45 protein-coding genes and 1 riboswitch (1 of these 46 running past the window's edge) are annotated in these 43,778 nt (G+C 34.6%); of the genes, 11 read left to right on the top strand and 34 right to left on the bottom strand.

What is annotated here, in order from left to right:
• Positions 1 to 177: 177 nt before the first annotated feature.
• Positions 178 to 1,404: an AI-2E family transporter gene (locus ACH0B5_RS02360; RefSeq protein ID WP_122971760.1), complete on the bottom strand. Its 1,227-nt coding sequence runs from the start codon at positions 1,402 to 1,404 to the stop codon at positions 178 to 180.
• 79 nt (positions 1,405 to 1,483) lie between these two features.
• Entirely contained in the window at positions 1,484 to 2,431 is a 948-nt protein-coding gene (locus ACH0B5_RS02355) for an LCP family protein (RefSeq protein WP_122971759.1), read from the bottom strand.
• Between the two features lie 224 nt (positions 2,432 to 2,655).
• Between ACH0B5_RS02355 and msrA (ACH0B5_RS02350) the strand changes: the two genes are divergently transcribed.
• Positions 2,656 to 3,171, top strand: coding sequence for a peptide-methionine (S)-S-oxide reductase MsrA (gene msrA, locus ACH0B5_RS02350; protein WP_122971758.1), 516 nt, complete (start codon positions 2,656 to 2,658; stop codon positions 3,169 to 3,171).
• A 39-nt stretch (positions 3,172 to 3,210) separates the two neighbouring features.
• Here msrA (ACH0B5_RS02350) and recQ read toward each other — a convergent pair whose 3' ends face one another.
• The 3 genes from recQ to ahlS all read right to left on the bottom strand — a co-directional run bounded on the left by recQ (position 3,211) and on the right by ahlS (position 7,106).
• Positions 3,211 to 4,965 carry a DNA helicase RecQ gene (gene recQ, locus ACH0B5_RS02345; protein ID WP_341362035.1) on the bottom strand — a complete coding sequence of 585 codons (1,755 nt, stop codon included), beginning with the start codon at positions 4,963 to 4,965 and terminating at the stop codon, positions 3,211 to 3,213.
• 149 nt (positions 4,966 to 5,114) lie between these two features.
• Complete coding sequence (locus ACH0B5_RS02340) at positions 5,115 to 6,242, bottom strand: zinc-dependent alcohol dehydrogenase family protein (RefSeq protein WP_122971756.1); 1,128 nt, start codon at positions 6,240 to 6,242, stop codon at positions 5,115 to 5,117.
• A gap of 30 nt (positions 6,243 to 6,272) precedes the next feature.
• Positions 6,273 to 7,106 (bottom strand): AhlS family quorum-quenching N-acyl homoserine lactonase, encoded by an 834-nt coding sequence (ahlS, locus tag ACH0B5_RS02335; protein ID WP_122971755.1) that lies wholly within the window; start codon positions 7,104 to 7,106, stop codon positions 6,273 to 6,275.
• A gap of 289 nt (positions 7,107 to 7,395) precedes the next feature.
• Here ahlS and ACH0B5_RS02330 point away from each other — a divergent pair, with 289 nt between their 5' ends.
• Positions 7,396 to 9,000, top strand: coding sequence for an ABC-F family ATP-binding cassette domain-containing protein (locus ACH0B5_RS02330; protein ID WP_122971754.1), 1,605 nt, complete (start codon positions 7,396 to 7,398; stop codon positions 8,998 to 9,000).
• Between the two features lie 256 nt (positions 9,001 to 9,256).
• Here ACH0B5_RS02330 and ACH0B5_RS02325 read toward each other — a convergent pair whose 3' ends face one another.
• Both ACH0B5_RS02325 and ACH0B5_RS02320 read right to left on the bottom strand, forming a co-directional pair.
• Complete coding sequence (locus tag ACH0B5_RS02325; protein WP_036179813.1) at positions 9,257 to 9,457, bottom strand: cold-shock protein; 201 nt, start codon at positions 9,455 to 9,457, stop codon at positions 9,257 to 9,259.
• Between the two features lie 248 nt (positions 9,458 to 9,705).
• The gene (locus ACH0B5_RS02320) at positions 9,706 to 10,032 is read right to left on the bottom strand and encodes a DUF1033 family protein (RefSeq protein ID WP_277749714.1); all 327 of its coding nucleotides are present in this window, start codon (positions 10,030 to 10,032) and stop codon (positions 9,706 to 9,708) included.
• Between the two features lie 348 nt (positions 10,033 to 10,380).
• On the opposite strand from ACH0B5_RS02320, the gene ACH0B5_RS02315 reads away from it, so the two are divergent.
• Complete coding sequence (locus tag ACH0B5_RS02315; RefSeq protein WP_122971752.1) at positions 10,381 to 11,028, top strand: 5-bromo-4-chloroindolyl phosphate hydrolysis family protein; 648 nt, start codon at positions 10,381 to 10,383, stop codon at positions 11,026 to 11,028.
• Positions 11,028 to 12,134 (top strand): toxic anion resistance protein, encoded by a 1,107-nt coding sequence (locus ACH0B5_RS02310; RefSeq protein ID WP_158599685.1) that lies wholly within the window; start codon positions 11,028 to 11,030, stop codon positions 12,132 to 12,134. Before ACH0B5_RS02315 ends, ACH0B5_RS02310 begins: the two co-directional genes overlap by 1 nt.
• 78 nt (positions 12,135 to 12,212) lie before the next feature.
• Here ACH0B5_RS02310 and ACH0B5_RS02305 read toward each other — a convergent pair whose 3' ends face one another.
• The gene (locus ACH0B5_RS02305) at positions 12,213 to 12,410 is read right to left on the bottom strand and encodes a DUF6501 family protein (protein ID WP_122971750.1); all 198 of its coding nucleotides are present in this window, start codon (positions 12,408 to 12,410) and stop codon (positions 12,213 to 12,215) included.
• 101 nt (positions 12,411 to 12,511) lie between these two features.
• Here ACH0B5_RS02305 and ACH0B5_RS02300 point away from each other — a divergent pair, with 101 nt between their 5' ends.
• The 3 genes from ACH0B5_RS02300 to ACH0B5_RS02290 all read left to right on the top strand — a co-directional run bounded on the left by ACH0B5_RS02300 (position 12,512) and on the right by ACH0B5_RS02290 (position 13,812).
• Positions 12,512 to 12,643 carry a hypothetical protein gene (locus ACH0B5_RS02300; protein ID WP_277749713.1) on the top strand — a complete coding sequence of 44 codons (132 nt, stop codon included), beginning with the start codon at positions 12,512 to 12,514 and terminating at the stop codon, positions 12,641 to 12,643.
• Positions 12,644 to 12,718: 75 nt separating this feature from the next.
• Entirely contained in the window at positions 12,719 to 13,006 is a 288-nt protein-coding gene (locus ACH0B5_RS02295; protein WP_122971749.1) for a YerC/YecD family TrpR-related protein, read from the top strand.
• Positions 13,007 to 13,173: 167 nt separating this feature from the next.
• On the top strand, positions 13,174 to 13,812 hold the full coding sequence (locus tag ACH0B5_RS02290) for a YitT family protein (protein ID WP_122971748.1): 639 nt from the start codon (positions 13,174 to 13,176) through the stop codon (positions 13,810 to 13,812).
• A 33-nt stretch (positions 13,813 to 13,845) separates the two neighbouring features.
• On the opposite strand, the gene ACH0B5_RS02285 is transcribed toward ACH0B5_RS02290, so the two are convergent.
• The 8 genes from ACH0B5_RS02285 to dapF form a co-directional block, all read right to left on the bottom strand.
• The gene (locus ACH0B5_RS02285) at positions 13,846 to 14,580 is read right to left on the bottom strand and encodes an amino acid ABC transporter ATP-binding protein (protein WP_122971747.1); all 735 of its coding nucleotides are present in this window, start codon (positions 14,578 to 14,580) and stop codon (positions 13,846 to 13,848) included.
• 27 nt (positions 14,581 to 14,607) lie between these two features.
• On the bottom strand, positions 14,608 to 15,330 hold the full coding sequence (locus ACH0B5_RS02280; protein WP_122971746.1) for an amino acid ABC transporter permease: 723 nt from the start codon (positions 15,328 to 15,330) through the stop codon (positions 14,608 to 14,610).
• Positions 15,331 to 15,472: 142 nt separating this feature from the next.
• Positions 15,473 to 16,315, bottom strand: coding sequence for a transporter substrate-binding domain-containing protein (locus tag ACH0B5_RS02275; protein WP_122971745.1), 843 nt, complete (start codon positions 16,313 to 16,315; stop codon positions 15,473 to 15,475).
• A gap of 102 nt (positions 16,316 to 16,417) precedes the next feature.
• A riboswitch (Lysine riboswitch) is annotated at positions 16,418 to 16,604 on the bottom strand.
• Positions 16,605 to 16,777: 173 nt separating this feature from the next.
• The gene (gene odhB, locus ACH0B5_RS02270; RefSeq protein WP_122971744.1) at positions 16,778 to 18,025 is read right to left on the bottom strand and encodes a 2-oxoglutarate dehydrogenase complex dihydrolipoyllysine-residue succinyltransferase; all 1,248 of its coding nucleotides are present in this window, start codon (positions 18,023 to 18,025) and stop codon (positions 16,778 to 16,780) included.
• Positions 18,026 to 18,126: 101 nt separating this feature from the next.
• On the bottom strand, positions 18,127 to 20,928 hold the full coding sequence (locus tag ACH0B5_RS02265) for a 2-oxoglutarate dehydrogenase E1 component (RefSeq protein ID WP_341362032.1): 2,802 nt from the start codon (positions 20,926 to 20,928) through the stop codon (positions 18,127 to 18,129).
• Between the two features lie 231 nt (positions 20,929 to 21,159).
• Entirely contained in the window at positions 21,160 to 22,560 is a 1,401-nt protein-coding gene (locus tag ACH0B5_RS02260; RefSeq protein ID WP_122971742.1) for a HAMP domain-containing sensor histidine kinase, read from the bottom strand.
• Entirely contained in the window at positions 22,557 to 23,243 is a 687-nt protein-coding gene (locus ACH0B5_RS02255) for a response regulator transcription factor (RefSeq protein ID WP_122971741.1), read from the bottom strand. Before ACH0B5_RS02255 ends, ACH0B5_RS02260 begins: the two co-directional genes overlap by 4 nt.
• 193 nt (positions 23,244 to 23,436) lie before the next feature.
• Positions 23,437 to 24,396 carry a diaminopimelate epimerase gene (gene dapF / locus ACH0B5_RS02250; RefSeq protein ID WP_122971740.1) on the bottom strand — a complete coding sequence of 320 codons (960 nt, stop codon included), beginning with the start codon at positions 24,394 to 24,396 and terminating at the stop codon, positions 23,437 to 23,439.
• Positions 24,397 to 24,735: 339 nt separating this feature from the next.
• Between dapF and ACH0B5_RS02245 the strand changes: the two genes are divergently transcribed.
• Positions 24,736 to 25,281: a GNAT family N-acetyltransferase gene (locus ACH0B5_RS02245; protein WP_122971739.1), complete on the top strand. Its 546-nt coding sequence runs from the start codon at positions 24,736 to 24,738 to the stop codon at positions 25,279 to 25,281.
• 112 nt (positions 25,282 to 25,393) lie between these two features.
• On the opposite strand, the gene ACH0B5_RS02240 is transcribed toward ACH0B5_RS02245, so the two are convergent.
• The 11 genes from ACH0B5_RS02240 to ACH0B5_RS02190 form a co-directional block, all read right to left on the bottom strand.
• Positions 25,394 to 26,470 (bottom strand): undecaprenyldiphospho-muramoylpentapeptide beta-N-acetylglucosaminyltransferase, encoded by a 1,077-nt coding sequence (locus ACH0B5_RS02240; RefSeq protein ID WP_122971738.1) that lies wholly within the window; start codon positions 26,468 to 26,470, stop codon positions 25,394 to 25,396.
• A gap of 249 nt (positions 26,471 to 26,719) precedes the next feature.
• On the bottom strand, positions 26,720 to 27,586 hold the full coding sequence (locus ACH0B5_RS02235) for a CAP domain-containing protein (protein ID WP_122971737.1): 867 nt from the start codon (positions 27,584 to 27,586) through the stop codon (positions 26,720 to 26,722).
• Positions 27,587 to 27,819: 233 nt separating this feature from the next.
• On the bottom strand, positions 27,820 to 28,722 hold the full coding sequence (locus ACH0B5_RS02230; RefSeq protein ID WP_122971736.1) for a CobW family GTP-binding protein: 903 nt from the start codon (positions 28,720 to 28,722) through the stop codon (positions 27,820 to 27,822).
• 118 nt (positions 28,723 to 28,840) lie between these two features.
• Positions 28,841 to 30,346, bottom strand: a complete 1,506-nt coding sequence (locus ACH0B5_RS02225; protein WP_122971735.1) for a lmo1851 family serine protease — start codon at positions 30,344 to 30,346, stop codon at positions 28,841 to 28,843.
• 129 nt (positions 30,347 to 30,475) lie between these two features.
• Positions 30,476 to 31,180, bottom strand: coding sequence for a purine-nucleoside phosphorylase (deoD, locus tag ACH0B5_RS02220; RefSeq protein ID WP_122971734.1), 705 nt, complete (start codon positions 31,178 to 31,180; stop codon positions 30,476 to 30,478).
• Between the two features lie 116 nt (positions 31,181 to 31,296).
• The gene (locus tag ACH0B5_RS02215) at positions 31,297 to 31,518 is read right to left on the bottom strand and encodes a YozE family protein (RefSeq protein ID WP_122971733.1); all 222 of its coding nucleotides are present in this window, start codon (positions 31,516 to 31,518) and stop codon (positions 31,297 to 31,299) included.
• Between the two features lie 174 nt (positions 31,519 to 31,692).
• Complete coding sequence (gene msrB / locus ACH0B5_RS02210; protein WP_122971732.1) at positions 31,693 to 32,124, bottom strand: peptide-methionine (R)-S-oxide reductase MsrB; 432 nt, start codon at positions 32,122 to 32,124, stop codon at positions 31,693 to 31,695.
• Positions 32,117 to 32,650, bottom strand: a complete 534-nt coding sequence (gene msrA, locus ACH0B5_RS02205; RefSeq protein ID WP_341362030.1) for a peptide-methionine (S)-S-oxide reductase MsrA — start codon at positions 32,648 to 32,650, stop codon at positions 32,117 to 32,119. The genes msrB and msrA (ACH0B5_RS02205) overlap by 8 nt, the downstream gene beginning before the upstream one ends.
• 13 nt (positions 32,651 to 32,663) lie before the next feature.
• Positions 32,664 to 33,242, bottom strand: coding sequence for a YpmS family protein (locus ACH0B5_RS02200; RefSeq protein WP_158599684.1), 579 nt, complete (start codon positions 33,240 to 33,242; stop codon positions 32,664 to 32,666).
• 108 nt (positions 33,243 to 33,350) lie between these two features.
• Complete coding sequence (locus ACH0B5_RS02195; protein WP_241559301.1) at positions 33,351 to 34,259, bottom strand: GDSL-type esterase/lipase family protein; 909 nt, start codon at positions 34,257 to 34,259, stop codon at positions 33,351 to 33,353.
• A gap of 104 nt (positions 34,260 to 34,363) precedes the next feature.
• Positions 34,364 to 35,206, bottom strand: coding sequence for a DegV family protein (locus ACH0B5_RS02190; protein ID WP_122971729.1), 843 nt, complete (start codon positions 35,204 to 35,206; stop codon positions 34,364 to 34,366).
• A gap of 201 nt (positions 35,207 to 35,407) precedes the next feature.
• Between ACH0B5_RS02190 and trhA the strand changes: the two genes are divergently transcribed.
• A complete protein-coding gene (gene trhA, locus ACH0B5_RS02185) occupies positions 35,408 to 36,049 on the top strand; it encodes a PAQR family membrane homeostasis protein TrhA (RefSeq protein ID WP_122971728.1) in 642 nt (213 codons plus the stop codon).
• Positions 36,050 to 36,133: 84 nt separating this feature from the next.
• Here the strand turns inward: trhA and ACH0B5_RS02180 are convergent, their stop codons facing one another.
• The 7 genes from ACH0B5_RS02180 to folA form a co-directional block, all read right to left on the bottom strand.
• A complete protein-coding gene (locus ACH0B5_RS02180; RefSeq protein WP_122971727.1) occupies positions 36,134 to 37,018 on the bottom strand; it encodes a peptidylprolyl isomerase in 885 nt (294 codons plus the stop codon).
• Between the two features lie 108 nt (positions 37,019 to 37,126).
• Positions 37,127 to 38,533, bottom strand: a complete 1,407-nt coding sequence (locus tag ACH0B5_RS02175; protein ID WP_122971726.1) for a HAMP domain-containing sensor histidine kinase — start codon at positions 38,531 to 38,533, stop codon at positions 37,127 to 37,129.
• Positions 38,517 to 39,197, bottom strand: a complete 681-nt coding sequence (locus ACH0B5_RS02170) for a response regulator transcription factor (protein ID WP_122971725.1) — start codon at positions 39,195 to 39,197, stop codon at positions 38,517 to 38,519. The genes ACH0B5_RS02175 and ACH0B5_RS02170 overlap by 17 nt, the downstream gene beginning before the upstream one ends.
• A gap of 118 nt (positions 39,198 to 39,315) precedes the next feature.
• Positions 39,316 to 39,732: a potassium channel family protein gene (locus tag ACH0B5_RS02165; RefSeq protein WP_122971724.1), complete on the bottom strand. Its 417-nt coding sequence runs from the start codon at positions 39,730 to 39,732 to the stop codon at positions 39,316 to 39,318.
• Between the two features lie 104 nt (positions 39,733 to 39,836).
• A complete protein-coding gene (locus tag ACH0B5_RS02160) occupies positions 39,837 to 41,351 on the bottom strand; it encodes a flotillin lipid rafts scaffold protein FloT (protein WP_122971723.1) in 1,515 nt (504 codons plus the stop codon).
• A gap of 16 nt (positions 41,352 to 41,367) precedes the next feature.
• The gene (locus tag ACH0B5_RS02155; RefSeq protein ID WP_122971722.1) at positions 41,368 to 41,898 is read right to left on the bottom strand and encodes an NfeD family membrane protein; all 531 of its coding nucleotides are present in this window, start codon (positions 41,896 to 41,898) and stop codon (positions 41,368 to 41,370) included.
• Between the two features lie 143 nt (positions 41,899 to 42,041).
• Positions 42,042 to 42,524 carry a type 3 dihydrofolate reductase gene (gene folA, locus ACH0B5_RS02150; protein ID WP_122971721.1) on the bottom strand — a complete coding sequence of 161 codons (483 nt, stop codon included), beginning with the start codon at positions 42,522 to 42,524 and terminating at the stop codon, positions 42,042 to 42,044.
• Positions 42,525 to 42,670: 146 nt separating this feature from the next.
• On the opposite strand from folA, the gene ACH0B5_RS02145 reads away from it, so the two are divergent.
• Positions 42,671 to 43,477, top strand: a complete 807-nt coding sequence (locus tag ACH0B5_RS02145) for a hypothetical protein (RefSeq protein ID WP_122971720.1) — start codon at positions 42,671 to 42,673, stop codon at positions 43,475 to 43,477.
• Between the two features lie 130 nt (positions 43,478 to 43,607).
• Positions 43,608 to 43,778: the 5' portion of a hypothetical protein gene (locus ACH0B5_RS02140; RefSeq protein ID WP_122971719.1), read on the top strand. Its footprint extends 279 nt past the window's final position; the window shows 171 of its 450 coding nt (coding positions 1-171); its start codon is at positions 43,608 to 43,610; the stop codon falls past the right edge of the window.

Raw genomic sequence — 43,778 nt, 5'->3', positions numbered from 1 at the left:
AAAGTCTAACAAAATTAGGAGATTGCGTGTTTATTTTTTCTGAATTTTATCTGTACCCCAACAAATATTTTAGAGCCTCAATTTAATCCACATAAAAAGTCCTTAAAGTACATTTTGTCACTTTAAGGACTTTCTTTATAGAAAAAAATGTCTCTTACAATAAGAGACATTTTTTGTTTAACTTTCATATTTGTTTTCTGGATCCTGTTCAAAACGGTTATATCGTCTTTTCAACAGACTAAATAAATGGCTTACTAACACTTTAAATAAGGCATAACCAGGTATACCTAAAATTACCCCTGCAACTCCAAATAAGGATCCTGCTGTTAATAGTACGAAGATAATTGTAATTGGATGAACGGAAAGGGATTTCCCCATAATATTAGGCGTAATAAATTTCCCTTCAACTAATTGGACAATCGTCCATACGATAATTAATTTCACTAACATAAATGGTGAGTTAACAATCGCAATGACAAGGGCTGGTGTAATGGCAATAGCAGGACCTAAATAAGGTACGACACTTGTAATCATCGCTAAAATACCTAATAAGAAGGCGTAATCTAATCCGATGATTAAAAATCCGATGGTCATCATCACACCGATACAAATGGAAACGAGTATTTGTCCTAATATATAAGAACTTACTTGCTTATCCATTTCTTTCATTACTTGTCCAACTTCATTTCGAGCTCGAGGTGGGAACAAACGTAAAATAAATTTCGGTAGCTTTTCACCTTCATAAAGTAAATAAAATAATATGAACGGAACTGTAACTAGTGATAATAAAATCCCTGTTAATGTTGATACAAATCCTGTTATCCCTGAAGCAAGTGTTGAAGCAACATTTGCAAAAGTATCTTTCATTGTAGAAACAAGATCATTTGTCACATTCATTAAAACAGCATCGTAATCGAAATTGAATCTTGTGAACAGTTCATCAAATTTCGAATTATTTAAATACGTCACAATATTTTCGATTAACGCCATAAAATAAATTGGAAATTCTTGAATTAAATTCATAAATTGATCTCGTAAAAATGGATATACGATAAGAGCTAGTAATGTCATGAGTGCTGCCACAATGACATACAGTATTAATATAACAAGGCCACGAGGAACTTTTCCTTTACCGCTTTTTTCTGCTAAACGTACAAAAGGTCTTAATAAATAATACCCAATAATCGCTAGCACACCCGGTAAGATAACAACTTCAAATAATACTTGAAGGGGGTAAAAAATAAACGAAACTTTATCAAATATAAATACGATACAACCAACTAATAGTAATGAAATAAGAAGGAATAATAGATTCTTTCCACCTAAAAAACGAATAAATCTTGATTGGAAGAAAGATGTTTTATTCCGTAATAAACGATCCTCATAACCTTTTTCTCTTTCCAAAAAACCACCCCGTCAACCTATGAAAATTTATAATTACTTTTATTTTATCATTTATAATATTTTTTGGAAGAATTTACTCCTATTCCAGCTTTAAAAAATCATGTAGCAATTGTTTATTTTCTTCCGTATCAATTTCTATCACATCGCCAGCATCGCTATAGGAATTATAGCTATAAGTTCCTTCTACTGGGATTGTCATCTTTTCTATTTCTAACCCTCCACCTGCAACAATAGATAGAACCGTTTTTAACTCCTCTCCCGTTGTTAAATCAGTTGTCACATAGCCTTTCGCAGCTCCTACTAATTTCGGTATGTTACCAACATTTTTCGGTGATAGAATTTCTTCTTTTAACGCTTCAATCACTTTTTGTTGGCGCTCTACACGTCCAAAATCCCCTTCCGCATCATGTCGGAACCGCGCATAGCCAAGTAGTTCTTTACCATTTAGCTTTTGGATACCTTTTGTTAAAGTTACCCCAATATGAGCAGACATGTCTTTTTCAACATCCATTTCAATTCCATCGGGAGCTAAAATATCAATCATTGCTTCGAAACTTTTAAAATCAATTAACGCATAATGGTGAATTGGTACATCAAACATAGAGTTTAATGTATCTTTTAATAGTTGGACACCACCTAAATAATAGGCCGTATTTAATTTATAAGATTTATAACCTGGTATATCTGCATAAATATCCCGCATAAAGGATACTAATTTTAAATCATTTGTATCCTTGTTCCAAGAAAGGACCATCATCGTATCGGAACGGGACTTTTCTTCCCCTCTACTGTCAACACCAACGATTAAATAATTTTCAATGTTTTCCATTGCCTCATCGGGTACAAATTCCTCTTCCGGTAGTTTCGTTTCGCCAGCCAACTTAAGGCCACTTCGATACTGGAAAATAGAGTATGCTGCTATAACGATTAATAGTAATAATATGAATGTAAAGAAAACTCGTCCCTTTCGTAGTTTTCTTTTTTTATATCGAGTTTGTCTTGTTTCATGTGTTTGTTGCTCATCCATCTTATTTACACTCCCCTTCAAAAACGCAATAAATAAACAGTATGTTCAAAAAAAGATTTGTTTTTACCATATTATACTATGACCAAAAAAAGAAATCTTAAATTTAACCATATTTATTAGTCAAAGCTAGTCGTTTGTGAGATTGATTGAATAATGTTAAAATTGTTTCATTCTATCTATCATGGTACAATACTATTTATTTTAAGCATTGGAGGCGTCATTTTATGGAAAAAGCAACATTTGCAGGTGGTTGTTTTTGGTGTATGGTGAAACCATTTGTAGAATGGGATGGCATACATAAAGTAACTTCTGGTTATATGGGTGGCACAGTAGAAAACCCTACATACGAACAAGTTAAGAAAGGTGATACGGGGCATTTAGAAGTTGTTCAAATTGAATTTGACCCTGTTGTTTTTCCATATGAAAAACTTCTTGAAATCTATTGGATGCAAATCGATCCAACAGATGACGGTGGACAGTTCCATGATCGAGGAGAGTCTTATAAAACAGCGATATTCTATCATTCAGAAGAACAGCAAAAATTGGCAGAAATTTCAAAACAACAATTAGCTGACAGCGGTCGCTTTAAAAAACCAATTGTAACGAAAATTTTAGAAGCTTCCACGTTTTATGAAGCGGAAGATTATCATCAAGATTATTATAAAAAAGAGCCTAATCATTATAAAGAAGACCGGGAAAAATCAGGTCGGGATGAATTTATTAATCAACATTGGAAATAGTAAAAAAACCGGCAAATTTAACATTTGTCGGTTTTTTGTTTAGTGAAATTCTTTAATTGCATTAATAAATATTGTGCCATAACGTTCCAGCTTGTTTTGACCTACTCCACTTACCTCTAAGAACGTTTGTTCATCGATTGGTTTCTTATCACACATATCTTTTAATGTTTTATCTGAGAATACGACAAATGGAGGAACCCCTTCTTGTTCTGCTATTTCTTTTCGAACAGCGCGCAAATGTTCAAACAACGGATCATCTCTTTTAATAACCGTTTGTTCAATTTTCACCCGACGCCAAACCTTTCTTTTGCCGAGCAATACTTCTTTCCCCTCATCGGATACATAAATAGTCGGATATTGACCCGGTTGAACTAACAACAATCTTTCAGAAATTAAAAACTCTATGAAATTTGAAATTTCCTTGGCATTCATATTTTTTAAAATACCAAAGGTAGACAATCCTTTAAAGTTTTCGATTTTTTTATTGCGGGAACCTGCTAAAACTTGAGCAGTAATTGTTTTCCCAAATTTTTGACCCATTCGAACGACACAAGAAAGGACCTTTTGTGCATCCTTCGTAACATCTGTTTTTGGACGTTCATCGGTACAATGGCTACATTGTCCACAATCTTTCGATTCCTTCTCTCCGAAATATTGCATAATGTAGGACTGTAAACAATTTTCAGTATGACAGTAATCCACCATACTTTGAAGTTTCTCAAGTTCTAATGGAATGCGTGACCGATCTTGGGATTGGTCAATTAAAAACCGTTGTGTTTGTTCATCTGACGAGCTATATAATAAAATACATTCACTTGGTAAACCATCGCGCCCCGCTCGCCCCGCTTCTTGATAATAACTTTCCATGTTTCGAGGCATTTGATAATGAATAACAAAACGAACATTCGTTTTATTAATCCCCATTCCAAAGGCATTCGTCGCAACCATTACTTGCACTTCATCTTGTAAAAACCGATTTTGCTCTACCGTTCTTTCCTTCTCTCCCATACCACCATGATATTTTGCGACCCGTATTCCTAACTTTAATAACGAATCATATACTGCTTCAACGGATTTTCTCGTAGCGGCATAAATAATTCCTACCTCGTTTGAATTATTTTTCACATATTGTTTGATGAAGCGTTCTCTATTTTCCCCTACGAGTACTTTAAATGATAAATTATCCCTTTCAAAACCAGTGATGAATGTATCATCCTGTTTTATGTTTAATAAAGAACAAATGTCCTGACTAACAGTAGGAGTAGCCGTTGCCGTTAAAGCAATGACTGTCGGTTTAACTTCCCATAGGTTTAAAAGGGATGCAATCGTTCGATAACTTGGACGAAAATCATGACCCCATTGGGAAATACAGTGGGCTTCATCTATCGCTATAAAAGGAACTGAAAGTCTAGCTAATTTTTGACGAAAAGATTCATTTTCTAAACGTTCTGGAGCAATATACAGCAGCTTGACGAGTCCCTTTTCTACGTCTTCCATCACTTGATCCATCTGACTAAACGTTAAAGAACTATTTATATAGGCTGCTTGTATGCCATTACTATGTAATAAATCGACCTGGTCTTTCATTAAAGAAATAAGTGGTGATATGACGATCGTCGTTCCTTCAAAACAAAGGGCAGGAACCTGATAACAAAGGGACTTACCCCCACCTGTTGGCATAACACATAATGTATCACGCTTATTTAAAACATTTTCGATTACTTGTTGTTGACCGATACGAAAGGAATCATATCCGAAATAATTTTTTAATACTTGAACTGCTTGCTGCAACATGTCATACCCCTCTTTTTACATCATAAAGAACAGTATACTATTGATAGATGGCGCTGACAAAAAACGAAAACGATATGTAAAATAAAAAAACTACTGTCCTAATAGGTTTAACAGTAGTTTTAATCGATTTTTTTCCTATTAGTAAAATGTTAGTCCATTTTTATTATAATTCGAGATGAATCCCCTGTAGCAAGCAAATCGAAACCTTCATTAATTTCTTCTAGTGAAATAATATTGGATACTAAACGATCCACGGGTAATCGACCTTGCTTCATCATTTGAATGAAACGTGGTATATCCCGTTTCGGAACACAACTGCCAACATAAGAACCTTTAATAGTCTTTTCTTCAGCTGTTAACGATACATAAGGAAAAGCAAATTTATGCTCCGGATGGGGTAATCCCGTCGTTGTTGTTGTGCCTCCTCGTTTTGTAACAGCATAGGCAACGTCCATTGCTGCTACTACCCCAGCTGTTTCAAAGGCATAATCGACTCCCCCATTCGAATAGTTTTTTACCTTTTCACTGATATTTTCATCCTTTGAATTAAATACAGCGGTTGCACCAAATTTCAATGCTTGTTTTAGCTTATTTTCATTAATATCAATCGCAATAATTTCTCTGGCACCGGAAGCAATTGCTCCAATTAATGCACTTAAACCAATTCCACCTAATCCAACAATCGCAACAGTACTGCCAAGTTTAATATTCGCTGTATTCACAACTGCACCGACACCCGTAATAACTGCACAACCGAATAAGGCTAATTTTTCAAATGGTAAATCCTCTTCTATTTTAACTAAGGAGTTTTCCGATACAACGACATATTCCGAAAAGGCGGATACTCCAATATGGTGAGCAATATCCTCTGTTTCAGTATGAATACGAATGCCTCCGCCAATTAACGTGCCTCTTCCATTTGCCGCAGCACCTGGCTCACAAAGGGCAGGTCTTCCTTCTGAACAAGGGATACAATGACCACAACTAGGAACAAAAATGCAAATCACTTTATCTCCAGGTGAAAAATTCGTTACCCCTTCTCCTACTTGCTCCACTATACCTGAAGCTTCATGACCGAGTGCCATTGGCAATGGACGTGGTCTACTACCGTTGATTACTGACAAATCAGAATGGCACAAACTTGCCGCTTTTATTTTTACTAGCACTTCCCCTTTTTCAGGAGGATCAAGTTCAACCGTTTCAATTTGGATTGGTTTACTTTTCGTATAAGGTTGTGCTACACCGGAAGATCTTAGTATAGCTGATTTAATTTTCAAATGACCTCTCCCCTTTTGACTATTATTTAGTTATTCATAATAACCTTCCGTCGATTTAATCAATGTTTTAAATTGATTTGCATCGTGACCAAACCAAATCGTTGAATTATATTCATTTGCATATTTCCGAATGTATTCTACTGTTGCGTTGTAGCCGACGGAATCATATAAAATTCCAGGGGGTTTAACAGGAGGGCCAAAACTTTCAGCCGTATAAAGGGCGTCAGAAGCAAGCAATAAATTACCCGCGCCAGGCAGCTCGATATGAAGCCCTAATAACCCATAAGCATGTCCAGGTCCAAAATTAATGATTTTAATCCCCTCTACAAGGGTCACTTCTTTTTCATATGGTTTAATCGTACGCCAACGTAAATCATGTTGAATCCATGCCATTACATCTCCCCATATATAGGCACCCATATCCCGTGACATCGCAAACATTTTCATCACGTTGGATAATTCTGAATCATGTACGATAATTTCTGCATTTGTAAATAGTTCTAAACAACCCGCATGATCCAAATGAAGGTGGGAAGCAACGACATATTTAATATCTTTCGGACTCACTTTTAATTGCTCTAAACGGTTAATTAAATAACATTCCTCGCTAGCAAAAGTAGGGAATAATTTTTGAACCCCTTCTGGCCAACGTCCATTTTCCCCCATGCCATCAGGATTGCATCCAGTATCAAAAAGAATTTTCCCTTCTGGGTGATCTATTAACACCGCATAAATTGGAAATTCAACAAACTCAGCTGGCGGGTTTGGATTGTCAATACTTGCAGGATTATGCATCGCAATCATATAGTTTTTATCCATCTTCATCGTACCTGTATCCAGCACATACACTTTTTTGTTACACATTCTCCATTCCTCCAATTCTTTTCCTCATCTAGTTAGAAAGCAAATCTATATGACTTTGTTTTTAAGACTAGGACAACCTATCAACATAAAATCATATGCGGAACAGTATAACGGATAGTACTCCCTATTCGTTTAGAAAATGGAAAGTAAATAATTTATTCTAAACACGTTCATTGTTTAAAATATTCATACTACGTGTTATAATAGAAACATTGTGTACAAAAGAGAAAATAGAACATCACTTTTAAAAACAATTTGAAACTGAATAACAATAAAAGGAGGAGCTTACATGATCCAAGTTAGTAATGTAGGTCTTCGTTATGGCGATCGTAAACTATTTGAAGACGTAAATATTAAATTCACACCTGGAAACTGTTATGGTTTAATCGGTGCAAATGGTGCTGGTAAATCAACATTTCTTAAAATCTTATCTGGGGATATTGAACCCCAAGAAGGTCATGTTTCAATGGGGAAAGATGAACGTCTTTCCGTCCTTAAACAAAATCACTTCGAATACGATGAATTCAACGTCCTTGATACAGTTATCATGGGGAATAAACGTCTTTGGGAAGTGAAAGTTGAAAAAGATGCGATTTATATGAAAGAAGATTTCTCTGATGAAGACGGTATGCGTGCTGCTGAATTAGAAGGAGAATTCGCAGACTTAAACGGTTGGGAAGCAGATTCAGAAGCTGCCACATTATTAAACGGTTTAGGTATTGGTGATGATCTTCATTACATGAAGATGGCTGAACTAGAAGGTTCGGATAAAGTAAAAGTATTACTTGCCCAAGCTTTATTCGGTAAGCCAGATGTCTTATTACTAGATGAGCCTACTAACCATTTAGATTTAAAAGCAATTAAATGGTTAGAAGAGTTTTTAATTAACTTTGAAAATACAGTTATTGTCGTTTCCCATGACCGTCACTTCTTAAATAAAGTGTGTACGCACATCGCAGATCTTGACTTTGGGAAAATCCAACTTTACGTTGGTAACTATGATTTCTGGTATGAATCTAGTCAATTAGCACTTAAAATGGCACAAGACCAAAATAAGAAAAAAGAAGAAAAAATTAAAGAATTACAAGCCTTCGTTGCTCGATTCTCTGCTAATGCTTCGAAATCTAGCCAAGCAACTTCACGTAAAAAAATGTTAGAGAAAATTGAACTAGAAGATATTAAACCTTCTAGCCGTAAATATCCTTTCATTAACTTCCAAATTGGGCGTGAAATCGGTAATGACGTATTAACTGTTGATGGCTTAACAGCGACGCAAGATGGGGAAACGTTATTTAAAGATGTACGTTTTACAATGAATAAAGAAGATAAAATTATTTTAATTGGGAATCCAATTGCAAAAACGGCATTAATGGACATTTTAATGGAACGTCGCCCTGCTGATAGTGGTTCGTTCAAATGGGGTGTCACAACTACTCAAAGTTATTTTGAACTTGATCACGATCAATACTTCCAAGGAACAGAAAAATCACTTGTAGAATGGTTACGTCAATATTCACCTGACGATGAGACTGAATCATTTTTACGTGGCTTCTTAGGTCGTATGTTGTTCTCTGGTGAAGAAGTGAAAAAATCCCCTTCTGTCCTTTCAGGGGGAGAAAAAGTGCGTTGTATGTTATCTAAAATGATGCTTTCCAATGCGAATGTACTTCTTTTAGATGAACCTACAAACCACCTTGACCTTGAATCGATTCAAGCTTTAAATGAAGGATTAATTCGTTTCAAAGGTGCGATGATTTTCACATCCCATGACCATCAATTTATTCAAACCATCGCCAACCGCGTTATTGAAATTCAAGAAGATGGTTCAATTTTAGATAAACAGCTAACTTACGATGAGTTCTTAGAGTGGAAAGAAGCTCAAGGAATTAATTAATTTTTACTAATAGACCACAAACTTCCCTTTAGTTTGTGGTCTATTTTTATGTAATAAGTTTACATAATAAAATTATTGTTATTTTAATAGCGTGATAAGTTCTCACGAAATCCAGTTAAATATTTGGTTAACATAATATAATTATTGTTAAAAAGAAAATATTGAGCCCTACTCTTCCTTCTTTTAAAACAAAATAAAGAGGCATCCCTAAATTTAGGGATGCCTCAGATTAACGGTCTCATTTAATTAGTAATAATTAAAGTTTTACAACGTTAGCAGCTTGTGGTCCGCGGTTACCATCAACAACCTCGAATTCCACTTTTTGACCTTCGTCAAGTGTTTTGAAACCTTCACCTTGAATAGCTGAGAAGTGTACGAATACGTCGTTTTCACCTTCAACTTCGATGAATCCAAAACCTTTTTCTGAGTTAAACCATTTTACTGTACCTTGTTTCATTTAAGAAAACCTCCAAAAAATAAATGTTAACAATATGTGATTGTTTTACCGAAATAAAAAATTCACATATTACGAAGAGTACCGACTTTACACCGATCACTCTTTGTAATATGTGAATCATTTGTACCCGGCCTAGCAATTTTATTGTTACTTAAAGTATACCATCATATTACAATTTGTCAAACATTAAATGCACTTTTTTTCGCATTTTTCTTTTATTTCTGTCAATTGATCGGTTATACAATATTTTAAACCGATTTTTCCACAATTATACCATGATAAATTTGTATATCATCATCACAAGCATCACAATATTCCCGCTCTTCATCTGTCCAAAAGGCATAATATACGCCTTCTTTATTTGCTTCATGTTCATATCGACTTCTGAAATCTTGTAACATTTCTTGTAATCCCTTTTTCAATTCAGCTTCTGTTTGAAATTGTTTTGTTAATACAATATTGGATTCCCAACCTTCAAATTTCCACCATGGTTCATAATCTGCCTTCATATAAATGAGTTGATACACTGCACGACGATCCTTTCCTTCTATTAGTATGTATTTTAGTGAATGCAATGGAAAATGTCTACCGGAAGCGTTTAGAAGATACAAAATTTGTATAAAAAAGAAATTTTATTGTTCTGAAAGTTGAAGTCTCGACTTTATTGTTTGCTTTTCACTATTTAGAATATCCATACTTCAATTCTCCATTAAGCTATGGACAACTGATAATTCGTATTCGTTGTTCTATCTTTTGTAAAGTTTAAAATGGTTATACTATAATAAAAAGTATAAAATATTCTTTTACTTTTTTAGCAATGTGGAAACTTTAAAATGAATCTATTTCAAAACAAAATACACTTACTTTGAAACTTTATACAAACCATTTACGTAATACATTTATAAGATGAAGGAGGTACGACTATGCTTGGTGCTATGAATTTTATAACTAGACATGCATTCAACTTTTTATCTAGTTTTACAGTATTTATTATAACCGTAGTTAATTTTGATTTGGGCATGTTGTTCGTGCCAATTATTACAATAGCTGCCTATTATTTAAGTAATAAAGGGATCAAATCCTTTCAAATTAGAAAAAAATGCAAAGAGCTCGGTATTTCCCGCTCTGAATATAAACAAATTGCTATGCAAATTAAAAAGGCAAAATCACATCTTCATTCTTTAACACAACAGTTTATTCAAGTTCGGTCAGTACGTTCATTTAAATTGTTAAATGAAATGACAAAAATATCGAAACGAATCATAAATATCGTGCAAATGAACCCGAGGAAATTTTATTCTGTAGAAGATTTCTTCTACTCCCATTTACCATCTGCTGTACAGTTAACTGAAAACTATTCCATGTTATCTCAGCAACAAGTAAAAGATTCTGAAATACACCTTACTTTAGAAGATACACGTCGAACATTAAAGGGCTTACATGAAACAATGGAAAACGATTTAAAATCTGCCCTTGAATCGGATTTAGAAAACTTAAAAATCGAACTAGATTATGTAAAGTTTGAAAATGCAAAACAGCAAAGGCAAATAGAACTTAGAGGTGACAAATAGTGTCGGAAAAAAAGAGCGCCATTAATCCATTTGAAGAGTTTTCAAAGAATGGAAGCTCTTTTTTTGATGTGACGATTCGTCATGATTATTCGGTTGATACACCCACTTTTAATACCTTAAATAGGGACCAGCAATCGGAAGCATTGTTAATAGCAAGCCAATTGGACGTTTCACAATATGAAAATGTCCTTCGTTTTGGTGAGGAAGTTCAACAAAAACTAAAAAACTTCACCCATAATATGTTAGTTTCTGTTCAACGGAATGATACCTCACCTATTCGGGAAATTTTATTTAAATTAATGCAACATTTAGAGAAAGTGAATCCAGATGATTTAATTGAAAAAAACAAAGGCTTCTTCAGAAAATTATTTAATCAGCCAAAAACTTCGTTACAAGAAATTGCGACCCAATATAATCGGTTAAGTAAACAAATTGATCGTTTAAGTATTCAATTGCAACATGCTCAAAAGGGTTTGTTGGCAGATATGAAATTGTTAAATGACTTGTTTGATTTAAATGAAGATTATTTTCACCGGATAAATCTGTTTATTGCAGCTGGAGAAATGAAAAAAAAGGATTTACTAAATCACGATTTACCTCAATTAGAGAAAAAAGCAAGTACTTCCGCTAACCCAATGGATCAACAGCTTTTAAATGATTTAAAAAGTTCGATTGAATGGTTGGATAAAAAAATATATGATTTACAAATTTCTAGAGAAATTGCTATACAAACAGCACCTCAAATTCGTTTAATCCAACAAACGAACCAAATGTTAATGGAAAAAATTCAAGCATCGGTCATGACGACGATTCCTTTATGGCAAACACAAATTGCAATGTTGATTAGTTTAAGTCGACAGCAGCGTGCTGAATCTGCTAGTCGCAGATTAATGGATACTTCAGAACAAATGTTACGGAAAAATGCTAAAATAATTGAAGCATCTGGCCAAAACAAAGAGAAACCAATTACCCATGAAGAAATTGATTCCTTTAAACAAACACAATACCAATTAATCGAATCTATCGAAGAAACATTACGGGTACAAGCGATTAGCAATGAACAAAAGGCGACAATCGAAGCAAAACTTCCGGACATTCATTCATAATACTAAGATTCTTCTCCCCTTTATATAATAAAGCACGATTGTTTCGTTAAAAAAACAATCGTGCTTTTGTAATGTACATTATTCAAAATAATCTTTATAATAGCCACCAACATTACCAGTGTTATCGATGACAAAGATAAATTCCTCAGTTTCATTTTTCACTTCGTACTCTTTCCCTACTGTTAACACATTGGATACTAAGTATTTTTCAGCATTTGTATTGACGCATTTTACTTTGCGAATTGTTGGTGCATCTTTCCATTTTAAATTTAACATCATTTTACCTCACTTTAAACTGACCTACTTTTATTTTCTTTTCTATTTTAAACGATTTCGATTCATTTGTGGAATTTTTCGTTCTCCATTGTATGAAAATCATGAAAAATGTTACATTATTTGAAGAGGTGATCGATTTGTCTTTCAGTGGTGTTCCAAGTTGGTTTTTTATGATTGTTATTATTTTTGCCATTGTCTTTATTATTATTTCTGAATGGAATTCTAGAAGTTAATATTATTTAATCTATTCATTTACTTTCAAGTTTATTTAGAAATAATGAATTTACGTCTACCATTGGAGGTTATGAATGGACAATTTGTATGATTATAAAACCGAACAATTAATGAAGGCATTTCTCGCATTACGAACAATGGAAGAATGCGAAGATTTTTTTAACGATTTATGTACACAAAAAGAAATTCTAGCCTTTGCACAAAGGTTGGAAGTCGCTCGTTTGTTATTAAACGGACATACTTACGAAGAAATAGAAGAATTAACATATGCAACTTATAAAACGATTTCTCGAGTTAGAAAAGTTTTACATAACCAGCATTTGAAATGTATATTAAATCGAATAAATAGTTCAGCCCAATGAAGAGTTCTAATCTAGGACTCTTTTTGTTTTGAAGCTATAAATCACTTTAGCCATTTAAAGTTTCAACGCGTTACATGGAACGATTGCAGCTTAAATTTTTTTATAATACGATTTATACGATAAGTTACAAAGTTTGACAAAAAACATCATTTAGAGAGGAAACATCTATGCGATTTTTACAACTTTTTTTAGGCTGCTTTATAGTGAACATTGGCGTTTTTATTTTACATAGTGCTCATGTTGGCACAGGAGGATCGATTGGTTTAGCACTAAGCATTTCCTATTGGATTGATCTAATCTTTCCCATTACCTATATGATAGTGAACATCCCTTTTTTTATCCTATCTATTAAAAAACTAGGTTTACAGTTTACGTTATCCACTGTCCTTGCCATTGCCATCCTTAGTATATTGTCCTATATAACTGAGATGGTAATGCCTGAAATCTCAATTCCTACTTGGATTGGCGTTATTGTTGGTAGTGTCATCGTCGGTTGCGGGGTACTCCTTTTGTTCCTTAATAAATCATCCCTTGGTGGAACAAGTATTTTATCACTCTATTTACAAAGAAAATTTCAATGGGATCCAGGAAAGACATTATTCATTTCTGACCTTTTCATCATTTTAACAACTTTATATTCAATAGGATGGATTGGTTTCATTTATTCTTCCGTTTCCGCATTTATTGTGTCAGTTATCGTTTCCATATTTAAAAAGCGGATAGATGAAAAAATGAATAGAGATGAAGTTAAAGAACAGTTAACAAAGGAAAATGAATTAACTGAAATGCCAGTACTACAACAATAAAGGGGCAATCCATTTTGGATCGCCCCGCATCGATTATTTTAATGTTCGTTTTAAAAATTCTTTCGTTCTTTCTTGAGATGGGTTAACTAATACTTGTTCAGGAGGACCTTCTTCCACAATAACCCCTTTATCCATAAAAACAATCCGGTCCGATACTTCTCGAGCAAACTCCATTTCATGGGTTACGATAAGCATCGTTCTACCTTCATCTGCTAATTTACGCATTACCTTTAAAACTTCTCCTACCATTTCAGGATCTAGCGCAGATGTTGGTTCATCGAATAACATTACTTCCGGATCCATCGATAGCGCTCGAGCAATTGCTACCCGTTGCTTTTGTCCACCAGATAATTGTCGCGGTTTCGCATTAACATATTTCTCCATTCCAACAACAGATAAATAATTTAAAGCGTTTCTTTTTGCTTCTTCTTTTGTTCGTTTTAATACTTTTTGTTGTCCAATAATACAATTGCTTAAAACATTATGATTATCAAAAAGATTAAATTGTTGGAATACCATTCCTAAATGGGTACGGTAGCGTTTAATGTCATGTTGATCATTTAAAATATTCGTACCATTATATATAATATCGCCAGCCGTTGGCGTTTCTAATAAATTAATACAACGAAGTAGCGTGGATTTTCCAGAACCTGATGAACCGATTAAACAGACCACTTCACCTTTCGAAACTGAAAAGTTCACATCGCGTAAAACTTCATTGTTACCAAATGATTTATTTAGATGTTTGATTTCAATTACTTTTTCCATCTTGTTTACTCCTTACGCGATAAGATTTTAAATCGTTTGTTTTTGTTCTACTTTATAGGCATTTTTGCCATCCATTTTTCGTTCGATATAACGTAATATAAATGTAGCGGTTAATGTCATGATTAAATAGATGACACATGTTATAACGTAAGATTCTGCAAAGCGGAAGTTTGCACCGGCAATCGATTTTGTCGTAAAAAATAGTTCCGTTACACTAATTACACTTAATACCGCAGAGTCTTTAATATTCATAATGAATTGGTTACCCGTTGCAGGTAAAATATTTCTGAAAACTTGGGGTAAAATAACATGAAGCATCGTTTGAAAATGACTCATTCCAATCGATTCAGCTGCTTCATATTGACCTTTATCAATTGATGCAATCCCACCACGAACATATTCAGCCATGTAAGCACCTGTATTTAATCCGACAACGACAAGGGCAGCAACAAAGCGATCCAATTCTAATCCGTAAGCAGCTAAACCATAGAAAACAACCATTGCTTGTACAATCATTGGTGTACCACGGAAAATTTCCACATAAACTGTTAATATGAAATTGAATACTTTTAAAATAACAGATTTTATCGATTTCTTACGAAGGGGTATCGTATGCATAACACCGATAAACAATCCGATAAGAGCACCAATAATTGTACTAATAATAGCAATGACTAACGTCATATATGCGCCACGTAAATAACTTGGCCAATTCTCTTCTAGAATTGAGAGTATAATATCTAAACTCATAAATATCCTCCTAAATATTTTAGAAAATCGAACATATCATAATTGAAGTTTCGATAGTAAAATCATCTTGCCTTATCTATTTCTCTGTTTGAAAAAATAGAGCCACTGGCCGGATAATTCGACCAGTGCTACTATGTGAAAATTATTTTGCTGCAGGTTGATTTGCAATTGCTTCATCCATTAGCTGTTTGCGTTCTTCTTCAGAAATGGATTTTAATGTTTCATTAATTGCTTCTAAATTTTCATCGCCTTTTTTAAGACCAATTGCAACGGCTGTATCCTCTTCTTTCGTTTCAAAACCATCTTCCAACTCTACATATACAAAGTTTTCATTTGCAGCAGTCGAAGATACTGCCTCTGGTCTTTCAGCAACATAGCCGTCAATTACTCCAGATTCCAATGCAACTCGCATATGAGAGAAACTTTCCATCGCTGTTTCTTTTTGTACATCTGGAATTTGATCGATTACTTCATAATTTGTTGTGTTTAACTGAGAAGTGATTTTAGCACCTGCAAAATCCGCTAATGTTTTCGCATTGGCATATTTTCCACCAGCTTTTGTAACGATAACGAGTTCACTAGTGTAATAGTTTTCTGTAAAATCAATGACTTTTTTACGTTCATCGGTTGGACTCATACCTGCGATAATGGCATCAATTACACCTGATTCTAATGCTGGAAGTAGCCCATCCCATTCTGTTTTAACAATCACTAATTTTTTCCCTAATGCATCGGCAACACGTTTTGCAATTTCTACATCATAGCCACCAGCATATTCTTCAGAACCTTCAATTTTAACTGCTCCGTTTGAATCATCCTGTTGTGTCCAGTTAAACGGTGCATAACCAGCTTCTAAACCTACTTTTAATACATCGCTATCTTCCTTTGAAGAGGATGATGAAGTACCTTCCTCAGAACTGCCACATGCAGCAAGTAAAATGACTGCTAATAAAGTCGTCATTAATAATGTAATTTTTTTCGACATCTTTCTCTCTCCTTTTACTTTTTTCGAGCTTATAACGCAAAAAGCGACCTAAGATGAACTTAGGTCGCTTGAATAGAAAAGCCCAAATCCTCTTACGCTCCCGATTGAGATAGCACCCCTCAGATGGTTGGGAAACTCCATCTGAGACAGTCCTGCAATTATTCACTGCAGACCCAGCATGAAGTAGAGAGCCTACTTACACACTTCGGCGACATTTCCTATTTTCCATATCATTGCTTTGCTCTAAGCTCCATGAAAAACTAATAAATATCGCGCCTCTACCCCACTCGTAACGTGAGGTTTTAATATTAAATTACTATTAATATGTTACTATATTAACATCTTTGTGTCAACATTGATTATTCTGATTAATAAAATATTCATATAGTTATATATTCCATTTTAAAGGTCGAAATATAAAAAACCTCTAGCAAAATAATTTCGCTAGAGGCTTCCTTATAATTAAGAATTTAAAAGTAAATCTTCAGGATTTTCAATTAACTCTTTAACTGTTTTTAAGAATCCAACAGAATCTTTACCATCGATAATACGGTGGTCATAAGAAAGAGCTACATACATCATTGGGCGGATTTCCACTTCCCCGTTAACAGCCACTGGACGGTTAACGATAGAGTGCATACCTAAAATACCAGCTTGAGTACCGTTCATAATAGGAGTAGACATTAATGAACCGAATACACCACCGTTTGTAATTGTAAATGATCCACCAGCCATGTCGTTTAGGCCTAATTTTTTGTCGCGAGCTTTTTTCGCTAATTCTGCGATATCTTTTTCGATTTCAGCAAAGTTTTTGCTATTTGCATCACGGACTACTGGTACAACTAAACCTTCTTCAGTTGAAACCGCAATACCGATATCAAAGAAGTTATTTAAATGGATTTCATCTCCAACGATTTGTGCATTAACGTATGGATATTTTTTAAGCGCCGCAACAACTGCTTTTGTGAAAAATGACATAAATCCAAGTTTGATATCGTTTGCTTTTACGAACTCTTCTTGTTTGCGTTTACGTAAAGCCATGATGTTTGTCATGTCAATTTCATTGAATGTTGTTAACATTGCAGTTGATTGTTTAACTTCTAATAAACGTTTTGCAATCGTTTGACGACGACGGCTCATTTTTTCAATTGTTACACGGTCAGATTCAGCTGCTGGTGTGAAAACAATCGGACCATTTGTAGATACAACTGGTGCTGCTGGTGCTGCTACAGGTGCTGTACCATGAGCAGCTACGTCTTGTACACGTACGCGACCTTGTGGATCTACTGGTGAAATTGATGCTAAATCAATGCCTTTTTCACGTGCTAATTTACGTGCTGCTGGAGAAGCAACAACGCGTTCGTTTGAAGTTTCTTCTACTACTGGAGTTGCAGCTGGTGCTGGTGTTGGTGCAGCTGCTACTGGTGTAGCTTCAGCTTTTGGAGCTTCTTCAGCTGGTGCTGGCGCTGCGCCTTCTCCAGCTTCAACAACAGCGATTACTTGACCTACAAGAACTGTATCGCCTTCTTCAGCTAGGATTTGAGTTAAAACGCCAGCTTCTTCAGAAATAATTTCAGCATTAACTTTATCAGTTTCTAATTCAACGATAAATTCGCCTTTTTCAACATGATCTCCAACTTTTTTTACCCACTGGGCAATTGTACCTTCTGTAATCGATTCTGCTAATTCAGGGACTTTAATTTCAGCCACTTTGATATCCTCCTTTGAATAAACATGTGTACCTTTGAAATAGAAGGCACACATGCATCTACTAACATGTAATAGCCTATTTGAATATTAACATCAAAAGTTTATTTAGAAAGAGCTTCGTCAATAACTTTTGCTTGTGCAATTTTATGAGAATCCATGTCTCCTTCAGAAGTTGAAGACATTTCAGGACGACCAACATATTTCACTTTTTTACCATCAGCAAGGTCTAGCAAATATTCAAGTGCATATTTCCAAGGACCTTGGTTTTTAGGTTCTTCTTGTACCCAAACGATTTCTTTTGCATTTGGATATTTCGCAATAATTTCAGATATTTTTTGTGTTGGGAAAGGATATAGTTGTTCCACACGAATAATGTGTATGTTTTCATACCCTTTACCATCTTGAATACGATCTGCTAAATCAATTGTTACTTTACCTGAAGCAAGGATAATACGTTCTACTTTTTTCGCATTTCCACCTAAACCTGGTTGTTCAATTACTTCTTGGAATTTCCCTTCAGATAACTGCTCTAAAGATGCTGCAGCTAACGGATGGCGAAGTAATGATTTTGGTGAAACAATAACTAATGGACGGATTGCTTCAGTTCCAAGCATTTTCGCTTGTCGGCGAAGTAAGTGGAAGTAGTTACCTGCATTTGAACAGTTCGCTACAATCCAGTTATTCTCAGCTGATAATTGTAAATATCTTTCAATACGAGCTGATGAATGTTCCGGACCTTGTCCTTCAATTCCGTTTGGTAATAAAAGAACTAATCCTGATTTTTGACCCCATTTAGAGCGGGCAGATGAAATAAAGTTATCAAACATAATTTGGGCCATATTCGCAAAGTCACCGAACTGAGCTTCCCAAATTGTTAAAGCATTTTCATTTTCTAAATTATAACCATATTCAAAGCCAACAATTGCCGCCTCTGTTAATGGAGAATTATAAACAGTAAATGATGCTTTTGAATCCGATACGTTGTGTAATGGAACGAATTCTGCGCCATTATTTTTGTCATGAAGTACTAAATGGCGTTGAGAGAACGTACCACGTTGAGCATCTTGACCACTAATACGAATTGGGTTACCATCGCGTAAAATTGCAGCAAATGCTAATGTTTCTGCGTGACCCCAATCAATTTTATCCGTTTCTAATGCTTCTACACGTTTATTTAATATTTTTGCTAACTTGTTTTGAGGTTCAAAGCTTTCAGGCCAAGCAAGAAGATCTTCATTTATTTGTTTTAAATCTACTTTTGAAACGCTTGTTTCAACTTCTGGATATTCATTTTTCACTTCTTCTGGCATTTCGATTTCGAAGTGGCCTTTAGTAGCACCTACTTCTTTTACGTGATCATAAGAAGCTTGCATTTCTGCGTAAATTTCTTCATCCAGTTTTTTCACTTGTTCTAAAGAAAGAATTCCTTCATTAGCTAATTTTTCTCCATAAAGAACACGTACTGTAGGATGAGTTGAAACAATTTTATATGTTAAAGGATTGGTTACTGTTGGGTCATCCGTTTCGTTGTGACCGAATCGACGATATCCAATTAAGTCTATTAAAATATCTTTGCCAAAGGTTTGACGATATTCAAACGCTAAGTGGGCTACTTGTACAACTGCTTCAGGATCGTCAGCATTAACGTGAATTACTGGAATACCGTAACCTTTTGCCACGTCTGAAGAATAGCGAGTTGAACGAGAATCAAAATGTTCTGTTGTAAAACCAATCATATTATTTGAAATAATATGGATTGAACCACCCGTTGAGAAACCAGTTGTTTCCGCGTAGTTAAATGTTTCTTGAACGATTCCTTCCCCGGCAAATGCTGCATCACCATGTACAAGTACCGCTAATGCTTTTGATGCATCGTGAACAGGTGCACCTGGCTTCGTAGTATCTTCTTGAGCAGCACGAGTTGAACCTGTAATAATTGGACTTACAACTTCTAAGTGTGATGGGTTATAAGCTAATTTCACTTTCATTCCTGAGTCTTTTGTGTAAGTAGCTCCCATATGGTATTTCACATCACCAGTCCAACCTTTAGAAATTTCTAAAGTACCATCTTCAGGGAAGAAATAGTCATTTGGCACATGGGCAAAGTCTGCAAACATCATGTCATAAGGTTTATTTACTACATGTGTTAATACATTTAAACGGCCTCGGTGAGCCATACCGATTTGTAAAAATTTCATTTTCTCGTCATCGGCTTTTTTAACAATTTCGTCTAACAATACAACTAATGTATCTAAACCTTCAATTGAGAAGCGTTTTTGACCTACGAACGTTTTATGAATAAATCTTTCGAAATCTTCAACGCGTGTTAATCTTTCTAATAACTCTTTTTTCTGTTCAGTAGTTAAGCTTACAGTTGTTTTACCTGATTCAATTTTATCTTGAATCCATTGACGTTCTGCATCATCAACATGAGCATATTCATAAGCAATTTTTCCAGTATAAATTGCACGTAAATAGTCAATTGCTTGCTTTCCGTTGGTAACGCTTCCAGGGACATTATGAAAGAATAATGAAGCTGGCATTGCAGTTAGATCGGCTTCACTTAATCCGTAAGCGGATAATTCGATGCGTGAAGAATCTAATTGACGGTCTTTTAAAGGGTAAATATCCGCAGCTAAATGCCCGTGGGAACGTAGAGCATCAGCTAATTTAACCGCAGCAAATATTTTTTGAATATTGCCTGTTTCGTGTGCTACGCCTTCAACAGCAACTTGCTCTCCACCAAGAACTGGCGCACCAAATTGTTGGAAAAGGGTAACGAGTTCTGGTTCTACTTGTTCTGGAGACTGTAAATATAAATCATATTGCTCCATTACATAACCTAAGTTAGGACCAGAGAATGCTGACCAAGGGGAACCAGCAAATAATACATTGTTCGACATGAGAATAACCTCCAAATTTCGCCCTAAGGCAGTTCCATTGTTTTACCTAGAATATTATTTCATATTTTACCATTCTTCTACAATACAAATTATCTATTGCTATTTATCGAAGAACGTTTTTTTTCCATTTCAATCTTACTACTCTTCACAAAAAATACAACTATTTTTCTCAAAATGAGCAATTTTTTTGGCAAATAACCGTTTTAAGCAGGAATTTATGAAAAAATTTCATTAAATTTTAAAACTTAATGTAAAAGTTGTACCTTTTTCTACTTCACTTACCACATCCATTTCAATGTGATATTTTTCAGCTAACATCTTCGTAATACTTAATCCAAGACCTGTACCACCACCGATATTTTCCCTTGAAGTATCCACTCGATAAAAACGATCAAAAATATATGGTAAATGTTCCTTTGCAATTCCAATCCCATTGTCTTTTATCGTCATAAAAAGACTTTCAGATAAATAATGGACTTCAATGTTAATAACCGGATTTTTATCATTATATCTTATTCCGTTTTCTACAATGTTGCGTATGATTTGTGCCAATGCATTTTCAGAAACATTTGGCTGCTTTGGTTCACCGTTTTCTTTAATGCGAATCGTTGTTTGGGGATAAATCATTATTAGCTCATCTTTCACAGATGTGAGAACTTTTCCGATATTAGCATATGAATGTTCGTCTCTCTTTTCTTTTCTCGCTAAATCTAATAACTCCTCAATCATTTTCTTCATTCGAACAACTTCTTCTAGTGAAGAAGTTAATGATTCTTCCAAAATATCCGGATCGTTTTTACCCCATCTTTTAATTAATGATAAATGTCCTTCGATAGCCTGAATCGGTGTTCTTAATTCATGGGATGCATCAGAAACAAATTGTTGTTGTTTTGCAAAGGAAATTTGCAATTCGTTCATCATCGACTCATAAATATTCAGTAAGTCGCCTATTTCATCATCTGCATTATAGGCTAAGTGAATTTTTTCTTCAAAACCTTTATCTCGAATGGATAACATGGAGTCCCTCAAATCTTGTATAGGTCGAATTAAAACATTGGCTAAATAATATCCAATAGCACCTGCAATGAGCAATGCTCCTAACCCTGCGATTAACATAGTTGTTAAAACGTATTGCATCATCGATTGAAACGTTTCAAGAGGATGGATGAGTTGTATGATGCCTGTAAAAGGTCCAATGGTCACCATTTTGTTTACAACAAATACATCTCGATTATCAATTACTTCCTTTGACACAATCGTTTTTCTTATTTTCTCATAATCTAATTCAATTGGAGCTGCAGAAGATTCGTCATTGATCCGTAATACTTCATAACCATCCTTATTAAAAATTCTTACCGTTTGATTTTGATTTACTATCGCTTTAAATAATCCTGTATTTCCTTGAAACTCTTGAATCGAAATAGAGCCATTTTGAGAATTAAAGAAGGATGTTAAGTCATCTACGGTACGTATCGCATTATTTTCTTCATTTTGCAAAAGCCATGAATATAGGGCAAAATAAATAACTGTACAAATGGCAGCATAGCTTATAAAAATGACAATGGACGTTGATAAAATCCACTTCTTTTTTAATGATTGATTTTTAAAAATGGCGTTCTTCAGTTTATTCATTCCCTCACCACATATCCTACTCCGCGCACAGTTTCAATATATGGATTTGAATCTGTCTTTAGTTTAGATCGCAAATGGCGAATGTAAACATCTACCACATTCGTTTCTACCTCCGTATTGTAGCCCCAAATCGATTGTAGAATCATTTCCCTTTCACAAACACGATTTTTATTTTCACATAATAGTTTTAATAAATCATACTCTGTTTTCGTCAATTCAAGTTTTTTATTTTCAAAGAAAACTTCATAGGATTGTGGCTTAATTACTAATTCTCGAACGCAAATTTCTTCATCTTTCTCCAGTTCTTTTTCTCCGATACTTTGAGTTCTTCTTAAGACAGAACGTATTCGAGCAAGCAATTCTTCAATGGCAAATGGCTTCACAATATAATCATCTGCTCCAGAATCTAACCCTGCCACCCGATCCATTACCGCATCCCTTGCCGTAATTAAAATAATCGGTACATCGGATTTCGCTCGGACGCGGCGACAAATTTCAATTCCATTTAGACCTGGCAGCATGACATCAAGCAAGAGACAATCGAACTGTTGTTCTAACGCTTTATTTAAACCATCTCTCCCATCATGGGTTACTGTTACGTCAAAATATTCATGCTCTAATTCCAATTCCATAAATCGAGCTATATTTTTTTCATCTTCCACTATTAAAATTCTTTTTTTCATTGAATCATCCCTCGAAAATTGTATAAAAAATCCTCGTCTTAAGTTTAACTTAAAACGAGGACTTAATAAAACTACTATGACTTTTCTTTGAAATGGTGGAACTAGTTCCCAAAGTATCTTACAAAAAATTAACAATGGGTTCATTTGCAGTTCATTAAAACCTATTATTATTGTAATGTATTAAATTTGATCATTAATTTGCAAAAGAAGCTGTTTCTTTTTTTACTAACTCAATGCTTTTTTCATACTGTTTCTGTTCATCCGTTTCGTTATAGTTTAAAAATGTTAAGTTATGGATGTCGAAAGTGTATTCGGCAGTAACCGTTGCGTTTCCAATTAACGTTAATTCATAACGATCGCCATTTGTTTTCACTTCACATTTTACAAAACCGCCCGGATTGAATACGGTAATGACATCATTATGAACGAAGCCGTTTAATTTCGACACAAGGGCTGAAGCGGTCATTGCAGTACCACATGCATTCGTAAAACCTACTCCTCGTTCAAAAGTTCGAACAAAAATTGTGTCATTTTTCATTGGATAAACATAACTTACGTTTACGCCATCAACACAATACTCGTTTTCACCGTTTAATAACTCAGCTAACGATTTTTGATGCGTATTGTTTTCAATATAAGTTTGGTCCACGATTCCAATCAAATGGGGATTCGGAACAGAAACAGCCGTAAAAGGAATGGTTGTTGAAAATTCTTGGATAATTTGATGACGAATTTCCTCTTGACCTTTATAGCTCATAGGTAAACTACTTAGAGCAAAGGACACTGGTGATATTTCAACGGCATATGTTGGAATATCTTCTAATAGAGGTGACTCTTTTCGCACCTTCAAATTGGCTTTCATCGTTTCAATGATCGCTTCTTCCTTTTCAAGTTGTTCGCATACGAATCTAGCAACACAACGTAAACCATTTCCACACATGGAAGCTTCAGAACCGTCAGCATTTATGACTCTCATTTTGGCGTCGGCAATAGTTGATGGTAAAACTAGCAATAAACCATCAGCTCCACCGTTGTTTTCTTTTTGACATAACCAAGTTGTTAACTTAGTCCAATCAACTTCATTTTCATTGTTAGTTTGATATAAATAAAATGTATTGCCTGATCCATGAACTTTTAATAAAGTTCTTTCCATCAGCTCACCCGCTCTCTTTCTATTTACTACTATAATAAGTGTTTATATAGGTTGAATCAACTTAATAAAAGGAACACTTTTTTATACTTTTTTAATATTTTCGCCACAAATTCGTCATAGCGAATTGCGTAATAAAAAGTTTAAATTTTTGTATAGAATAGAATATTTATAATATGATATTATCATCTCAACTATTTTTTTAAAGTTGATTTTGAGAAACGAAAAAATCTAAAATTTTTTGTTTGACGTCTTGTTCCTTTCGTTATATTATTTTGTTCTGTTGCCTTGTGACAAAGTAATTTTCGGATTTGCAACTATCCAAAAAAGGAGGCGTTTCATTTGTTAAAATATCGAGATCTTTCTGAAACAAATGAGTTATACCAATTAATGATACATCCAACCGTTTTCCCTTTTGTTCGTCATAAAGCATATTCTCCTGAAGAATATTTATTTATAACAAAACAGTTATTGGAAGAGGAACAACTAGGAAAGACGATTTCACGAACGATAACCGATGACTGGGGTCAACCAATTGGTACCATTAATCTATATGACGTTCAAGATGGCGCTGGCTTCCTTGGGACTTGGATAGGTGCACCTTATCAGGGTAAAGGATACAACCAAGCTGCAAAACATGAGTTTTTAACAGAGCTATTTTTTGAAAAGGATTTCCATACCGTATTTTTACGAATCCGAAAAGAAAACGAAAAATCGAAACGTGCCTCCCAAAAATTACCGTATGTCGTTTGTGCGAAAGAATCCCATCCGGCATTATATGAAGAAATTAATAGTGGTGAGGTAAAATTCGACTTATATAAAATCCCAAAAGACTTATTCTACATCGTAACAGCAAAGGAACAAGCAAACGAAGAACAAGCAATGTAACATTCTTTTTCAATGCTTATACTTTAATAAAAGAATACAATAGTAAAAGTAGGTGATTCATTGAATGAACCACCTACTTTTTTACGCTATTCATATCATAATCAATAAATATTTATTTTTCGTATTGAAGAATAAGGCTAACCATTTCATCAGGAGTTTTCGGGCTTTCAGCTTTTTCCATCGCATCAATCATCTCATCTTTTCTTGTACTCAAAGCCTCAATCGCCTTCATGAATGTATTTTTCGTTAATAGTTCTTCTTCTAATACGTGGGCAAAACCTTGACGTTCAAAAATATTGGCATTTAAAATTTGATCTCCACGACTTTTAGATGCTGAAAGAGGTACTAATAACATCGGTTTTTTTAATGCTAAAAATTCGAATATTGAATTAGAACCAGCTCTAGAGACAATAAAATCCGCAGCATAAAGTAAGTCGGGCAGTTCCGTTGTCACATAGTCGAATTGTTTATAGCCTTTTAAGCGATCTAAAGTAGTATCTACATTCCCTTTTCCGCATAAATGGATAATATTAAATTCTTTTAATAGTTCCGGTAAATTATTTCGTAATGCGTCATTTAAAACAGCCGAACCTAAACTTCCTCCCATGACAAGAAGCACTTTTTTCCGCTCTTCAAACCCACATCGTTTTTTTCCTACAGATGCATTACCCGTAAATAATTGTTCACGAACAATAGAACCGGTACATGTTGCTTTATCGCTTGGTAAATACTTTAATGTATCTTGAAAAATCGTAAATACATGGGAAGCAAACGGTAAAGCAATTTTGTTAGCTAGACCTGGTGTAACATCTGATTCATGAATCACTACAGGAATCTTTGCTAACTTTGCCGCGATGACAACAGGTACTGATACAAACCCACCTTTGGAAAAGATGATAGATGGCTTAACCTTACGAATAATCCTAAATGCTTGCCCAACGCCAGCTAAAACTTTAAATGGATCTGAAAAGTTCTTCATTGAAAAATATCGACGTAATTTACCACTTGCAATACTGTGATAAGGTACTTCGGGAAAACTTTCGGTAATTAACTCTTTCTCAATTCCATCATAAGAACCGATATAATGTACATCATATCCTTCCTTTTGTAAGGAAGGGATAATTGCTTGATTTAAAGAAACGTGACCGGCTGTGCCGCCACCAGTTAAAATAATTGATTTTTGTTTCACAGAAATCTCCTATCTAAATACAATAATTTGTATTTCATTTAAATATATATGATTGCAAAAAATATAAATGAAAAAACAATAGTAAGCCTTGCTTTAGTCATCCTTTTTCAGTCAATATTGTACCATAATTTATGGACCAAACCCATTTTAAATAAGATTGACGGGGAAAATCAAGATTCATATAAAATAATTCAAAATAAAAAAATACCGGGCAAGAATGAATTCTTGTCCCGGTATTTTAACCAACTATTATAGTTGAATAAATTGTTGTGTCCAGTGATTTCCATCTGCCACATAACCTACACCAATGTGTGTAAAGTTAGCGTTCATAATGTTTGCACGGTGACCTTCAGAATTCATCCAAGCTTGTACGACTTCTTCTGGTGTTCTTTGACCTTGTGCAATATTTTCACCTGCTGCTTTATATGAAATACCTGCAGCCTTCATTTGATCAAATGGGCTTCCGTAAGTAGGACTTGTATGGGAGAAATAATTATTTTTCGCCATATCAGCAGATTTTTCACGAGCAACTGACATTAATGGTGCATACATTTCTAAAGGTTTTAAACCTTGTTTAGCACGCTCAGCATTTGTTAATTCGATAACTTTTTCTTCAAATGCAGAAACAGAACCGTTTTCTGCAGCTGGTGCTGCTGGTTTTTGAGCTGCTTCATTATTTGTAGTTGGTGCTGGTGTGTTATTGTTTGTTACAGGTTTTGCTTCAGGAGCTGTAACTTCTTTTTGTTCCTCAGCTGGTGCTGGTGTTTTCACTACTTCTTTATTAGTAGTTTCATTTTTTGATGGAACTGTTACTTCCTTCGCTTGTTCTGGATTATGCTTTGCTTCTTCTTGTACTTTAGAAGCTAGTAATTCTTCTAATTTAGTTGTAGAGATTGATAATTTATTCGCAAGGTCTTTAATGCTTGCCTCATCAGTTAAAGAACAGTTGTTTAAAAAGTTGTTTAAAGCATTTTCGAATTGATCTGGATTAACAACTTTCACCATGCTTTGAACTGATATATTTTGACCTTCCTCATTATTAGACGCAGCATCTGCTGTCGGAACTTGTGTTGAGATTAAACCTAGTGCACAAAATGTGATAAACCATTTTTTCATTTTGTATTCCTCCTCTCGCAACTAATCATATACGAGAAAAGTTGAAAAATATGGACCATAACTTGGTAACAGTACCAAGCAAATGATTGAACCTCATAAACTATGACTTTATTTATCTATTTTTCTAATAAAATTTTCCTATTATCAAAGAACTTACCTGCGAAATGCTATTGACAAATTTTTGAGTTCGTTTTATAATGCAAATTCATTTCTTATATTACAACAATATTACACTATTTCTCATTTAAAACTTCTATTTCTTGAATATTTTCTCCAATCATAACGATTTTAGAAGGCATATGAATATATTCTGGCAACCATTGAACTAAACCATATGCATATTGGAATAACATCGGATTTTTAATTCCTTCTATCGGAACATATCCTTTTATTCTATATACAGTTGAAGGCAATGAGCGTACCCATTCTTCAAATTGTTCCTGCGTATAACTTGTCTTTAACTCTACTAATCGTGAACTTAAATATAATTGAGTGCCGATTCTAGCGATTTCAATGTCCTCTTTCGACTTGTGTGCTGTTGCCTTTAATTTCTCTAATAGTGAAAGCGGCACTTTACCGTTTGTCGTCTGTAAAATAAAAGCGTTTGGATTCACATTTTGCATTTCAAAAACAACTTTTGCTTGTTCTACTTCCGTTAATAAATCCATCTTGTTTGCTAATAAAAGATGGGCATGACGAATTTGTTCTAAATAGAGACTTCGAACTTGAGGTGTTAACGTTTCCCGTTCTAACCATAGCTTACTATCTGCTACCGTTACGATTCCCTTAATATTCAACTGCTCTGCAAAAAGAGGTGAATATACCGCATCCAACGCTTCCACGGGATGGGCAGCCCCCGTTGTTTCAATAATAAGGACATCGAATTCGGAATCCATAAGCAAAGATTGAATTTGAGCTTCCGTTTTTTCAGCACCTGAACAACAAATACACCCCTCTAACATTTCCTTTAGAGGGACATCTTCATCAACTGCTCGGGAGTCAAAGGGCAACTTCCCTAATTCATTCATTATAACAGCAGGCTTTAACCCCTTTTCCTTCAATTGTCGTAATACATCCGTTAACATGGACGTTTTTCCACTACCTAAAAATCCACTAAATAAATAGACATCTTTCATTTTGACACATCCTTCTATTATGGAAGAAAGAGCTGTTCATTGCTCGATACTCGAACAAAAACAGCCCTTTCTACATCATTTTATAATTGTTCTACATCATTGAATTGATCCGAAATTTTTAATTTCCTGCTAAAATTTCTTTTCCTTTCAATACATGTGGATCTTCTTTCTCTATTTTTTCTCGAATAGTATCCATCAAAGCATAAGTCGTTTCTCCAACAATAACTCCAGTTGGATCTAATTTTTGATCTTCTTGGAATTGCTCAACAGCTTCTTTCGTTGCTTCGTCAAACTGATCGTCAACTGTTCCAACATCATAACCTAACGCATTTAAAATTTGCTCTGCAGAGTTAACAGATTCGGATACATTGCCAACAGTAAATTCTGTTTCTGGATTAATATAAGTAACTGTCGCATAAGCAGGGTATTCTACAACTTCGTCTGGTTCAATCCCTTTTTCATTAATCCAGTTACCATTAGGTGTTAACCATTTACCAGTTGTGTATTTTAAATTAGAGCCGTCCGGCAATGTACTTACTGTTTGGACTGTTCCTTTACCGAAGCTTGTAAGACCAACAATTTTCGCTCCTGCTGATTCCCTTAAAGCACCAGCTAAAATTTCAGAAGCAGATGCACTACCGTTATCAATTAAAACGACAACAGGAAGATTATATTTCTTACCGCCTTCTGCTAGTATCACTTCTGGATCTGCTTCCCCTTCACGACCTTCTAGTTGTACAATCGGTTTTCCTTCGTCAATAAATAAATTGGCAATTTCAATCGCTGAATTTAAATAACCACCTGGATTTTGTCGAACATCTAATAAAACGCTCTTCATTCCATTCTTTTCATACTCTTCTAAAATGGCCGTTAATTCATCATAAGTTTGTTCACTGAAAGATGTAATTTGGATATGGGCAATTTTATCGTCTCCCATTTCTCCGTAAACTGTTTCAATTGGAATCTCATCTCGAACAATCGTTACTTCCATTAATTCGTCCGAGTCACCCCGTTGGATTGTAAGCTTAACAGGTGTACCTTTTTCACCACGAATTAATAAAACCGCTTCTGAAGCACTCATGCCTTGAATACTTTCCCCGTCTACCGTCAAAATAATATCTTCAGGTAATAGCCCAGCTTTTTCAGCAGGTGAGTTTTTAATTGGTGATACGATGACAATATTGCCGTTCCGTTCTTGAATCTCCGCTCCAATTCCTTGGAAACTTGATGAAAGATCACTATTGAACTGTTCTGCTTCTGTCTCATCCATAAAATCAGAATATGGATCATCTAAAGCATCAAACATACCGTTAATAGCACCAGTAATGACAGCTTTCTCATCTATATCGACATAATAATTTTGCTTTAACTCATCATAAGCTTCATATAATTTTGAAAACTCTTTTCTTTCTTCTGGTACTGTCACTTCTACTACTTTCTTATCTCCGAAAGTTAAAGTAAAGATTGTTATACCCGCTGTAACTATTATGGTGAAGAACATCAGCATAATAAAAGTAAACGGTTTAATGCGAATAAATTTTTTTGCAGGCTTTAATTGTTCCTCTTGTTCAATATTGTCCGTTTGTTCTTTTTGTTCCATTTCTTGTTGATTTTGATCATCCATCTAGTTCACCACTCTCATTTTACACTTAAAAGTCGTTACTACCATCATAACAGTTTCACATCTTTACGAAAAGAAAGACTGTCAAAAGACAGCCTTACGAAATGAAATATGCAAAGCATCAGATGATTATTACTCTTGAATTGCAGCTTCAAGGGCAACGACAATCATATCGTTAAATGTTGTTTGACGTTCTTCAGATGTTGTTACTTCACCTGTTAGAATATGATCAGAAACCGTCAATACAGATAGCGCTTTACGTCCAAATTTAGCAGCTAGTGTATAAAGGGCAGCTGATTCCATTTCTACCGCTAGTACACCATATTGAGCTAATTTTTCGTTTTGATTTTCATCTGAATAAAACATATCAGCAGTAAAGATATTACCTACTTTTAAATTTAATCCAGCAGCTACACCAGCATTGTAAGCTTTTAATAATAGATCAAAATCTGCAGTAGGAGCAAAATCAATGCCGTTGAAAATAATTTCATTCATTTTTGAATCTGTTGAGGCAGATTGAGCGATAATCACGTCGCGTACTTTAACATCCTTTTGAATTGCTCCACAAGTACCAACACGGATTAATTTTTGCACACCGTATTCTTGCATTAACTCTGTTGTATAAATAGAAATTGACGGCACACCCATTCCTGTACCTTGTACAGAAATACGTTTTCCTTTGTATGTACCTGTATAGCCAAACATATTTCGAACTTCATTATAACAAGTTACATCTTCTAAAAATGTTTCAGCAATATATTTCGCACGTAATGGATCTCCTGGTAATAATATCGTATCTGCGATTTCACCTTGTTTTGCATTAATATGGACACTCATGAATAATCCCTCTTTCCAATATTCTCAAATTAAAATATACTTGCTTTTCTAACATTGTGCAATGATTTACCTTCTTATACAAATTTTTCACGATAAAATTGACGAAAAATTGTCGATTATCCGAACTTCGTTTCGTATAAGTCCCATAGTTCATCAAAGGCTTGGGTCGTTAAATGTTCATCCGCCATTGTTTCGATATAGCTGGATAGTTCTTCAAAGGAAGAGCTAGCAATTGGAAAACTATGATCTAAAAAAGCCCTTTCCGCAAATCGAGTTTTCGGATCATTCCAATCTCCCCCTCTAAAAGAAAGAACATATAAGTAAAAACTAGTTTTCACATGGACACTCCTTACTTAAAAGCGAATAAAAAGTAGAGATTTTATTTTCCATTATATAACGAAAGAATAGTAAAACAAATCGTTTGAATAGATAAAAATCGCGGGGAAGAAATCATTCCCCACGATTCATTAAGAAGTTTTAATATATAAGGAAATCCGTCTATAAGTTATACGTTATTTTTCAAAAAGCTTTAAGTATTCCCCGTATCCTTCTTCTTCTAATTTCTCTTTCGGTACAAACCGTAGAGCTGCGGAGTTAATACAATACCGTAAACCGCCCAACTCCTGTGGACCATCAGGAAATACATGTCCTAAATGGGAATCTGCTGTTTTACTTCTAACTTCCACACGTCTCATCCCATGGGAAGTATCAAAATGCTCCGTTATTTCTTGCTCTTCAATCGGTTTCGAAAAACTTGGCCAGCCACAACCCGCATCATATTTATCTTTCGAACTAAATAATGGTTTACCAGATACAATATCGACGTAAATTCCTTCTTCAAAATGTTGATCATACTCATTTTGATATGGTGGCTCTGTACCTTGTTGTTGTGTTACATAATATTGCATTTCAGTTAATTGTTTAAGTCTCTCTTCTTTATTCATGTTTATTCCCCCAATTTTGTTGAATAAATGCTGCTCTTCCTGAACCGATATGGTATCGTTCATAATGCATTGGATTTTTTTTATAGTAATATTGATGATAATCTTCTGCAGGGTAGAAAGTTTTTGCAGGTAAAATTTTCACTGCAATTGGCTTATTAAATTTTCCCGACTTCTCCAGTTGTTCCTTTGACTCTTCTGCAATTCTTTTTTGCTCTTCATTATGATAAAAAATTGCCGTTGTATAGGATTCTCCCCGATCGTAAAATTGACCTCCTGGGTCAGTCGGATCGATTAATGTCCAGTAAGTCTCCACTAATTTTTTATATGGATATACTTCCGGGTCAAAGGTGATTTGGACAGCTTCCAAATGACCGGTTGTTTCCGAACACACCTGTTCATAAGTAGGATTTTCAACATGTCCACCTGTATAACCTGATACTACTTCCTCAATTCCCGGTTGTTGATCAAAGGGTTTCACCATACACCAAAAGCAACCACCTGCAAACGTAGCAATTTCTTTTTTCAAAAGACAACCCTCCTTATTTATTTGGTACAATCACTTCTAACAAAATATAGTTATTTTCTAAATCGATTTCTTTCGCTTTTATATGGGCTCCAGAAGGTAAAGATAAATTCGACAAATCAACAAAAATTTCTTCTTCATTTGGTCGTACGACAATCCATTGAGGAAATTCGACTGCATCATTCATTAATTTTAAAACAGTAACAGGTGGTATATTTAGTTTACCAACATTTACAGAAGTTTGCTTTAATTGAACATTGCCATCTTCATTTACAATAGGGTCAAATTCCATTGAAAAGGGTACCGTAACGCCAAATACGGTCAATTCACTTTTTAAAATGATTGCATCACCTACAACAATATCGACTGGAAGAGACGTACTTTTCAACTCATTTTCCAAAAATTTTAATACAATTTTTTCAAAATCTTCAGCTGTTGTTTCAACTAACAATACACTATCAGTCGGTTGAGCCGTTATACTTTCCCTTCCAATTTGAACATCTTCCCCTGGAGAAGCCGCCCAAAATATGAAAATTGCAACTAATATAATGATTGTCCCTATTAAAAGAAAAAAGGCGACTTTCCATTTATTCACCATCGTCCACTCCTTAACATCAAGATCTGTTTCCATTTTAACTATGTATGCTACTATTTTTTCTAAAGTGACGTCAAAACAGAAGTAGAGGTAATCTATAGAGTATTTTTAATCAAATAAAAACAAGCCATTTGATTGCTCTTCTACTTGACAAGATTTCATCATTGATACAATTCGCTCTGTCATAATTGTATATCCGTAGCCATTCGGATGAAAGAAATCTGTATGATAAACTAAATTTGCATTGGAATCAAATAAATCTTCCACATCCACAAAACAAGCATTATCATATTTTTTTGAAATATCCTCAATCGTTTGGTTCCATTCAGAAATGATTGACTCCAGATCTGTTATTTCATCGGTAATCAGTGAAAAGGGATTGTATAAACCAATTAAAATAATTGGTACATCGGGATTTCTCATTCGAATTTCTTCCATAATTTGATCGTACCGCTCACGAAATTTTACCAATTCTTTATCAAATGCTTCTTTTTTTAGTTCAAATAAATCTTGTTTGACGACTTTCATAATATCGTTACCGCCAATGGTCATTGTAATTAATTCAGAGTTTCTAATTTCCGAATCGTAATGCCCTTTTTCAAGTAACGAAAGTAACTGGTCACTTCTGCGCCCTCGTTTGCCTCTATTGTCCAGTACGACTTCAGAGATTTCTGTCCATTGTTCAAGCTTCTCCGCTAATCTTTTAGTATACCCATTTTTGTGTTCTTCATCCCCAACTCCACGGGTTAATGAATCCCCTAATGCTAAATAATATATTTTTTTATCTTCTACTTGAACCGCCTCAGGCTTTGAGAAATCATCAAAAATATAATCTTCTATTGTAAATGGCAATGTATTTTTTGAAGTATCCTTTGTTTCCTCTGTTGAATCCATAGTTTCGGTAAGGGACTTTAAATCATTTATTTCATTTGTTGTGACATTTGCTGCACAACCAAAAAGAAAAAAACATATGACCAATAGAATGGTTATAATTTTCAGTATGATGACTCCTTTCACAAAATTTTCATGTTTCCTAATTAAAATGTGGGCATTTTTTCAATAAAAAAAGCTATCAATCACCTCATGAATAGTATATGAGCGAATGATAGCGAGTTTTCTTGTTATTCTGCAAAATAAATAAATCCGATAGCTCCAGGTCCTGTATGGGTACTTATAATCGGAGAAGTAAATTTTGTCTCTATATGATGGAATCCTGTTGATTCAATTAATTGTTTTAACGGATTGCCTAAAGTCATTAAACCATCCGCATGGGATATCCCCACTGCTTTTACCGTCTTCCCTTTTGTATCTTCTTCATATTGTTTAAACAAGAAGTTGACAACTTGTTTATGACTTCTTACTTTCGCAACTGGCGTATATGAACCATCATCCAAAGTGGCAATCGGTTTAATATTTAATAAAGAGCCAATCATACCTGTCCCTTTCCCAATTCGACCACCTTTAATTAAGTTTTCTAACGTATCAACGACAACAAATAATCTTGTATTTTTTCTAACTTCATCAAGTCTAGATAATATTTCTTCAACGGTTGCCCCAGCATCCCGTAATCGAATCGCTTCTCGAATTTGAATAGCTAGTCCAATGGCAATATATCTAGAGTCAACAACTGTTACATCGGATTTTGACAATTCAGCCGCTTGTCTAGCAGAATCAACGGTACCACTCATAGAACCTGTCATATGAATGGAAATAATTTGATCTCCATCTTTTCCAAGTTCATCATAAAGTTCTTTAAACTTGCCTGGAGCGGGCTGAGAGCTTTTTGGTAATTCCTTTGCATTTTTCATTAACTCTAAAAATGATTCAGGCTCGATGTCTTCTCCATCAACATATGTTTTCCCTTCGATTTGAATCGATAAAGGTACCACTTTTACGTCATGTTCTAATAATTCTTGTTTTGTTAAATCACAAGTTGAATCAGTTACAATATGAATTCGTCCCAAAATGACACATCCTTTTATAGCATAACTTCATTATAATGAGAATGTTTTATGACTGTAAACATGACAAATGTAATTACATTAAGGATAAACTTCGTACTCTGTTATAGTTATATCCATCCCACGATAGTGAAACAATATGACAAATGATAGTGTTAGAACAATCCGATTCGCAGTATAGTGAACAGGATAGGAGTGAGTTCAATGAATCATGAAGAAGCATTTGATTATAAAAATTGGAAAGAAGAATTATGGAATGCCATTACCCATGGCATTGGATTGCTAATCAGCATTCCAGCATGTGTCATCTTAATCCTAATAGGTGTACAATCGGGACATGCAATCGAGATTACTGCCTATTCCATTTTTGGAGCATCACTCGTTCTGCTGTTTTTAATGTCCACTTTATTGCATAGTATGCCCGAAAAATATAAAAGATTTTTCTCTATTTTAGATCATTCATCCATTTATGTTTTAATTGCAGGGACGTATACCCCCTTTTTATTAATTGCAATCGGTGGTGTGCTCGGAATCGTCCTTTTAAGTATCGTTTGGTCCATTGCACTATTTGGCATCGTCTTTAAATGTTTGTTTATTCATAAGTTTGAGACCTTTTCTTTATTGCTTTACATTGCAATGGGCTGGTTAATCATATTTGCTATTAAGCCTCTATATGAATTTTTACAATTCGATGGCTTTACCTTCTTATTAATAGGTGGGTTATTGTTTACGTTTGGAGCTATATTTTATGCTTGGAGAAAGCTACCTTATAACCATGCGATTTGGCATTTATTTGTCATAGCAGGTTGTGCTTGTATGGTAATTTGTGTTGCCATTTACTTATAAAATTAATACTTATGAATTCAATGTATTTAAAAAAATCTGCCCTTTAAAAGGAGCAGATTTTTCACTTCTTACAAAAAATCTTTTTTATTCCGTTAGTTTATTCACGATATCGTATTCACCCATTTTTTCTGTTAGCCACGTTGCATATTGTTCATTTGCCTTCGATTCTAATAAGTCTTGATAAACAGTATCTTTCACTTCTTCATATACCGCTTCTTTTTCCTCCACTTTATCCGTTACTTTTATAACATGGAACCCATATTCCGTTTCCACTGGTTCACTACTAATGTCACCAACTTCCATTGCAAAAGCTGCCGTTTCAAAAGCTTCTGCCATTTCCCCTGTACCGAAGTATCCAAGGTTTCCACCATCTTCATTCGTTGCCGTATCAGTAGAATATTCTTTCGCTAGCTCAGCAAAATCTTCTCCTGCATTTAATTTTCCGATTACCTCTTGTGCAATTGTTTCATCCTCCACTAAAATATGGCTAGCTTCCACTTCAGCAGCTTGTCCATAGGTTTCTTTATTTTCTTCAAAAAAGGTCTGTATTTCATCATCTGTAATGCCTAAATCATCTTCCATTACTTTAAAAGTTAACAAATACGTTTCCATATCCTTCTTTATATCTTCCACATCCATCCCATAGGAATCGAGCATTTCAAGTAACGTTTCTTCCCCTCCATACTGGGAAGCATACTCTTCATATTCCGCTTGAAGTTCCTCCTCCGAAACTGAAACGCCTAATTCTTTTGCTTCAAGCTCAATGATTTTGTCCGTAATTAATGAATCTAACACTTCTGATCCATATTGGGCTGTTAACGTTTCATTTAATTCCTCTTCCGTAATTTCTTCACCATTTACTGAGGCAATCAAAGTTGATTTACTTGAGCATCCTACTAACCATATACTTGCAACAATTGGAAGGGTCATCACTTTTAACGTTTTTTTCAAATCATTTCGTTTCATCATTTTAATTCCTCCGTTTTTATCTCTTTTAGTACATGTTCAACTTTAATTGGCGAATGTGTCAGCAAGATGTCAAAGATTAAATAAATCGAATATGAAAAAACGTAGCGATCAATCTTCGCTACGTTTCACTTTTTTCAATAGGAGTTCAAAACAAGTACCGCTTTGGTTACTTTCTTTTAACTGAAGGTCCCCTCCGATTGATTGGGCCATCATTTTACTAAGAGGTAATCCTAAACCGAGACCGCGCACAGTATATTTTTTATTTTCCCCTCTAAAAAATCGTTCGAAAATAAAAGGTTGATCTTCCTTATTTATACCGGAACCTGTATCTTTTACAAATACTGTGACATCATGCTCCCTTTCCTCTAATGTAATCGTAATTTTCCCATCATCAATCATCGATTGGCTTGCGTTTGTTAATAGGTTCGTTACAATTTGTTGGATTCGAACTAAATCAGCTAATACAAATACTTCCCTTTCTAAACAATGGTAATCGAAGTCGATTTGCCGATCAGGTAAAGTTGCCTTCCATTGGGAAAAGATATCAGCTATCAATCGATTAATTTCATAATGGTTTATTTTCACTGGTACTGCATCAACCGCAAAGGAATTAAAAGCCAATAAATCTCCAACCATTGTTTTCATTTTTGTTGTTTCCACTAAGGCCATTTTTATAAATTCTTCCGCCTCATCTCCCGTGACAACACCATCTTTAACAGCTTGTAGGAGCCCACTTATGGATGTAACCGGTGTCTTTAATTCATGAGTAACTCCTGCTAATAACTCCGTTCTCGTTTTCTCCAACTGTTGCAGACGACTTGCCATATCCTTAAAGGATGATACAAGCTCATATACTTCATTTTCTTTTATAGAAGAGGATAATTGAATATGATAATTTCCCGATTGCACTTGTTTCGCAGCTTCTGCTACTTTCATAATCGGTCGGGATAGTCTGCGGGATAAAAAATAAATGGCAACCCAACCTAATATTCCAAGGGCAATAATAAATATCGCCAATTGACCATACTGTTGCTTTACTTCAGTTAAATGTTGTTTCGTTTCCAGTACAAAAACCCAGCCGACGACTTCGTTTTCCATTTCAATTTCTTTCTTTACTACATAATATGTTTCATTCGTAGAAGGACTTTTTATTTTACTTAACTCTTTATTTTGTAACAATTCATTAAAATCAATATCAACGAGTGGGTTAAAAGGTCTATTGACAGAAACCAACTCTCCCGTTTGATCAACGATGTAAACAATTGGATCGATGTCTCGAAAGTTAAACCAATCTCTTTCTTCAATCGATTTAGGCAACTCTTTTGGTGTATCCGTAATTCTTTTCACTGTATCTTCTGCCATAAACGTCATCATTTCAAGACGATATTCTAATGTTGTATGACGTATCCACATCGCGAAAATAAGCGATATAATGAGCAAGCCAATACATAATGTTAATACATATCTACTCGTCCAATAAGTTAATAAGGAAACTCGTTTATTTTTTATAGACATGGAATTGATAACCTAACCCTCTTAAAGTTTTAATTTCCCCTTGCTCTGGTGGCCAATGGGCAAGGGCTTTTCTAAGCCGCTTAATGGCTAAGTCTACCGCCCGATCACTGCCATCATATTCCCACCCCCACACTTGTTCAATAAGCTGGTCCCGTGTAAATGTTTGATTTGGGTGTTCTGCTAGAAACAATAGTACTGATAAATCTCGTGGCGTTAACACGACCTCTTCTCCGTTTAAATAAACCGAATGCCCTTTAAAATCTATTTCTAATTGGCCAAATTTCACTGTATCCATTTGGATGAAGGAGGATCTTTTTAATACTGCCTTTACACGGGCTACCACTTCATCTGCATTAAACGGTTTTGCGATATAATCATCTGCTCCTTCATGGAATCCTTCTAATTTATAATGGACATCACCTAAAGCCGTTAACATAATGACTGGACAGTTGCCGTTTTGACGAATTTCTTTTAATATCGTCCAACCATCTTTTCCAGGCAACATCACATCTAATAATACTAAATCAGGATTTTCATTTATAAAATTAGTCATAGCATCTAGCCCTGTAAACACTTGTATAACGTCATATCCTTCCTTTACTAAGTAGGCTTTTAACACTTTATTGATGGCCAGTTCATCTTCAACAATCATTACTTTGCTCACTAGAGAATCACCCTTTTCGATACGCATCTCTTTTTTTCAACATATTATAACATCCTTATATGTCAACAAGATGTCAAAAAAAGAAGTCCTAGTTCTCTCCAACTTAGGACTTCTTTTATCATTTTTTGTTTGGTAATGTTTTTGTTTTCAACTGAGTCGGCACTTCAGTCTCATCAATGTGTATATTTTTATTTAAGCGGTATTTTCTTTTCGGAGACTCTTTAATCATCGAACGACCTAATGTCAAAAGTAACGCAAACATTAAACCGGTACCTATAATTAAATACAAAATCGTAAACAGTTTTGTTCCACTTGTCGAAGGGGTAAGGTTCGTATTCACTCCTGTAGGAATTAAACTGACGACTGCAAAATAGGCAGCATCAAGATAAGACCAACCTTCAAATTTAGAATAAAACAAAGTACCAGATAAAACGATGAAAGCAACTGTTGTTAAAATGCTAACAAATTTAGGCTCTTTCACTGCATGAAACAACGCTTTCATCAATCTTCCAAAACTTATAATGACAGAAACCATATGATAACTCCTTTTTTATACAACTACTAAAGTATTTTTGCATTATACTATAAATTTTAGTCGTTATCATATGATTAATCGCTTTGTTCATTACGATAACATATTTATACTAAATGTTTCTCTTCTTCCTTTTCATCTAGTTGTTGAATCGGTTGATCGAATGTTCTTTTACCTGAAAAATTTTCGATGAGTTCTTTTACATCAATCCCGGAAGAAGCTTTTAACGTTTCTTGGAGTGAGGACATTAAGTTCGTTGCATAAGATGTAATGCGGTTTGCACCGCCACCTTCCCCATTTCCTGTGTCAACCACTGTAATTTTATCGATGTTAGATAACGGACTTGCTACTTCTTTTGCATACTCTGGCATCATACGAATAATCATATCAAGTACTGCCGCTTGACCGAATTGTTCGAAGGCTTCAGCAATTTTTCGTTTCGCTTCAGCTTCAGCTAAACCTTTTAATCGAATAATTTCTGCTTCCGTTTCACCTTGTGCACGTTCCGAATCAGCTTTTGCTAACCCGTCCAAACGAATTTTTTCCGCCTCAGCTTTAGCTAGCGATTCAATACGATATTTTTCAGCATCTGCTTGTGCCAATTCTCTCATTTTTTGAGCGGCAGCATTTTGTTCAATCGCATAACGATCCGCATCCGCTTTTTTCTTCACTTCGGAATCGTATTGTTTCTCTCGACGTAGTATTTCTTTTTCTTCCAACTCAATTTGCTTTTGACGTTCAATAATTTTAATTTGCATTTCTTGTTCTGTTACTTGTTGTTTTGCCTTGGCTGATTCCAACTCATAAGCTTGGTCCGCATGGGCTTTCGCCACATCTTGTTCACGTCGGAATTCTGCAACTTTTAATTGATTTTCCTTTTCTGCCTCTGCAATTTCTGTCGCCCGTAACAATTCAGCTTTTTGGGCTTCTTTTTCTGCTTCCGCTTTCTTAATACGTGTCTCTTTTTCAGCCTCGGCTGTTGCTATATCGGCATCCCGTTTTACTTGGGCAATTCTCGGCTTCCCTAAAGAATCTAAATAACCATTTTTATCGCGAACATCCTTAATTGTAAAGGATACGATGACTAACCCCATTTTCGCTAAATCTTGCGTTGCAACTCGTTGCACTTCTTGGGAGAATTTATCTCGATTTTTATAAATTTCTTCCACTGTCATTGACCCTAAAATGGAGCGGAGATGACCTTCTAAAACTTCTTTCGCCTCATTTTCTCGATCTTGTTTACTTTTCCCTAAAAATTGTTCTGCTGCTGTGGCGATTTCTGAAATAGATCCTCCAATTTTTATAATAGCCGTACCGTCGGCCATTACAGGAACTCCTTGTTCTGTATAAACTTCGGGAGTTGTTACTTCTAGTTTACTAGATAATAAACTAAGTGGTTCAGATTGTTGGAATACCGGGAAAACGAATGTTCCTCCACCACGAATAATTTTAATGCGGTTACCCGAGTCATCTGTGTGGACATTTTTTGATCCTAAAAAACTACCTGTTACAATCAATGCTTCATCTGGTCCCACTGTTTTGTATTTTGTAATATAAACCGCAACGATGGCCACAATGATAAACAATGCGACCCCAATAATAATCATTGTACTTAGCATCATAATAATTCCCCCTTAATTATTTAAATTGAAAAGTTGATTCGTATTTCTTTACATAAACGGTGCCCTCCTTTGCTTCGATGACGAGAACTTCCTCATCATAATCAATCGCTTCGTTATCAAATCCTGTCGCCCGTTTCGATATGACTCCATTGACCGTTTCGATTACGATTTCACCAAATCCATCTACTGGAATTGGAACAATCACTTTTCCCACTTGACCACCAAGGGATTCTTCCGTGTAAGCTAAAGAAACTTCTGCACTTTTTAATGGGACAAGTATGAAATAATAAATAATGGCACTAACAATAGCAGAAAGAATACAAGATATTATAAGGATTATTAAACTTGTCATAGAACTATATTTTTCTAATAAAAAACCTGCTGCAGATGTAATGGTAATGAAGGATAAAATGACAGCTGGATCAATAAACGGAATGCCTTCAAACACACCATCAAAAACTTCGGAGAACAATAGGTAAACAATCGTGATGCAACCTACAATAATTAAAGTAAATAGGTAAATCGTATGGAGTTCTAAACCGCCCAATCAATATCACCTCATCTTCCAAAATAATCCTATAACTTATGTACGTTTAATTCGTCATTAAGTTTCAAATTATTTAGAAAAATTTAAATAAAATAAAAAAGTTTTCACCCTTTTTACAGTTGGCGAAAACTTTTGTAAGATGGTTATTTTTTTCTATCATAAATATAGTAAGTATATGCATACCCATCCGGCACTTCGATCGGTTCACTTTTGGAAACTATCGTCCATTCCTCCCCATCATACTCTGGGAAAAACGTATCTCCTTGAAATTCATAGTCGATTTTCGTTATATAAAGACGGTCTGCTATCGGAAGGGCCAATTTAAAAATTTGTTCACCACCGATAATCATTATTTCGTCTTCGTTCGAAACAAGCTTTAATGCTTCCTCCAGGCTTGAAACGACCTCGATCCCTTCTGCCGTATAGTTTTCATTTCTTGTAATGACAATATTTCTTCTGCCAGGTAATGGTCTACCGATCGATTCAAAAGTTTTTCTTCCCATTATCATCGGTTTACCCATCGTTTGTTCTTTGAAATATTTTAACTCTCCAGGTAAATGCCAAGGCATTTTCTTTTCGTATCCAATAACTCGATTTTTGTCATGGGCGACAATTAATGAAATCATATTTTCTCTCCTACTTTTTTAGACATTTTCCTATTCTATTTTATACGTTTTTATTCATATTTTTACAAAAATTTTAATATAAATAAATGATAGACATTTTTCATTGCTAATAGTTTTCATAATAAAAAGATAAAGGAAGTGATTTTTTGATTACGTTAATGAAACAAAAATCATCCATTCAATTAGAAGGATATCCCATTAACACAGAAATTAGCGAGACAGTTTATGACGATTTAGTTAAAAGTAATAGTAAATATTTGAATGTGGATAAAGAGAAACAAGTGATTACCCTTAAACGCTCCTTTTTTAAAAAGAATAAGCAAGTTCAAAATGTTACTCGATTTTTTGTTGAGTTAAACGATGATAAAATACTAATTGAAACACCTCAAATGAAAAATAGTCTTGTTTCCAATTCCAACTTTGAAGATGATTTAATTACTAGTAATTATAAAAACAAAACGATTGCAATTATTTTAGAATCCCCTCATATTGACGAGTATGAACAAAATAAAGAAAAACTAACACCTATTGGAGCTGCTCAAGGACTAACAGGGAAAAAAATAGAAAAGAACATGAATCAATTAATTCGCACTTTAAACGAATATCAGGTTATAGAGGAGCAACATAAATACCGAGTGATTATTATAAATGCGGTTCATTATCAAACTTCTTTACATTTTATCCATGAAAAAGCAATGAATAATAATTATCGTGAGTTACGGGATAAAATTTGGGTTAAAATGTGGACAGAAATGCCCCAAATAAAAAATGACTTTTTAAAACAAATTGAAACATTAAAAAAAGATTCCATTTTAATTAATGCGTGCCCAAAATCATTAAAACCTTTCATTAATCAAGAGTTCATTCCATACGCTTCAAAATTTCATCTATTTGAAAGCAATCATCCTACATCAACAGAAATCTGGACGAAAAGTTTATTTAAGTTAAATTAATTGTTGGTATTTTAACATTTACCGAAAATTATGGTACACTTGTATAAACAATAACGTTACAGAAGACAGCTAAAAGGCTGTCTATTTTTGTGAAAAAACATACTACAAAAAATTAGGAGGTTTCCCTCAGATGAAGCTTACAGAAGTTTACATTGAACGTTGTGATAAAGACAGTGAAGAATTAATTTCAAAAGAAAATTATTCCTTTCTTACTTCCTCAATTCAACATTTGAAACAAAATATGAACGAATTCCTTTATATTGAATCCCCTTCCTTTGAAAATATTAAGACGGATGCCTTA

This window comes from Ureibacillus sp. 179-F W5.1 NHS (assembly GCF_045369345.1).
In the GTDB taxonomy this organism is placed as follows: Bacteria; Bacillota; Bacilli; order Bacillales_A; family Planococcaceae; genus Ureibacillus; species Ureibacillus halotolerans.
The sequence above is the reverse complement of the archived record's forward strand: the minus strand, read 5'-3'. Positions and strand labels throughout refer to the sequence as shown.

What these genes read in the sequence shown, in the direction of transcription:
- ACH0B5_RS02225 (WP_122971735.1), bottom strand. Translation starts at nt 30,346, where the DNA reads ATGGATGATCAAAATCAACAAGAAATGGAACAAAAAGAACAAACGGAC.
- ACH0B5_RS02165 (WP_122971724.1), bottom strand. Translation starts at nt 39,732, where the DNA reads ATGGTTTCTGTCATTATAAGTTTTGGAAGATTGATGAAAGCGTTGTTT.
- ACH0B5_RS02330 (WP_122971754.1), top strand. Translation starts at nt 7,396, where the DNA reads ATGATCCAAGTTAGTAATGTAGGTCTTCGTTATGGCGATCGTAAACTA.
- ACH0B5_RS02230 (WP_122971736.1), bottom strand. Translation starts at nt 28,722, where the DNA reads ATGAAAGATGTCTATTTATTTAGTGGATTTTTAGGTAGTGGAAAAACG.
- folA (WP_122971721.1), bottom strand. Translation starts at nt 42,524, where the DNA reads ATGATTTCATTAATTGTCGCCCATGACAAAAATCGAGTTATTGGATAC.
- ACH0B5_RS02255 (WP_122971741.1), bottom strand. Translation starts at nt 23,243, where the DNA reads ATGAAAAAAAGAATTTTAATAGTGGAAGATGAAAAAAATATAGCTCGA.
- ACH0B5_RS02355 (WP_122971759.1), bottom strand. Translation starts at nt 2,431, where the DNA reads ATGGATGAGCAACAAACACATGAAACAAGACAAACTCGATATAAAAAA.
- recQ (WP_341362035.1), bottom strand. Translation starts at nt 4,965, where the DNA reads ATGTTGCAGCAAGCAGTTCAAGTATTAAAAAATTATTTCGGATATGAT.
- ACH0B5_RS02285 (WP_122971747.1), bottom strand. Translation starts at nt 14,580, where the DNA reads ATGGAAAAAGTAATTGAAATCAAACATCTAAATAAATCATTTGGTAAC.
- deoD (WP_122971734.1), bottom strand. Translation starts at nt 31,180, where the DNA reads ATGAGTGTCCATATTAATGCAAAACAAGGTGAAATCGCAGATACGATA.
- ACH0B5_RS02325 (WP_036179813.1), bottom strand. Translation starts at nt 9,457, where the DNA reads ATGAAACAAGGTACAGTAAAATGGTTTAACTCAGAAAAAGGTTTTGGA.
- ACH0B5_RS02295 (WP_122971749.1), top strand. Translation starts at nt 12,719, where the DNA reads ATGGACAATTTGTATGATTATAAAACCGAACAATTAATGAAGGCATTT.
- ahlS (WP_122971755.1), bottom strand. Translation starts at nt 7,106, where the DNA reads ATGTGTAACAAAAAAGTGTATGTGCTGGATACAGGTACGATGAAGATG.
- ACH0B5_RS02300 (WP_277749713.1), top strand. Translation starts at nt 12,512, where the DNA reads ATGAAAAATGTTACATTATTTGAAGAGGTGATCGATTTGTCTTTCAGT.
- ACH0B5_RS02265 (WP_341362032.1), bottom strand. Translation starts at nt 20,928, where the DNA reads ATGTCGAACAATGTATTATTTGCTGGTTCCCCTTGGTCAGCATTCTCT.
- ACH0B5_RS02235 (WP_122971737.1), bottom strand. Translation starts at nt 27,586, where the DNA reads ATGAAAAAATGGTTTATCACATTTTGTGCACTAGGTTTAATCTCAACA.
- dapF (WP_122971740.1), bottom strand. Translation starts at nt 24,396, where the DNA reads ATGGAAAGAACTTTATTAAAAGTTCATGGATCAGGCAATACATTTTAT.
- ACH0B5_RS02280 (WP_122971746.1), bottom strand. Translation starts at nt 15,330, where the DNA reads ATGAGTTTAGATATTATACTCTCAATTCTAGAAGAGAATTGGCCAAGT.
- ACH0B5_RS02160 (WP_122971723.1), bottom strand. Translation starts at nt 41,351, where the DNA reads ATGATGCTAAGTACAATGATTATTATTGGGGTCGCATTGTTTATCATT.
- ACH0B5_RS02260 (WP_122971742.1), bottom strand. Translation starts at nt 22,560, where the DNA reads ATGAATAAACTGAAGAACGCCATTTTTAAAAATCAATCATTAAAAAAG.
- ACH0B5_RS02180 (WP_122971727.1), bottom strand. Translation starts at nt 37,018, where the DNA reads ATGATGAAACGAAATGATTTGAAAAAAACGTTAAAAGTGATGACCCTT.
- ACH0B5_RS02315 (WP_122971752.1), top strand. Translation starts at nt 10,381, where the DNA reads ATGCTTGGTGCTATGAATTTTATAACTAGACATGCATTCAACTTTTTA.
- ACH0B5_RS02275 (WP_122971745.1), bottom strand. Translation starts at nt 16,315, where the DNA reads ATGTCGAAAAAAATTACATTATTAATGACGACTTTATTAGCAGTCATT.
- ACH0B5_RS02305 (WP_122971750.1), bottom strand. Translation starts at nt 12,410, where the DNA reads ATGTTAAATTTAAAATGGAAAGATGCACCAACAATTCGCAAAGTAAAA.
- msrB (WP_122971732.1), bottom strand. Translation starts at nt 32,124, where the DNA reads ATGAATAAAGAAGAGAGACTTAAACAATTAACTGAAATGCAATATTAT.
- trhA (WP_122971728.1), top strand. Translation starts at nt 35,408, where the DNA reads ATGAATCATGAAGAAGCATTTGATTATAAAAATTGGAAAGAAGAATTA.
- ACH0B5_RS02175 (WP_122971726.1), bottom strand. Translation starts at nt 38,533, where the DNA reads ATGTCTATAAAAAATAAACGAGTTTCCTTATTAACTTATTGGACGAGT.
- ACH0B5_RS02290 (WP_122971748.1), top strand. Translation starts at nt 13,174, where the DNA reads ATGCGATTTTTACAACTTTTTTTAGGCTGCTTTATAGTGAACATTGGC.
- msrA (WP_122971758.1), top strand. Translation starts at nt 2,656, where the DNA reads ATGGAAAAAGCAACATTTGCAGGTGGTTGTTTTTGGTGTATGGTGAAA.